The following is a 57,368-nucleotide window of genomic DNA, read 5'->3' on the forward strand; positions in this document are numbered from 1 at the left end:
TCAGTCAGGCGCTTTTGATAGCTTTCAGAATTCATACGACGTAAAAACATATCAAATTCGAGCATGTTGTCATAATGTTGCTCTTCTGCCGTTTTAGGTTTGCTTTGATTTTTCAAAAAGAATTTTAGCTCAGACCAACCATTGAAACCCAGCTTCGTACTCATTCTTACAATTGTTGTAGTAGAAACGTGCAACTGAGTAGCCAAGCTCCGAATCGTTGCTTTTTGAACCTTGTCAGGAGATTTAATAATAAAATCAAGGACCAAGGTTTCGAGCTCATTAAGTTTGCTTATTTGTTCAGGTTGAAACATAAAAACTCCTTTATATAGCTTAAAATAATGTATATTTGATCAAATAGTAACCCAGAGCTAAACACTCTCTAGCATAATTGCCCACAGTCTGTAAAACTGGGGTCTCACTCACCGCAGCATAACCTTGAACATCTTTATATCCTTCTTTCGAAGCTAAGTAAAGGCTCCGATAAAGGTGAAAGTCGCTTGTCACGATCAGTGTCTTCCCATTCACATACTTTTGAGAAAGCGCGAAATTCTCAACAGTATTTCGCGCTTTCTTTTCTTCAATGATTCGGTCAGAGTTTATACCGTGTGCCTTAAGATATGTTGCCATTCCCTCAGCCTCAGATACAGGGGAAGCTGAACTTCGATAACCTGTGACGATGACTTGGGCTCGAGGATTTTTCTTAGCAAGTGTCAAGGCAGTATCAAGACGGTTTTTCGTGGTAGGCGCAGGCTGACCATCCAGCTCAATCTTACTGCCTAAGACTAATATTGTCTTGAAATCTTGTGCTTGCTCTCCTCGTTGACCTGCATCACTCCGTATCAAAAAGAAGCAGAAAAGGCCATAGGCTATCCCCAAAGCAAAGATTAACCCTAAAACTCGAAAGAATTTTTTCATTAGAATTTTTGTTTGCGGGCTTCACGTTGCTTACGTGCATTTTTATTGTGCTCTGCACGACGTTTTTTCGTATTTTCTTCTTCAATCGCCCATTTCAAGGCACGTTTATAGCCTGGTTTGACTTTTTTCTTACTCTTAGCCAACTGACCACGCATTTTGTTAGACAACTCTCCAGTCTTGGCTGTACGTTTTTCACGGCGGTCACGATCATAAGAATCAACAATCTCACCATTTTTCACAGCTTTTGGTTGGAACGTTACGCCCATTTTTTCAATCTCACGAATAGCTGTATCATCTGAAGGGCTATAAAGTGTGATTGCCGTTCCAGATAAACCATTACGACCTGAACGGCCGACACGGTGAACAAAGAAAGAAAGGTCACGTGGCAGTTCATCATTAATGACATGACTTACACCCTCAATATCAATCCCCCGTGCTGCAATATCTGTTGCTACAACAAACTGATAATCTAAGTTCTTTATGCTTGCCATGATACGTTTACGTTCACGTGGTGGAATGTCACCATGAATTTTCGCTGCTTTGACGCCATTGTTGACCAAGAAATGATGGATATCATCAACACGTCCCTTTGTATTGGCAAAAATCATTGCCATATAAGGATTTGTCGCCTTTGAAAGCTGTAATAAAATTTGGTTATGTGATGCGCCTTTAGTCGAAATCAACCAGTTTTCAATCGTGTCTGAAATTACAGTTTTATTCGCAATTTTTTCCATCACAGGATTATTCAAATATTTTTTAAGGAAAGGCTGTAACTTTTGTGGAATAGTTGCAGAAAAGACCAGCATCTGTACTTTTTTACCGAAGCTGGCTGCAATTTTATCCACATCTGTCAAGAAGCCCATATCCAAAGTCATGTCCGCTTCATCTACAACAAAAATAGACGCCGTATGAATAATCAAAGCCCCAGATTTAAGCAAATCTTGAATACGACCTGGCGTACCAATAACGATATGCGGTTGAGAAGATTCAAGTTTCTTGATTTGACGCGCCTTATCTGTCCCACCAACATAGTTAACCACGCGAATCGCATCGTTAAATTTGACAAATTCCTGAGCAGCATGATAAATCTGTGTGGCAAGCTCACGTGATGGTGCAGTAATGACAGCTTGGACTTCATCAAGATCCGTGTTCAATTGTTGGAAAATAGGGAGCAAGAAAGTATGTGTCTTTCCTGAACCTGTTTTTGATTCCCCTACCAAATCACGGCCTGACATTACCACAGGGATAAGTTTTTCCTGTACAGGAGTCGGCGAAACAAACTTAATTGCCTCAAGCGTTTCATTGATATAATCTTTAAAGTTAAATTCTGTAAATTTCATAGCTCCTATTATAGCATGAATAGTGCATTTATAAAACAGGGTTCGCCTTTTTAATTCCAATTCTTATTGAAAAAAGCAGAAAAGCAAAAAAAGCACCTCCGAGGTGCTCTTTTCATATTATTTAGCTTTAGCGTAAAGTTCGTTTACTTTATCCCAGTTAATTAAGCTAAAGAAAGCTTCGATATAATCTGGACGAACATTGCGGTATTTCAAGTAATAAGCATGTTCCCAAACGTCAAGACCAAGTACTGGAATTTGACCATCAGAAATTGGGTTATCTTGGTTTGCTGTAGAAACAACCTTAAGTTTACCGTAATCAAGAACTAACCAAGCCCAACCTGAACCGAAACGTCCAGTAGCAGCTGCTTTAAATTCAGCTTTAAAGTCGTCAAATGAACCAAAAGCTTCATCAATTGCTGCAGCGATATCACCTGTTGGTGCACCACCTGCGTTTGGAGCAAGCCATTCCCAGAACATTGTGTGGTTCAAGTGACCTCCACCGTTGTTACGTACCGCAACGCGAATATCTTCTGGCAAACGGTCCAAATAAGCCACTAATTCCTCAACAGTTTTATCAAAGAATTCTGGGTGTTTTTCAATCGCTGCATTAAGATTATTAACGTAAGTTTGGTGATGTTTGTCATGATGCAAATGCATTGTTTCTTCATCAAAGAAAGGTTCCAAAGCGTCATATGCGTAAGGTAATTCTGGAAGTGTATAAGCCATAGTATTCTCCTTAAATTTTAATATACTATTATTATAAAGAAATAAGAACCGTTTACAAAATTATCTGCTTATCTTTTCGCTCGTCCCGAAAATACTTCAAGTCGCGGGTATAGATAAATTCAACATCCGTTAAATCATTATACTCCCGTGCTCCGACCAAAGTATAGAGCTTTATCAAATCATCTTTCCATTGTCTAAACATTTCATCGACGGCTTGAGAACCCTGTGCGTTTAGAATGGATAAAATATGCCCAGCAGAGCTGGCTAAAGGCGCACCCAAAAGTTGAGCATGTAAGATATCTCTGGCTGATGCAATTCCTCCAGTAGCAATCAGTGGTTTAATGTTTTGTGCAAATTGAGCTTCAATAAGACTCTCAGGACCTGTAAAGCCAAAATCGTCTAAATCTAAGGTGCTGTGCCCTCGTCCACTCTCAATCCAAGCAAAGTTAGTCCCACCTTTACCACCAACGTTAATCCCTGCGACCGCTGTTTGGCTAAGCTGCTTAAACATTTTTTGACTCATCCCAAAGCCAACTTCTTTGACCACAACAGGAACATCTAATTTTTCAGCAATACGATTAATGTTTTCAAGCCAGTAAAAAGAACGATCCCCTTCGCTGTCCTTCATAACTAACTCTTGTCCAGTGTTGATATGAATTTCTAAAGCATCGGCAGAAAGCATTTCGACAGCTTTTTGCGCATTTTCTAAAGAATGACCTGCACCGATATTTGCAAAAATGAACCCCTTTGGGTTATGCTGACGCACTTGACGGAAACCTTCCTCCAATTCGGGATACTTCAAAGCAATAGATTGAGAACCAACTGCCATTGCAATATGATGATGAGCCGCAAGTTCCGCAAGCTCTAAGTTAATCTTATCGCCTTTTTTGGAGCCACCTGTCATCGCTTCTATATAAAAGGGAAATTCAAACTTGTGTTCCAAAAGAGTAACAGACAAGTCAACTTCTTGCGTAGAAATTTCTGGTAAACCATTAGGAACAATCCGTAATGCAGCAGAAAACTCTGAGCGATTTCGACCTTCGCGCCAGTACTTTAAGCCAAGTGACAAATGTTCATCTTTCCGGTGTCCGTGAATTTCTTTACTCATTTTGTTTTCCTATTCTTATTTTCTCGAGCTTCATGCCTTCTGCTTCAAGAGCGTCCCTCAAATCTGCTATTTTCTCTTCATGTTCAGCAAAAAGAATAATATTTTCGCCAAAGCCTGCTCCTGAAATTTTTCCAGCAAATTCGGGTTGGCTATTCACAATATTTAGAGCCAAAGCCAGTTGATCAGTCATATAGCCTTTTGCTTGGTTCTCGATAAGTAAAAGTTGATTTTCAAGGAGTTTTTCTTTAAAAAGAGCGAAATCCTGCATATCAATGGCTGTACTTATTTCAATAACAAGCTCATCACTTTTAGCATAAAATGCATCAGAAAGTTTGTGCTTAAGTTTTTCAACAGTCTTAGCAGCCTGATTGGTTTGGACAACATAAGGTTGCCAAGGGATACTCATAGGAAGAACTCGCTCATGATTTTCATAGAAAATACTGCCTCCATACATAATCGCAGCCACATCACCACGTGATCCGCTTCCTTGCACATCATAATGTGCTTGAGCGGCAATCTCAAAGCGTTTTTTCAAAGGGAGATTAAGCTGAAAAAAAAGATTGAGCGCATTGACCACACCGACAACGACACAGGCCGATGAACCATAGCCCTTCTTGCTTTCACCAAAACCCAGACCACTTTTGATTTCCAAGTGAAATTCTCGAGACAATTCAACTTCTTTACTCACATATTCGATTGCCGTCATAACAAAATTCCACGGTCCGCTGCGTTCAGGTTTAAATTCCTTTACTGAGAAGATGTGAGCGGGCATTGCTACATTTGTCTCCAAAAGACTTTTGTCCTCTGCTTCTGAAATAACCACTTGAAAGTCACTTTCAAGACTTGTTACCAGAGCTAGCCCTCCTGGACGAGTAACCGCATATTCTCCTGCAATAAAGAGTTTTCCAGGCACTGCTATTTTATAAGTACTCAAGTCCGCCCCCCGCATGTGCAATGTCAAAAGTAATATCTGGGAAATTTTCCCGTAGTTTTGCTAAAAGGACTTTTTCTGTCGCTCTGTCTGTGATGATTTTAACGTTTGGTCCAGCATCAATAGTGACAAAAGCTAAGAGTCCTGCTTTATAGCATTCTTGCGTAAAGGAAATAATACGTTGAGTATCTTCTGTAAAGTAATCAAAAGGTTCAACACATAGACGGTTTTGTTCATGCATACCTAAGGCATTATCTTGTGCGATCAGACCAATCTTTTCAATATCTGCCTGACGAATAGCATTCTTCATTTCTTCAAGTTGACGTGCCGATTTTTCCACCCAAGCGCTGTAAGTCGGAGCAGTTTGAGCAAGCTGCATCCCACGTGTCGAAGACATTTTCTTTTGAGCGCTTGATATTTCGGCAACAATCATGGACAAGTGAACATCTTCATCATAAAAGCTTTCTGCATAAGAGGAAGCATCGTCTTCTCCTTTGTTCCAAACCGCAAAATTACCAAAAACCGAACGCGAAGCTGAACCCGAACCCCGACGTGCGATACGTGACATTTCGGTCAAATCAGCTGGTAATTCGAGGAGTCCAAACATTGCACCTGTCAACGCGGCAAAGCTTGAAGCTGAGGAAGCCAGCCCTGCAGCGGTTGGTACATGATTTTCAGAAGTGACTAAAACGCCTGGAAAAGTGCCATGTTTTGCACGAAGCATTTCTAAAAATTGATGTACACGAGTAGCATCTGTGTTCACACCATTTAAAATCAGTTGATCCTGTTCAGCAAAAGTCACAGATGTCGTCGTATAAAATTGATCCAAAGTCATTGATAAAGAACTTGTTGTAGGAATATTCAGCGCTACATCTGCTTTCCCCCAATATTTAATCAAGGCAATATTCGTATGTGCTCTAACAGTAAATTCATTCATTTATATTTTTCCTCTTGTAGGTTAATCTCTCCTATTATAACAAAGGTGGCGTAATTTAGCCATTTGTCGTTTTTAAAAGTTATTTCTCTACTACATAAAGTTCTCACAAAAAACCACCTGATAGGGTGGCTACTTTTATACATACCTCTCGAAAGAAGAAAAGAGAATCTTTGATGTAATACTTACTTCACAACTGTAACATTACAAGGTGCATGGTTAACAACATAAGCTGTTGTAGAACCCAAGGTCATACGCTCAAAGTAATTAGAACCTGTAGCCCCCATAACGATGAGATCACACTTCTGCTCCGTTGCAAATTCAACAATTTGCTTCTTAGGGATACCCACTACAACAAAGGTTTGAACTCTGACATTGTCTTTTACAATAGCCACTGCTTCTTGCAAAATCATCTCGGAAGCTTTTGTATAATTGTGCTTAAGAATAGGCAGGGCATGTCCATATAACTTCCCGTCATCTTGCACCGTTAGGACTGAGAGTTCCACGTCGTTTAACCGCGCAATTTCCATCGCCTCTCGGAGCGCTTTATATGAGTTGTCTGAACCGTCAATGGGAACCAAAATATTTTTGTAATTCATCAAGTTTCTCCTTCCTTACTTTGCCTATATTATAATGCTTTCTAAGCATAATTAAAAGTAGCATGCATTATAAACGAGTATTCATGCTAGCTTCATGAAAAAGAAAAACCTTAAGAATCATGTATACACTTAAGGTTTCGTTATTTTTTTATTTTAAACAGAGTAAATCCATGTGTTCTTGGCACCATTTTTCAAGAGCTTTTGGCTGATACGAATCGCATCTTTTTCATTAGCTGCTAGAGCAACCATTACGCCGCCTAGACCTGAGCCTGTAAGTTTTGCTCCCAGAGCACCGTTTCTCAGTGCTGTATTCACTAAGATGTCTAGGCGCGGGTGTGAAACACCGAGTGAAGAGAGATTTTCATGCGCTTGGTTCATCACTTGACCCAGCTCTTTTAATTTATTCGTCATGAGAAAATCTTTTGAGGCTTTCGATAGCTGGCCTAGCTTTTCAATATGTCCTTGGGCTTTGACTTTATTCTCTGATAATTTCTCTCTGACTATGCTGATTGCTTGGCTGGTAAATCCGTGCACGCCAGAATCTCCAATAACCAGATAACCTGATAGATTAAGGTCAAAAGATTCTGCTGTTTGGCCTTTAATAAACCAAAGAGGCAACTCCGAGTTAACTGTTGCGACATCAATTCCTGACGAGCGGCCATGTGTAATATTTTCCGAGAAATTAGCAAAAGATAAGAGCATCTCATCTGTGAGCTCCGCATCAAAAAAATCATAAAATGCACGTGTGATTGCTGTTGCTAGAGCTGCTGATGCTCCAAGTCCTCGTCCTAAAGGAATATTCGAATCAATTTCCAGCGAAAACGGAAGTTTTACAGAATGAAATTTTTCCAAAAGGCGTAAAATAAGTTGGCGTACCCCCTCAAATTCGTCTCCTAACACATCCAATCTGCGCCGCGATTCATTATTTTCAATATATTGTCCGTATTTGATAGAAGAAATTGTAACGGTTGTCTTCAGAATAGTAACAGGTAACGCAATTGCAGGCTGCCCATAAACAACCGAATGCTCTCCAATCAAAATTAATTTGGAATGAGCGGTTCCTGTGCCCATTTTATTTGTAGTCATAACTATAAATTCTCCATTAGAGTACGCAAAGGTACTTGACAATTTTATAAAATTTGAGAGTGAAAATCAAGTAGCAATTCTTTTTTTGCCCATAATATCTAGATAAATAGGATAAATCTGTCCTTTCGTTACTGGTATTTCACCAAAAAAGTTATAATAAAGTCATGGACAATTTACGCAAAGCAATTGAAAAAATGGATATTGTCACTGTCGATGCTGCAATTAAATACAGTGGTTTAAGCAGAAAAGCCATTCTAGATTTTATACATAAAAACCCTCATCTAAGGATATTTGATGAACAAACGCAGCATTGGATCAATGAAAATGTCGACGGACATTGTTAAATACAAATAAAAAGTGCTAAATGCACTTTTTATTTGTATTGTTCCATTCCAGGAACTTGATTTCCCCCAAAATATTTTTGAGAAAGTTCTTTCAAGTAACCCTCTTCAGCCATCTTTTTAATCTCTTGGTTAAGATCTTTTTGAAGTTGAGTTTGACTATTATCAAGGACATAGTAAGTATATGTCTTGAATTCAGGATATTTTTCAAGATCGGTAGGTACTGTGTCTGATACACCTGTTACAGCATGTTCTTTGACCAGATTTTCCGCTGCTGATTTTGAAGCAAAGATAAAATCCATTTGACCATCAGAAAGTGCTTGTAAGCGCTCCGCAAGTCCACGTTTGGAGTAATCTACAGTAATTTTTTTATCTGGATGTGTAGTGTTCCACTGATCCATAATATCCCCGTAGTTGGTTCCTGTTGGAATTTCTGTTTTCTTCCCTACAAGTCCTTCAATGGTTGTAATCTTATCTTTATCATTAGAGAAAATTGCATTAATTCCTTGCGTTGTTGGGAAACTAAAGAGATACTTTTCTTCACGCGCCTTCGTTTTACCGTAGATATTCACACCAATATCTGCGCGTCCTGCATCTAAGGCTGCAAGAATAGCACTGTCATCATATGTTTTAAAGTCAAATTTATATTGGGGCAAATTTTCATCTGCTTTTTTGAGAATATCATATTCATAACCTGTCAGCTGCCCATCCTTCGTATACTCGTAAGGATTTGATGAGCCAGAGATTGCCACATTAACAGTGGTTGTTTTTTCTTGACCTGCAGTTGTGCTTTTATTTGAGTTCGAGCACGCCGCTAGCAGAGTAACGCCCGCTGCACTCAAAGCCATTAAGGTTATAACTTTATTTATTTTCATTATATCTCCACTTCCTTTTTACTTACGCTTTGATTTTAACATAATCTACACAATTTCCTTTTTTCTATGCTTATAAAAAAGGAGGACCTTCATAAAATAAAAAAGCAACCTGCAGTTGCTTTTTTATTTTATAAGTCATGATACTGGGCATAAAGCTCCTGACGTACCAACTCCCGTTCTTTCGCTACTTGCTTAATGGCAGCATTAGGCTTTATGCCCGATGCAACAAGAAGCTGAACAGCTTCTAACGGTGTGGTTTTATCTTTCACATCGTCTTTAACTTCACCATCGAAGCCAGCGACAATAATCAAACACTCTCCCTTAATCGGTTGCTCTTTTAACGAAAGTAAAATTTCAGAAATTTTACCTCGACGATATTCTTCATAAATTTTTGTTAATTCACGTACTAAGGTAACCTCTCGGTCCCCATATACCTGTGCCATATTCTCTAAAGTATCTGCAACGCGATAAGGTGATTCATAAAAAATTTGCGTTTCAGGATAAGCCATTTTGGTTTCCAAAAACTTCTTCTGTTCTCCTTTTTTACGGGGTAAAAAGCCATAAAAAATATGAGGTTGTGGGACTAAACCGGAAGCGATAAGAGCTGTTATTCCAGCTGAAGCCCCTGGCAGAGCAATCACATCGATATTTCGCTTAATAGCTTCCACAACTAAATCATGACCTGGATCAGAGATTGAAGGCATACCCGCATCAGAGACCTGTGCTAGCGATTTACCTGACATCAAAAAATCTAAAAGCTTCGGAATTTTATCAAAGGAGTTGTGCTCATGAAAAGACTCCTGAGCCACCTTAATTTCAAAATGATTAAGTAATTTTTGAGTGTTGCGTGTATCTTCACTTGCTACCAAATCCACATTCTGTAACGTTTCCAAAGCCCGTAAAGTCATATCTTGCATATTACCAATGGGCGTTGGCACTAGGTAAAGCTTGCCTGCACTTTTTTCACCTTTAAAACTTCGTTGTATATTTATCATCTGTACAAAAGCTCCAAACAGTCTAAGCAGTTTTCACCATCTTGCAATCGTTCTGCATAGTGCAAATGGCACACATGAAACCCCTCATTAAAAATTTGAATCAGGTTTGGATTAGGCTCATCCTTTGATTTTGAACTGGCTTTTTCTTCCTTTTTCTCAATATGCGCCAAGCGTTCTCGTAATTTTTCATTTTCCATACGAATTGTCGCATTTTCCTTTAAAGATTCATCCAATGCATCGCGTACTGTGGAAATTTGGCCTAATGTATAAGCCAAACTTTCCTCCAACAGCCCAAGTTGCACATAAATCTCATTTTTATCAATCATCATTTCCCCCATAACTTACCTCTACGTCAATCCTTCTCAAAGATTTACCTCTGAAACATCGAACTCTTTTATAGTATGATCTAAGCGAAGTTTAACTTTGTTATTCAAAATATTAAGCCCAATGACTTTCCCCTCACCCTCTGAAGTCGTAATGTATTCACCAAAATCAGGAAAATTTTTACGCGCTTCTCGGTAAAATTCATCTTCATAGGACAAGCAACACATTAAACGCCCGCAGAGTCCATTCAATTTGCTCTGCTTCAGAGAGAGCGACTGATTTTTTGCCATCTTAATAGAAACGTTAGGAAATTCGTAAATAAATTCTGAACAACAAAGCGGACGTCCACAAGGACCAACACCACCATACATTTTTGCAGCATCACGCGCCCCGATCTGACGAAGCTCAATACGCGTACGGAAAGTCGCTGCTAATTCTTTAAGTAAAGCTCGAAAATCCACTCTATTTTCCGACGTAAAGGACACAAAAAGTTGACTCTGGTTTAAATTATATGCTGCATTTGTAACCTTCATATCGATTCCACAATCTGCAACAATCTGGCGAATCTTCGTGCAGGCTTGTTGCGAAAGTTGTTCTGTCGTATGAATCAACTCTTCATCTACTTCTGTTACTGCACGAACAATCTCTCCAGATGTATCGATATTTTTATCTTGTGGGAGCTGTTTCATTACCCGGCCATAAGTCTTGCCCTTTTCATTTTGAATAATGACTGGAGTTCTGGGTGCAAATGCTTCATGACCACTTACAAAGGTATTTTGTTCTCCATGTGTAAACTCTACTTCGTAAATCATATTATCTTCTTCCTATTTCAGCACTATATATTCCAAACAAGATCCAAAGCGAACATTGCTTTTCCACATTTTTTCTGCCCAAAAGGTTTTTTGAACCCAATCCGGCATCTTTTCTTGATTAAAAAGTTCCAAGAGCAGGGAAAAGACCAAACTTTGTTTCTCCTTATCCTCAATATTTTCACTCACACTTGTCAGATAAAGAAAAGCTTCTCGTCGATCCGTCTTAACTAATTTCAGTAATTGTTGCAGTTTCTTTAATGTGTCATTAAACCAAGTTGACCCACCTAACTCTTGGGCTTCTTCTGCCGAGCTGCAAACCCGACTCAGTAATTCTGCTTGTGTTTTTAAAATGCCATTTTTTTCCAATATTTCTTGCATATAGGCGCTATTTTTCGGAAAACTAAAAACTTGTGTCCGTGATTTGATTGTGGGCAACATTAAATTTTCATTTTCTGTGAGTAAAAAAACATGTGTTGCATTATCAGGTTCTTCAATGGATTTAAGTAGAGCATTTGCCGCATTGCTGTGCATTTTTTCAGCTTCCGTGATAATGACCACCTTCTGAGCGCCTTCAAATCCAGACTGACTAAAAACTTCCGACAAATCCCGAATTTGTCCTGTTTTTATAGTTTGACCTTCCGGACGAATAATGTGTAAATCGCTAAATTCATTCCTAGCAACTAAACGACAGTGACGACAGTTTTCACAAGGTAAATTGTCCTGTAAATTTTCACAAAAAATAGCCTGACTTAGCCAAATAGCCATATCCAAACTACCAAATCCCCCACTAAAAAGATAAGCATGGCTCAGTTTATTCACACGTAAAATATGCTTAAAGCGTTCAAAAAGTGCTGGTTGAATATCTGCAATTTTCATGAAAACTCCTTAAGTTTGAAATTTTATTACAAACAAAATTTCTTTTTGATGACTGTTAACGTGTCTGCAACAACTTTGTCAAGTTCTTGACTGGCATCAATCGTGACAAAGCGCTCAGGCTCATTCTTAACAATTTCTAAGTAACCTTGTCTGACTTTACGATGCATCTCAGCACGTTCGAGATCAAGTCTATTGACTTCATCTGCTCTATTTTTCATAATTCGTTCAAGTGCAACATCTGTATCAATATCGAAATATAATGTCAAATCCGGTTTAAGACCATCTGTTGCAAATTCATTAAGCCAGTTTACAGGTTCAACACCAAGTTCACGTCCGTAACCTTGATAAGCAACCGATGAATCAATAAAACGGTCAACAATTACCATTTTGCCTGCAGCCAGTGCTGGAAGCATTTTTGTTTGCATGTGTAGGCGACGTGCCGCAGCAAACAGCATCAGCTCTGTCTTACTGTCAATTTCTGTATTTTCTGTACTTAAAATTATATTTCGAATCTCTTCTGCCACACGTACACCTCCAGGTTCACGTGTCGGAAGGACTTTATAAGACGATTTTTCTAGTTCGGGAAGAATATTTTGTAAAACGGTTGTTTTACCGGCCCCATCTGGCCCTTCCAAACTAATTAATATTCCATTCATATCTTATATTATAGCAAAAATAAAAAGAAAAAATATGGGAAAAATGTTCTTTTATAAATATTGTTTACTATATAAGTTTCTTATTTTACAAATGATTTCACTTTTGTAAAAATTCTATATTATGGAAGGCTTTACCTTGCTATACTACTGTAATAATTGTATAATGAGAAAAGCAATTAATATTATATACATCTAAGCGAAAGGATTATCATGAAAAAAATTCTTGTTGTTGACGACGAAAAACCAATTTCAGATATTGTAAAATTTAATCTCGTCAAAGAAGGGTATGAAGTAGTCACTGCTTTTGATGGTGAAGAAGCTCTTGAACTCTTTGAATCAGAAAAACCCGATCTTATCTATCTTGATTTGATGTTACCAAAAATTGATGGCCTTGAAGTTACACGTCAAATCCGTAAAACTTCCGAAGTCCCTATTTTGATGGTTTCTGCCAAAGACACAGAGTTTGATAAAGTTATCGGCCTCGAACTTGGTGCAGATGATTACATCACAAAACCATTTTCAAACCGTGAACTACTTGCTCGTATTAAATCAAACCTACGCCGCATGACAAATGTTCCTGTTGAACAACCAAAAGATTCTAAAAAAGAATTGGTGATTGGTAATTTACGTATCAACCCAACACATTATGCTGCATACAAAAATGAAACACAACTTGACTTAACACATCGCGAATTTGAATTACTCTACTATCTTGCACAACATCTCGGTGAAGTTATCACACGCGAAACATTACTTGAAACAGTTTGGGGCTACGATTACTTTGGTGATGTTCGTACTGTTGACGTAACTGTTCGACGTCTTCGCGAAAAAGTTGAAGATACTCCAAGCCGCCCTCAATACGTATCTACACGTCGTGGCGTTGGATATTATATGAGCGAACCTCATGAATAATTTTTTTAATTCAATAGTACTTAAAGGAGTAGTGATTCATCTACTTCTTTTTGGCATTTTTGAGTTAGCAAATAGTACGTATTTTTTAACTCATACTACTGCACTCTTGCAGTTTTTCATTTTTTATCTGGTCACTTTAAGTCTTCTTATCTGGTATCTCAGTCGTTTGGCTCAATCCGCAGATAAGATATCTCATCAGGTAGATAATTTTTTGCATGATAATTATGAAAACCGCCAAGTTTCTAAGGAAACTAATGAACTCTCTGTGGCTTATAATAAATTGTTATTACTGGGGCAAGAAATTGAGGATCGACAAGAACATTTAGAAAATCAGCGTAACCAACTGGAGAGTATTTTAACCTATCTTGCAGATGGTGTGATCACTACAGACCGACACGGGAAAATTAATCTCGCTAATCACGCTGCCCTGGCCCTTCTTGATCAATCAAGTGAGGTAATTATTGGTGAAGACTTAGTTGATATTTTAAAAATCTCCGATAAATATTCTTTTCATGAGTTACTGCAAAAAGAGCCTGAATTAACAATTAATACTGTCAATTGTGAAGGTGCAGCTGTTACCCTCCGCGTAAACTTTATGCTCTTCCGTAGCGAGTCAGGTTATATTTCTGGGATTATTGCTGTTCTACATGATACAACAGAACAAGAAAAAACAGAAAGAGATCGCCGCCTTTTTGTTTCCAATGTCTCGCATGAGTTACGCACACCACTAACTTCTGTCAAGGCCTATTTAGAAGCTCTAAATGATGGGGCACTCGCTGATCCCGAAATTGCCAGTAATTTTGTAGATGTTTCACTTAACGAAACAGATCGAATGATTCGGATGATTGGGGAACTTTTGGAACTCTCTCGTATGGACCAAGATAAAGTTAAGCTTCATACTGAAATTATTAACTACGTTGACTTTATAAACTATGTCCTTGATCGTTTTGATCAAATTATCGAAAAAAATTACACTAACTTTAAAATTATTCGACAAATGCCTCCACAAGAAATTTGGCTTGAAATAGATACTGATAAGCTTTCACAAGTCATTGACAACATCATCAATAATGCTTTTAAGTATTCCCCAAAAGGAGGCATAATCACCGTAAGCGTTTGGTGTGAAAATAACAAAGTATTTACTTCTATTGCGGATCAAGGCATGGGTATTCCAAAACCTGCTTTAGCCAAAGTTTTCGATCGTTTTTATCGTGTTGATAATGCCTCTAGAAATAGTCAAATCGGTGGTACGGGCTTAGGTTTATCTATTGCTTATGATATTATGAAACTCCACAAAGGCGACATACAAGTCACTTCTGATGGTAAAACTGGTTCAACTTTCACCCTGTCTTTCCCTTACAGTGATGAAATTAATCAAGAAAATAACGACTGGGAGGATTTTGCTGAATGAGCACTGAATCAGCATTTAAATATTCAATTTTAGCATCAGGAAGTACCGGAAATTCTTTTTACTTAGAAACGCCAGAAAAGAAAATTCTTGTGGATGCTGGGCTCTCTGGAAAGAAAATCGAGAGTCTATTAGCAGAGATTGACCGGGATATTAAAGATATCGATGCACTTTTAATCACACATGAACACAGCGACCATATCAAAGGAATAGGTGTTCTTGCCCGTAAACATGGCATTCAACTTTACGCCAATGAATTAACATGGCAAGAACTAGATAGCAAAAACTCACTAGGAAAAATTGCGAATGACCAAAAGCATATCTTTGAGATGGGTAAAACCAAGACTTTTGGCGATATCGATGTCGAAAGTTTTGGTGTGAGCCATGATGCTATCGCGCCCCAATTTTATCGCTTTATGAAGGATAATAAATCCTTCGTATTACTTACCGATACAGGGTATGTAAGTGATCGCATGCGCGGCACAATCGAAAATGCTGACGGCTATCTTATGGAAAGCAATCATGATATTGAGATTCTCCGCATGGGGGGGTACCCTTGGAAAACAAAACAACGTATTCTTAGTGATCAAGGTCATTTATCTAACGAAGATGGTGCCGAAGCTGCTTTTAATGTTTTAGGAAATAAAACAAAGCGCATCTTCCTCGGTCACCTTAGTCTGAATAACAATATTCAAGAACTTGCACATATGACAATGGATGGATTCTTAGCTCAACATGACGTTGATACTAAACGCGACGTCCACATCATTGATACTAGCCATGAGCATGCAAGTAAACTCTATGATATTTAGACCGTATTTACAGCAAAAAAAAAAGACACAAACTCGTGTCTTTTTTTATTATTACATCATGCCACCCATCATTGATGGATCCATTGCTGGAGCTGCTGGTGCAGCTGGTTCTGGTTTATCAGCAACTACTGCTTCAGTCGTTAAGATGAGTCCCGCTACTGAGGCCGCATTTTGGAGAGCTGAACGTGTTACTTTAGCTGGATCTACAATACCTGTTTCAATCATTTCAACCCACTCACCAGTTGCAGCATTGAAGCCAATACCTTTTTCTGCTGATTTGAGTTTATCAATAATGATTGAACCTTCGTAACCTGCATTTGCAGCAATCTGGCGTACTGGTTCTTCAAGTGCACGTCGTACAATTGTGATACCTGTTTGCACATCGCCTTCTTCTTCAAGACTGTCAAGGGCAGAGATAACTGTAACAAGTGCTGTACCACCACCAGCAACAATACCTTCCTCAACGGCGGCACGTGTTGCATTAAGTGCGTCTTCAATCAAAAGTTTTTGAGCTTTAAGTTCAGTTTCTGTAGCGGCACCGACTTTAATTACAGCGACTCCACCAGAAAGTTTAGCTAAACGTTCTTGAAGTTTTTCACGATCAAATTCTGAAGTGGTTTGTTCAACTTGAGCTTTGATTGTTGCTACACGTGTAGCAATGGCATCTGCTGAACCAGCACCTTCAACGATTGTTGTATGTTCTTTATCAACAGTTACTTTGTTGGCTTGACCAAGCGCGTCTAGGCTTGCATCTTTAAGCTCCAAACCAAGTTCTTCAGTAATAACTGTTCCGCCTGTGAGGATTGCTAAGTCTTCAAGTTGTGCCTTACGGCGATCACCAAATCCTGGAGCCTTAACAGCTACGACATTGAAAGTACCACGGATTTTGTTCAACACAAGGGTAGGCAATGCTTCACCATCAACGTCATCCGCCACAATAAGCAATGGACGATTTGTTTTCAAGATTTGTTCAAGTAATGGTAAAATTTCTTGGATATTTGAAATCTTCTTATCTGTGATCAAGATGTATGGGTTATCAAGGTTGGCAACCATTTTTTCATTATCTGTTACCATATATTGTGACAAGTAGCCACGGTCAAACTGCATACCTTCTACGACTTCAAGTTCAGTTTGCATACCTTTTGATTCTTCAATAGTAATAACACCATCGTTACCAACTTTTTCCATGGCATTTGAGATATACTCTCCGACCTTTTCTGAGCGAGAAGATACAGAGGCAACTTGTGCAATCGCTTCTTTACCAGATACTGGAATAGACAATTCCTTGAGCGCTTTAACTGCAGTTTCAGTTGCCAACTCAATACCACGGCGAATGCCTACTGGATTAGCTCCGGCAGTTACATTCTTCAATCCTTCACGAACAATCGCTTGGGTTAAAACTGTAGCTGTTGTAGTTCCATCACCCGCGACATCATTAGTTTTTGAAGCAACTTCACTGACTAATTTTGCACCCATGTTTTCAAAGTGATCTTCTAATTCAATTTCTTTTGCGATAGTTACACCATCATTCGTGATAAGTGGGCTACCGTAAGATTTTTCCAGAACAACATTGCGACCTTTAGGGCCAAGTGTTGTCTTTACTGTATCTGCTAAAATATCAATACCACGAACCATTGCTGAACGAGCATCTGATGAAAATTTAATATCTTTTGCCATTTTTTATTATCTCCTATCTTTATTTTCCTTAAACAATCGCAAGAATATCAGATTCTTTGATAATCAAGAAATCTTCGCCTTCAAATTTCACATTTGTACCAGCAAACTTTTCAAAGAGAACTGCATCACCAACTTGTACTGTTGGCGCAATAACTGTACCGTGAGGAGTTGTTTTACCTGGGCCTACTGCCACAACTTCTGCAACTTGTGGTTTCTCTTGTGCTGCTGAGGCCAAGACGATCCCACCTAAAGATTTTTCTTCTTCCTCTTTTATACGCAATACAACGCGATCCGCTAAGGGTTTCAACATGTTATTCCTCCATTTTATGTTATTTTAGCACTCTTTAAGTAGGAGTGCTAATTTATATATCTTATTTTACCGCGAAGGTCAAAATTAGTCAAGAAAAAAACTTATTTTTTTATTTTTAAATCGTTCTCTTATGTAACCTAAGCTTCTTCAAGGCCCAGTCGTAATGTGAAGCTAAAGAGGACTGAAAATACTGAGACAAGGATGTTGTCCCAGTCCAAGAGTAAAATTCTTTCGTATAAAGCTCTTTATCTGAAAATTGCTGCAACAACTGAATAGTTCTTACGTGGCTTGCCTCAAGCTTTTCTCTAATTTCTTCATAAGAAGTTGATTGATGTTTCTTCCAGATTTCTTGATTCATTGTCGCATAATTTTTCCAAGTATAAGGCGCAGGTAGAAAGCTTTGTGTGTTTCCTGCAACATTACTTTTTACAAAATTTTGTAAAAGTACTTGCCACTCATAAAGATGGGCAAACACATCACGGATATTCTTATCTCGCACCCAATGTGCCTCTTTCCCCTTCTCTTGTCCAAACGCAAAAGATGCCATTTGTGCTTCTAAAGGCAATGTGTCGATTAAATGAAACATCTTACGCCAGTTTTCTTCTGAAAATGAGACTAGCTCTTCTTTTGTTTTTGCCTTTGCCATTTTACTCCTCCACGATGTTCTGTTTTCATCCTATCAAAAGAAAACGCTTTTTTCAATTTAAAATGGTAATTCGTCCTCTTTTAAGTCAATGTCATTGTTTTCTATAGAATCTTGTCGCATGGCAATGGTTGCACGACTCTCTAAAAGATCAAAATTTTTCACCAGTACCTCTGTCACATAACGTTTTTGTTCATGTTTATCTACATAACTTCTGGTACGTATCTCCCCTTCCACGGCAAGTAAGGCTCCTTTTTTAGCATACGATGTACAGTGTTCCGCTAGCTTCTCCCAAAAGACCAAAGAGATAAAGTCTGTATCTTTTTCCTCGGAAGCATTTTTATAACGTCTTTTGACAGCAAGATTTATCCTCAAGAGACTTTTTCCACTGGATGTTTTATTGAGCTCTGGGTCCGCAACGAGTCGACCAACAAGTAACATTTTATTCATTTTAGCACCTCCTTATTTTTTGTACGAAAAAAGACCTCAATTTTCACTAAGATCTTTGTTATTTTATATTTAATCTTGCCACATACTTGCTGCATCAAAAGCTAATCCAGCTTCTAAATTTGCATTCAACTCAATAATTCCACGGACTTGCGGTGCATTTGGCAAATCAAGTTCACGTGCTGAACAGAGCATACCGTAAGAAGGGACTCCACGCAATGCACCTGGCCATATTAAAGTTCCTGAAGGCATCATTGCACCTGGCAATGCTGCTACTGTTTTCATGCCAACAACAGCATTAGGCGCACCACAAACGATTTGAACAGGCGCATCTAACCCTACTTCTACTTGGCACACATGCAAATGATCGCTGTCTGCGTGATCTTCCATTGTCAGAATCTCAGCAACTACAAATTTAGGTTGACCATCATATGTAAGCTGTTCGTCAAAACCAGCAGCTTTAAGTTTTACATTAAGTTCCGCTACTTGACGCTCAGATAAATTATTTTGTCCTTGTGTCAAATCTGACCAGTCTTTTTTGATATCAAAAATGTTCCAGCCCACTGTTTGCCCTGTATCTTCACGGAAAATACGCGCAACATCTGCCTTACGTTCGTAAGTTACTTCTGCACCCTCATTATTTGCTACAATTATCATGAGAACATCACCAACATTTTTATTATACGTTGCAATCATTTTATTTATCTACACCCTTCAAAAATTCACTAACTTCTTCTTTAGTTTTACGCAGTTTATTGACTAAGCGTCCTGTTTCTTTACCATTCTCAAGTGTTACAAAGCTAGGAATTCCCATGATTCCCCATTCAATAGCTAAGTCCATGAATTCATCACGATCAACTTCTACAAAATCAAAATCTGAAAATTCAACTTCTAATTCTGGCATTTTTGGCTTGATAAAAGTACAGTCTGGGCACCAACCTGCAGTGAAAAACAGGACATGTTTACCTTCTGATTTTACAATTTCAGCCAGTTCCTCATAATTTTTTGGAATAATCATAAATACTCCTCTCCTAATTCTGTAATTTCTAAGGTTTCTCCATCAATTTCAAAATTGATGTTGTGGTTTTCTCCAAAAATCACGCCACCTTTATAAATAGCTCCGCGATCAGCATCCTCAAAGATCCATACTGTTTGAATATCTCGGTCAGCAAAAGCTTCACGTACTGCTTGAATAACCTCTGCCCGCAAATTTTCTTCAACGTGTTTGTAGCTCTGATAGAGCACACGCGCACTAGCTACACCAGCCAGCAGCCCTAAACCAACTTTCAAATATTTTTTCATATAAAAAATTTTAACATAAATTCTACTATATTAGTACTTATAATTACTGTTCTCTTCAAGATAAGTTCTCATTTTCTAAAAAAACCTAAAACTTATCTATCTTTAAAAATTATATTTATTAAATGTTACTATATCAATACTACTATATGCTGCTTTTAAATGCTACAATAAGAGAGTACAAAAAATCAAAGGAGACGATATGACTCTATTTAACAAAATTAAAGAAATAACTGAAATTCAAGCAACAAGTGGCTATGAAGCGCCAATGCGTGACTATCTTCGTGCACGTATGGTGGAACTTGGATACACGCCTGAAACTGATGGTCTGGGCGGTATCTTTGTCACTAAAGAAAGTAAAACAGAAAATGCACCTCGTGTCATGGTTGCGGCCCACATGGATGAAGTCGGCTTCATGGTATCTTCAATTAAAGCAGATGGTACATTACGTGTGGTTACACTTGGTGGTTGGAATCCCTTGGTCGTTAGTGCACAACGCTTTACTTTATTCACACGTGAAGGTAAAAAAATACCTGTTGTGACTGGTGGCCTGCCACCACACCTTTTACGAGGAGCAGCTGGCGCACCAGCTATGCCACAAGTGGAAGATATTATCTTTGACGGTGGTTTCATGAGTAAAGAAGAAGCCCTAGAATTTGGGATTCGCCAAGGTGATGTTATCGTTCCTGAATCTGAAGCAATTTTAACTGCCAATGGTAAAAATGTCATCAGTAAGGCTTGGGATAATCGCTACGGTTGTCTTATGGTCTTAGAACTTTTAGACTATCTTAAAGATAAAGAACTGCCAGTAACCTTGATTATCGGTGCAAACGTCCAAGAAGAAGTTGGCCTTCGTGGTGCCCATGTTTCAACAACTCAATTTAAACCTGAAGTTTTCTTTGCTGTTGACTGCTCTCCTGCAACCGATACTTTTGGAAATGATAATGGCCGTCTGGGCGAAGGTTCACTTCTTCGTTATTACGATCCAGGTCATATCATGCTTCCTGGCATGAAGGACTTCCTTCTTAATACAGCAGAAGTTAATGGTATCAAGACACAAGCTTATATCTCAAAAGGTGGCACCGATGCTGGTGCAGCTCACTTGCAAAACGAAGGCGTGCCTTCAACAACTATTGGTGTTTGTGCTCGTTATATCCATAGCCATCAAACCATCTTCAACATGGATGATTTCACAGAAGCGCAAAACTTTATCCGGGCTATCGTTACAACTCTTAATCAAGAAAAAATTGCGGACATCAAAAACTATTAATAAAAAGAGGACATGTCCTCTTTTTTATTTTCTTTAAATTAATTATTCAGTTTTATTTCAGAAAGAAAAAGTAAAATCAAAAAGCACCAAATACGAATTTAGGGAAATTTATGAATAAAAAACTTTACTATACTACTGGTTTACTTACTCTGGTGAGTTTTATAACTCTGACTGCCATTGTAAAACTTTCTTATACACACGCGCCCATTCCAAGTATTGATTCACATTTGCAAACCGTTGCTTGGCACCTTCAAAATAATGAATTTCTTGTTCAAATATCAAGTATCATTGCTAAATTTCTTGGCGACACTATGGGCGCTGTAATAGGTCTTGTTATTGCCGGTATCATCTTTATCAAAGACAAGGTTTCAGCAATATGGTTAGCTCTTGTAGCCGCAATTGCTGTGGGAGGAAATACTCTAATTAAGTTAGTTATTGGCCGTGACCGTCCTGATATTCACCGTATTGCTGCTTTTACAGATGAACCAGGAAAAAGCTTTGCCAGTGGACATACAACCTTTGCAGTAGTGCTCTTTGGCTGTCTCTTCTTTATCCTTTTACATTCTCTTACTTCTGTATGGAGTAAGACCCTGATCGGTCTTTTCGCTATGGGATTAACTTTTTTAACGATGTTTTCACGTGTACTTCTTGGAGTTCATTATCCTTCAGATACTTTGGGCGGCTTACTTTGGGGACTTTCAGTCATCTGCCTCACCTATCCGACTTATCTTCATTATAAAAAATCAGAAAAACCGCAGCGTTACCTGCCAAAAAGCATGAGAAAAGCTGTTTAAACCTAAAAAGCTTTGACTATAGGTCAAGGCTTTTTTCATAGTTGAGTATCTTTTGCTTAATATCTACTGCTGCTTCCTGGCCCATAAAACCGCCCAAACTGCCATCTTTACGTGTGACGCGATGACATGGTAAAATGACAGGCAAAGGATTACGTGCTAAAGCCTGACCTACAGCTTGTTGTGCTTTAGGGCTCCCCACACGCGCAGCCATTTCCTGATAGCTTATCGTCGTTCCCGCAGGAATTTTGGGAAGTTCCAACCAAACAGCTTGTTGAAATGCTGTCCCTGTGGTCAAGACAAAGTTTTGGCTCTTATTAAGGGCTTCATAAGTCATCTTTTCGTGTTGGTCATCAAAAAAAACCTGGATAATCTGCCCCTTAGCATTGCGTGATACAGAAAGTGGGATACTCTCATTCATCATATGTATTTTCCTCCTCAAAGTTCAACAACCATTCTTTACGCCATAATCCCCAAGCATACCCAGCTAATTGCCCCGAACTTTTTTTCAAACGATGGCAAGGAATCACGATCGCAAAACGGTTGGCTGCATTTGCTGCGCCTACCGCAATACTGGCTTGCGGCTGTACAAGGTCTTGTGCAATTTCTTTATAAGTTCTTGTTTGCCCAAACGGAATCTTTTCAACCTCTCTCCATACTTTTTGCTGAAATTCTGTACCTTGTGTAGCTAAAGGGAGTTTAAAACTTTTTCTTTTCTTATCAAAATACTCTTGCAGTTCTTCCTCAACCTGACATGAAACCGCGGTGGGATGTTCTAATAAAGAAACATCTAGCTTTTCAAGCTTCCTCTTGAAGGCCTCAGTCTCTATAAAGTCTAAGCGATAAAGAAACTGTGCATCACTAATACTCAACATTTGACCAATAGGTGTGTCAATATAGCTTTTATAAAGAATCTTCTTCATAACATTATTATAGCATAGTACCTCAAACACATAAGCTATCCCCAGTACCCAAAAAAGAGAGCAAATATCGCTCTCTTTTTACTATTTTTTAGTTCCTAAAATTCTATTCCAGGCGTCATTATAATTCGCCTCTGTACCACCAATTCCGAACTTAAATTGTGTCACAGGGGCTCCATTTTTAGCCCAATAACTTGTGGTTGTTTCGCCCGAAACTTTAACATTTTTAAGATTGCCGCCAGTTACAGTACCTGGTTTTTGACCAGTAGACTTAAGAACAGTGCTCTTAATCACATCTGGATCTTTACTTGGTTCTGGGAATTTTTCACCAGGACCAAAGACATTTGGATCAGCTGCTGCAATAGCATTGACTAAGTTTGCCATATATGTACCATTATTGACCGCAGCGGTCTTGCTGCCCATCGACGTGTTATCATCATGACCGATCCACCCCCCAAGGGATACTCTAGGCGTTGAAAGCATGAGCCACCCGTCTACATAATCATTGGAAGTACCTGTCTTACCTGTCCAGTCTACGCTACTTGCAAGCGTTGGATTAATGGCCTGTAAGTCCTGTAAAAAGTTTGTTGTTCGGCGACTCACATCATAGGTTAAAACATTACGTAAAAGATCCTCAGTAATGGTTGAAGTTGCTTGTGAGAAGACTCTTTCTGCTTGACTCTTATGCTCGTAGATATCTTTACCCGAGTCATCTTTGATACTTTGGACAACATAATGTGGCTCATAAACACCACCATTAGCCAAGGCTTGATATCCATTGGTATGTTGCACCACGGTTGGCTCAATACCACCACCGAGTGGAAGAGATTCGACACTGTAATCTGGCACAGAATAGCCCATTTTCTTCATGTAAGGTTCCACGCTATTGCCAGAGTCAAGAATGGCTTGATAGGTCCAATGCGCAGGGATATTCCATGATACGCCTAAAGCTTCATTAAGGCTTACCATTCCAGTTCCTGTTTCACCAACGTGCAAAATTGGAGTGCCATCAGAGAAACTTGCCGGATAGTTACTCAACATGCTGGCTGATCCAATCAATCCGAAATCAATTGCTGGCGCATAAGCTAAGATAGGTTTAATCGAAGATCCTGGACTACGCTTGGTATCAAAAGCATGATTATTTTGATTGGTTGCATAGTCTAGGCCACCAATAAAGCCAAGTACCGCCCCTGTTTTATTGTCCATGAGGACATTCCCGGTCTGCACTTCACCTGTACCATCTTGTAAAATACCGCCATACTGCGCTACTGCATTTTGCATAGCATCGTACACACTATGATTAATCGTGGTTGTGATGGTGTATCCACCTGTTTGTAAAGCTTGAGCAGCCAACTCACGATATTTTTGTTTTGTGCTATCGTTTCCTTGGTCTGTTGCCGAAACCTTATCCCTCTTGATCAGATAATCATAGACGTGATCAAGGGCTTCACTATACACAACATTATAAAGATAACCATGTGCTACAGAATCTTGTGGCTGTGAAGGGAGGAATGATTGGGAAATATCCACAGCACTATATTTTTCATAATCTTTTTTAGTCAAATACCCTGCACGATACATATTAAACAAAACATTTTGTTGACGTGCTAAGCCATAAGAGAGTAGTTCTTTTGATTTGAGCGAACCGTCCACATTATAAGGAGAATAAACAATAGGACTTTGTGGCAACCCAGCGATGAATGCTGCTTCTGGCACCGATAAATCTTTAGCAGACTTGCCAAAAATACCTTTCGCTGCGGCTTGAACACCTGCAATATTTTTCCCTTGGTTATTACGTCCAAAAGGTGAAACATTAAGGTAATCCGTTAAAATCTCATCTTTACTCAAATATTGGTTGAGTTGGAGCGCATACACAATCTCACTTGCCTTACGTTGAAAAGTGACACTGTCTCCAAGAGACTGCTGTTTTACCAGCTGTTGCGTAATTGTTGATCCTCCAGAACTTGTCCCTCCACCTACGGCACCCAGAACACCACGAATTACTGCTTTTGGTACAACTCCTCTGTTATCCATAAATGTTTCATCTTCTGTTGCAATCAAGGCTTTTTTCACATTTTCGGAAATTTGGTTGCTCGGCACATTTACCCTTACTAAATCACTGGAAATGTCAGAGATATTTTCACCATTGCTATACTTCATGACGGAGACACCATGGATATTATTGATCTGTTCGAGAAGTTGCTCCTTATCTGGGACCTTCGTATTTTCAACAAGACGAGCAAAATACCCCACGCCTGCTGCAGCTCCAAATACACCAACTAAAAGTAAAAGCACACCAAAAATGACAACTACCCCACGCACAACTGTAAAAATAGTCTGGAGTGTTGTTTTTCCTTCTTCTGTATCTGCTTGAACTTTTTTAGGTTTTTGAGGCTTTTTCGGAGAATTTTTACGTTTTTCCTGCGTTTTGCTGGCACGCTTCTTCTCCATTTTAGCCTGCAAACGTGCCTGTGCACGTTCCTTCGACTGTTCTTGATCTTTTTTCATAATACATATTATACCAAACTTAGTCTCTTTTTTCGCCCCTATTTTTCCTTTTTTTTTGATATAATGAGAACGTTAATCTAATTACTGAGAGAAACTATAATAAAACTGTCAGTATTAACTAAATTTAGGAGGTAACATGAATATTTTTGACGAACTAAAAGAACGTGGTCTTATTTTCCAAACCACTGATGAAAAAGCTCTTCGCGAAGCTTTAACTGAGGGCATGGTAAGTTATTATGTTGGTTACGATCCTACTGCTGACAGTTTACACCTTGGTAATCTGGTCTTAATTCTTACAATGAAGCGTCTACAAATGGCTGGGCACAAACCTTATCCACTGGTTGGCGGCGCTACTGGACTTGTTGGCGATCCATCTTTCAAAGATGCCGAGCGTGGTTTACAAACTAAAGATACTGTTGTGGCTTGGGCAGATAAAATTCGTGCTCAGTTGGAACGTTTCCTTGACTTTGAAAATGGCGAAAATAAAGCTCAAATGGAAAACAACTATAATTGGTTCGAAAATTTATCCTTTATTGATTTCCTTCGGGATGTCGGTAAGTATTACACAATTAACTACATGATGAGTAAGGATTCAGTGAAGAGCCGTATCGAATCAGGTATCTCTTACACCGAGTTTGCTTACCAAATCATGCAGGGTTACGATTTCTACGAGCTTAACCAACGTCATGGTATTACATTACAACTCGGTGGTTCTGACCAATGGGGCAATATGACTGCAGGAACTGAACTGCTCCGTCGTAAGGCTGGAAAAACTGGACATGTCATCACTATTCCATTGATTACAGACTCAACAGGTAAAAAATTTGGTAAATCAGAAGGAAACGCCATCTGGCTTGATGCAGATAAAACATCACCTTTCGAAATGTACCAGTTTTGGTTGAATGTCAACGATGATGATGCTGTAAAAATGCTCAAAATTTTCACTTTCTTATCTCTTGAAGAAATCGCTGAAATTGGTGAGAAATTTGAGGCTGCACGTCACGAGCGTTTAGCTCAAAAAGTCTTGGCACGCGAAGTTGTGACTCTTGTCCATGGGAAAGCCGCTTACGAGCAAGCTGTAAAAATCACGGAAACTTTATTTGGCGGTGGTGATTTGAAAGCTCTTGATGCTAAATCAATTCTTTCTGGCCTCAAAGATGTACCAACATATCAAGTCAAGGCAGATGATAACCTCAATATCGTTGAACTCTTGATTTCTGCAGGAATCGAAAACTCAAAACGGCAAGCACGTGAAGATGTAACAAACGGTGCGATTTATATCAATGGAGAACGCGTTCAAGATTTGGACTACAGCTTCTCCGATGCAGATAAAATTGACAATCAACTTACTGTTGTTCGCCGTGGTAAAAAGAAAAATTTCATCTTAACTTATTAAGTTAATGTCTAATATTTAAGTAGCAACAGGGAATTCTCTGTTGCTTTTTTAATCCAAACGCATTATTTTTCTAATTGAATCATGATATAATAGAGTTTAAGAACAAGATTATAAGGATAATAGCATGCCTGATAAAGATTTTGAACAAATGCTGAGAGATTTACGTGAACAGTATTTAGAAAAAGAAGAAATGACAGAAGAACCCTCTGATTCTGAAAAAAGTGAGATTTATACTCCAGTTTCACAAGAGGAAAAAAGACACAAAATACTTGAATCACTCCATCTTCTCGAAGAGAAGAAACTTTTCTTGTCTCAAAAACTTAAGGATTTCCATCAGCAAGATGCTAGTTATGAACAAATTTCAAAGCTGAAACATCAAATTGAGGCTCTCAAGTATAAACAATCTCTTCTGCAGCAAAGGCTTGAATATATCGACAGCGGTGAATCAGACTTCACTAAAAAAGAGAAGCTTAAACGTCAATTAACAGAACTTGAGCTCAAACGCTGTCGCGCGCTCTTAAGTAAAAAGAGCTGTGCCAAAATCGATCAGAAGATTAATCAAAAAAAGGACCTTTTCAAAAAGATAAAGTAACCTTTTAACCTTATAACCAATATGCTGTACTTTTAATGCAGCTTCTTGCTCTAAAATAGACGAAAGAAAGGAAAATTTGTGCTCCATACTATTTTTTATGTCATCATTTTTCTTCTTGCTCTAGTTATTTCAAATATCATCAATAAAGTTTTCCCAAAGTTGGCTCTTCCGCTGATTCAAGTTGTGATTGGGCTATGTTTGGGCTTTTTAGGTGCATCAAAACTTTTGCAGGTTGACCCAGAATTCTTCTTGGGCTTCATCATTGCTCCTTTGCTTTTCCGTGAAAGTGAAGAGGCAGATGTCAAACATATCTTTAAACATACTCGAACGATATTAATGCTTATCTTCCCCTTAGTTTTCATCACAACTATTGGTTTAGGCTACTTAACGCATTTCTTTTACTTATCTGTACCTTTGGCTGCTTGTTTTGCCTTAGGGGCTTCTTTAGCACCGACAGATGCAATCGCTGTTGCTGCTCTATCCGAAAGATTCAGTTTCCCCAAGCGGGTCATGAGTATTCTTACAGGTGAAGGTCTTCTTAATGATGCTTCTGGTATCATCTCCTTCCAGATTACCGTTCTTGCACTGGTCACTGGAGAATTTTCCCTGACACACGCTTCTGCTGACCTTGTAGTCTCTGCAATCGGTGGTGCACTTGTCGGTTTCATTCTGGTTTGGATGAAGTCCTTTATTCTCAGAATTCTTGAAGATGTCGATGCTCGAGATGTTACAGGTTACCTTATTTTGGAGCTTATGCTTCCTTTATCTGCATTTTTAATTGCTGATATGCTTGAGGTTTCTGGGATTATTGCTGTCGTCGTCGCCGGAGTCATGCAAGCCAACGGTCTTAAAAGGACAACGCTTTTCGATGCCCAAGTCACAAAAGTGAAAAATACAATCTGGAATTTGCTGACCTTCGTTTTAAATTCAACGGTCTTCCTTTTCCTTGGGATAGAGTTACATCAACTTGTCTTTCCGCTCATTGCGGATCCGCTTTACTCTACAACATCCCTTTTGTTCATGGTACTACTTTTAACAATCGGTCTCTTTACCCTGCGCTTTTTGATCTTGGCTATCTACTATCGTTATGTTTCTCTACGCCGTAATCAAAGCTTTACTGCTTACTGGAATGATATCTTGTTACTTACTTTTGCTGGTTCCAAAGGTACCGTCAGCATCGCTACTGTCCTTCTATTGCCACGGACAGTGGATATTCCTCATAGCTTGATTATCTTCCTCTGTGCGGCAGTTACGGCACTCAGTTTCTTAACCGGACTATTTGTTTTACCTTTAATTGCTGCCAAGAAGGTTGTCAAAGTTGACAATCTAGTAAAAATTTCTATCTTAGCCGATGTTATTCGTGAGTTAGAAAATGACTTAAAGCAAGTCACGAAAGAAAAAGCCCGTCTTGGTTATAATATCGCCATCGACAGTTATCAAGATCGCATCCAAAAACTCATCATCGAGCAAGAAAGCTCGAATACTTCAATTGACTTTAATGAATTACAACTGCTTATCGTCCGACTTGAAGCTGAGGGATTGGAAAATGCTTTGAGACAAAATGAAATCTCCATGTACACCTACCGTACCTATCAGCGCTACCTTCATTCGATGGAACAGTCTGTAGCGCATAATCTGGTTTCAAGTATCCAGTTTGCTTCGGCTATTTCCATCCGTGTGCTTCATTTTCTCTTCTCAAGAATCATTCGTTTAGACTTCAGTTTCCGTAAAACACGGCCAGATAATGCTACAGCACATCGTGAAATTACCGAACTTTACTTTTCTAATACAGAGTTGGTCCTTCAAGCTTTAGATAATCTTGAATCTGTTTACGATGACCGTTTGATTCATTACTTGCAAGCAGAACGTTTACGTTCCGCAGAATTTGTTGCCCGTGGTGGCTATATTACTGGTATTTTGCATCGTGCGCAGCCCAATAATCTAAAAGAAATGATGCGCGCTTACTACCTAGAACGTAAAGCAATCTTTGAGTATGAATCCCGTGGAGAGTTAACAATTGGTGAAGCAAAGGTCTTACGTCAAAATGTGAATACCCTAGAGGATTATTCCCTTGCAAGCAACCATCATACATTACTCTACGACTTTATTGAAAAGAGGCGTAAAAAGGTTCAAAGAAAAACAAATAATGAACTTTCAGCAAATAAATGAAAATAAAAAAACACCGAGCTTTAAACTTTGCTCAGGTGTTCTTTTATTTTTTTACGGCCTAAAAGACGAATTCCCGCTAAAGCCCAAGAAATACTTGTTAGAACAAGCGAACATACGAAAGCCATATGCATTCCCTGCAGAAAAGTATCTGGATGTTCAGGAAGATAAGTCCTTACATTATAGCCAAGTTGACTAGACATAGAGAGGAACAGGATAATGGTTGCTACAGAGGTTCCTAGAACAAAAGCCATATTTCGAATCAAGGAATTTACAGATCCTGCTATCCCTAGATACTTACGCTCTACTGTCTCCATAATCAGAGCATTATTAGGACTTTGGAAAGCACCCATCGAGGCACCTTGGAGTAAGAGAACTGCAACTACCCACCATTGTGGCGAGTCTGCTCGAATCAGAAGATAACCAACCTGAGAAAGAACAATCCCTGATATCCCCACAAAAGTAATTACTTCCTTATCTATTTTATCTGCAAGTGCACCCGCTATTGGACTCACAATAAGCATGGCAGCTGGATAAGCCATCATGATAAAGCCAGCTGCACCAGGTGCATAATCCCGATAATCTTGTAAATAGAACGGAAGCAAGATGCTAGCAAACATCGCAACAGTGAAGTTTAAAAGTGACATCAGCAGACTCAAAGAAAAGAGTCTATTTTTAAAAATCCCCAAGTCAAGTAATGGTTTTTCCTTTCGGCGCTCCGTAAAAATAAAGCTAACAAAAAGTATAAAGCCAAGAGCCACGCCGAGAAGTAAGAGCGGATTATTCCATCCTAAAGTTTGGCCAAAATTCAAAGCCATGAATAAAAGAACGATTACAGCAGTCATTTGTAAACCACCTGATAAGTCAACTTCTTTTATAGAGCCTTGACCTTCATCTTCTGGTAAAGCCCGACTTCCAAAAATCCAAGCCAATATCCCTATCGGAACATTAATCCAAAAAATATAATTCCAAGAGGCAATCTGTAAAATTAGCCCCCCCAAAGCTGGTCCTGCAATCGAGCCGACAGATACAAACATGGAAGTGATAGACATCGCACGCGCTCGACTCTCCACTGGAAAAACCTGCGCCACAATACCGAAGCTTGTTGCCATAAACATGGAAGCTCCGATAGCTTGGACTACACGTGCAAAAAGTAGGAATGGCAAGCCTAAGCCGATGTTTAGGCCAGCCAATAACGAGCCGACAATAAAAATCGTCCAGCCCCATCTTGTTACGGTTGTTTTCCCAATCAAGTCTGCAAGTCGTCCAAAAATAAGGATGATTGCACTGATAACGATCAAATAAATTGTGACCACCCACGTAATCTGTGAAGTTGACACATTTAGCTCACGCGCCATTGTTGGTAAGGCAATATTTACAATCGAGCCGTCTAAAGTTGACATGAGTGTAAATAAACCAATGGTGAGCAGCACTTTCGTTCTATTTTTCATTTATTTTCTTTCTATTTACCTACAAAGAGACTAAAAACTGCATCTAATGATACAGTTTTCAAAAATCAAAGTAAATCGTCAAATTCATTGGTTTCTGCTTTGTCCCAGTTTTCGCCTGTAATACGGCTAATCATGATACCTTCAACTGCACGATCTACCATACCTTCAACGTCCAAACGTTTTTCATAGGCTAAAACATTATCCAATTTGGGATTTGTTTTTGGTGAGGGTGGGGCAAATACAGTACAACAATCTTCAAATGGCAAAATTGAAAGATTAAAAGTATCAATTTTTTCAGCAATATCAATAATTTCGATCTTATCCATTGTGACCACAGGTCGAATAACAGGAGTGTTTGTAACTTCATTAATCACAGACATTGAACCTAAAGTTTGCGAAGCTACTTGTCCTAAACTTTCGCCATTAATAATAACCTTTCCTCCACGGTCTTCACGAATGCGGTCTACTACACGCATCATAAAGCGGCGAGTCAAAGTCATCAAATAAGCTTGTGGTGCTTTAGCTTTAATTTCTTCTTGAATCTCAGTAAAAGGAACTTCAATAAAAGTAATCGTTCCACCAAAAGCTGTTAATTTTGCTGTTAAATCTTTAGCTTTTTTCAAAGCACCTGGACTTGTATAGGGTGGAGAAGCAAAGTGAACAGCCTCAATTTCTACACCTCGTTTAAGAGCCAAGTAACCTGCAACTGGAGAATCAATCCCACCTGAAAGCATCAAGTGACCGCGGCCGGCTGTTCCTACAGGCATTCCTCCTGCACCTTTAAGTGTTTCGAAACTAAGATAAGCACCTTCAAGACGAATTTCGACACGGAGAGTGATATCTGGATTTTTCATTTGTACTTTGGCATAGTCAAAATTATCAAAGACAACATCACCTAAAGTCATATTTAGCTCTGTTGAATCTTGTTCAAAACTATGATCCGCACGACGTGTTGCAATTTTGAAAGTCATACCCTCATGGTAAATTTCTTTCATCAAATCAACAACTGCTGCTTTGAGACCTTCAATTGATTTTTCAACTTTGATGGATGCTGAAAAATTTTGAATTCCAAAAACTTTAGTTAGACGTCGCGAAACTTCTTCGTAATCCGTGCCATTTAACTCGATATGGGCGCGATCTCGTTGCGCTGTAATCTTCAAGTCTGTCAAATCAGCAAGAACTTCTTTGATATTGTTGGCTAGACGATTGATAAAAAAGCCACGATTTTTTCCTTTTGTTGAAAGTTCACCATAGCGAACCATAATTTCATCGTATACGATAGTCATTTTATTTTCCTTTGTTACTTAATATAAGGTTATCTTTTTATTCTTGATAGAATTTCAGTACAGGTTATTATACCACATTAGCTATTTTTCTAGGTTAATAATAGACGAATCAAAGCCAATGCAATCCCCACTTGGAAAACGAGCACAGCTAAGCCATAGATTGCTAACTTTCTTCCCGCGCGGACAAATTCTACTAGATTAAGACGTAAACCAATAGCTGCTAAAGCAATAATTTCGCACCAACTACTGATAAAACGTGCCATTTCCGTAATCACTTTTGGAAATTGGAAGACTGTATCCAGACTACACAGAATAATAAATCCTAATACATACCAAGGAAGAAAGGATTGACGCTTGATTTTGAGCTGACCTTCCTGCCCTGCCGGTGCTTTCTCTATGCGACGCGTTTGAAAAGAAAAATAGAGCACAACAAAGACGAGCATAATGATACGCATGATTTTAAACAAGGTAGCCATTGTTGTTGTTTCGGCATTCACCATAGTTGCTGAAGCGACAACCTGTCCCACAGATTGAATGGTCCCCCCGATCAAAGCTCCACGTAGGAAATCATTTGCTCCAAAGAACCACGTACCTAAAACAGGTAATAGAAGCATTAACACAGTCCCCATCAGGTTAACCATTGTTATCGCTGTCCGCTTGTCTTTGTCTTCTGCTCCAATGACTGGTTCAACTGCTGCGATGGCGGAAGAACCACAAACGGCATTACCAGAGGCCATCAATGCATTTACTTTCGATGAAAATCCAAGTTTCTTTCCAATAAACATGACAAAAACAATTGTAAGCACCATTTGTAGAAGAATAAAACTTATACCATTCCAGCCTAGCTTTTGTATCGTTTGAAAAGTGACAGTCGCTCCTAAAAACATCACTGAAAATTCAAGAAGTTTCTTTTCTGACCAAGCTGTACCAGCAAAGAGGACTGGTTGTTTAAAGTAAACATTCCCCAAAATAATTCCCAACAAAATAGCAATCGTGGCTGCACCCATCCCTTTAAAAACATAGAGATTTAAAAAGTAACTGACTAAGGCAACCACAAAACTGAGCCCTAAACCTGGCATAATCTTCTTATTTAACATGACAACTATTATAACAAAAAACAAAAATTAATTTGTGTATTCATTTGCATCTAAAAGAGAGCTGGGCAAATTTGGCACACTTATAATCTAATTTTAAAATAGCCATCTATGTAGTCTATACAAGGAAAAATTAGCTTTCTACATTTTTCTAATTATGGTTTCAACCTTAAGAAAAGTACACATAGTGTAGCACAAATTTTGACTTAAACGTCTTATGGCTTTTATAATTAAGAGAGTTATAAATATACAAGAAAGGAGTTATATAGTTTCCCTTCACACTTTTAAATATTGGCTTGCATAGAAAGTAGCCAATATTATCAGTAAACAAATAGAGAAAAGAGGCTTTGCTAATGAAAAACATTAAATTTATGATTATAATTTTATTCTTTGCAGTCTTGCTTGGCTGTGGCGTGAGGACTAAAGCAGAGAATACTGTCGCCCCAGATATAAAGTTAGATAAAGATGGTGATGTTCATCTTTTTGTTCCAAAGGATGCAGATAAAGTATTCACCAATGAAAGTGATAAAGTTAAATATGAAGTTGAAAAAGGGGCTACTCTAAGCGCAGAGACAAATCAAGCAGAGACTTTTACTGTACCTGTTGTTGTTGAATCTGAAATTACTAATGATGGTGAGGAGGTCACAGAAGGAACCACTACTTATACCTCAGAGTTAAATCAAGCTGAACAAGATACAAGCCAGTCAATAGACAACTTCTCCCTTACCTCTACTTTACCAAATATTTTTGGCAAAAAAAGTCTCTGCCGCTAGTCAAAATAGAGTGATGTGGGATCGAACTGCGGCTGTAAGATTTCATGTGACAATAACTTGGGTAGTTTCAGGGGGGAATGTTCGCCTTACACGAGTTACAGGTGGTTATACAAATTATGATAATAGAACCTTAGTCACTCGTTCTAGCGTCATGACTGCAAATAATGGGCCGAGAGGAGCAGCTACAGGTGGATTCATACAACAGATAAATACGACTAATCTTGGTTCAAGCCGTTCTGGGCTGTCAATCGAAACTATTCTTATGTGAAAATTTTATCTAGCTCCACTCAAATCCGAGCAACTTACAGTGCAACTTTACGGCGTGGAAACTCAACATGGAGCTTTTCTACAATCAACAGCGCCTATTAATCCAAAAAGTGAGAATAAACCATGAATAATATTAAAATAAAGTCTGGACACCTCATCTTCTTGTTCCTCGCTTGGTTTGCTTCCATGTTTTTACCAAGCACACTCAACAGAGTAAAGTTTTCTGAAACTTTAAGCTTGGAACAAGTATATGAAAATTTCTTTTACCTGCTCTTTCATCAAGAAATGGCTGTAGGTCTTGCCCTCCTTCTACTTCTATTCCTCGCTTTCTTTCTCTCCTTTAAAAAAGAAAGAGGGACACATTTCATAGTTCTAGCTTGTCTCATCTTATATGCTTGTTATTTCATTATATACCTCCCTCTAGTTATGGCCATTGACAATCATGTTCAGCCCCATCAACTTCGAGGATTTGCTGAATTTTTCTGGCTTTTCTATGATTACGGTTATATAGCATCAGTCTGCCTTGGTCTTCTCTTCTTGCTCTGTTTCTTTAAGTATTCTCTTGACTCCAAAGAAAAAAGTGTTCCGACTAGCCAAAAGTTACTAGGGTGAACACTTTATCTTATTTATTTTTTCAAATGATAGTTGTAGCTTGATAGTATGATATCTTCATGAGCATTCAGGTAGTAACGGAGGCGTAAACCGGTCTGATTGTGGAAGATATTTTGCCATGGCTTCGACGGAATGAAAGTCGGAATCAAAACAGTTGTTGTATAGTTGTGCGCTTTTGCTTGTTTTGCAGCGAGATTAATAAAGCGAACAGCTGGCGTGATGATGCTACGATAGCTGGTATGAACAACGGTCAACTTAATATCTGGGAAGGTTTCATTGAAATCACGTTCGATTTCTGCTTCTTTTTCCGTATCTTCTTTTGTAGACACGTGAAGTGCAATCAGATAGTCTCCCACAGACCGGGCATAGTTAATCGCCCCAACATCGACATTTGTTACATTTCCGACCAAGACGATAACTGTGTTACCATCAAACTTGTGCTCCGCAGTTTCTTTGCGCAAGCGCAATTGTTCCGCCACATTCATATAATGACTGTGGATACGGATAAAGCAGAAAATCAAAATCGGTAAAACAATAAAGAATGGCCAAATTTCAGCCGTACGGAAAATAAGCAAAATCATTACCACGACAAAAGAAATGATTGCCCCAATAATGTTAGGGATAGAACGGAGCAGAAACTTACTGCCCAGCTTCTTGCGCCAATGGACAACCATACCGATTTGAGCTAACGTAAATGGTGTAAAGACCCCAATAGCATAGAGTGGAATAAGGCGATCTGTTTGTCCATCAAAGATAAACAAGAGAATGACCGCACCGATAGCTAGGCTGATAATTCCGTTCGAATAACTCAAACGTGTTCCACGCGCAGTAAATAAGTGAGGCATGTATTTTTTCTTTGCCATATTAAAGGCAAGCATTGGAAAGGCGGAATAACCTGTATTTGCTGCTACTGCCAAAATGAGAGCTGTAGCAATTTGGAAGATAAAGAAGAATGCGTGTCCGAAAACACTGTCTCCAAAAATCTGTTGCGCCATTTGGGCGATAATGGTCACGTCACCACGTGGTGTTAATCCAAGCCAATAAGCAAAGAAGATAACACCACTAAAGAACACTGCCAGAATAATTCCCATCATCACCAAAGTCTTAGCGGCATTTTTTTCTTTTGGTTGCTTAAAGAACGGCACAGCATTTGAAATTGCTTCTACCCCTGTCAGCGATGAAGAACCTGTTGAGAAGGCTTTAAGCAAGAGGATAAGTGACACGCCTCCTACTGTTGTACCAATATGAGCTGGTGCTTGGTAGGGTAAACTTCCAGATAAAATACGGAAAACTCCAACACCTAGGAGAGCAACGGTCGTTACAATAAAAGTATAAACAGGAATCATGAGAAAGGCCGCCGATTCTCGCAACCCTCGAAGGTTCATCAGCATGAGCAGTAAAGCAAGCGCCACTGCAATTTCCAAATTGTACTGATGAAGTTCAGGTAAGGCCGAAGTTATGGCGTCTGCTCCCGAAGCCGTAGATACAGCAACTGTCAACATGTAGTCAACTAAAAGCGAGCCCCCGGATATTAATCCTGGAATTGTACCAAGATTTTCTGTTGAGACCAGATAAGCTCCACCTCCTGATGGATAGGCATGAATAACCTGTGTATAACTTCCAATCAGCGCAAACAGTAAAACTAAAATAATTAAGGCAATAGGTATCGAATACCATGAAGCGCCTGCACCTACTGCAACCAATACCAAAAGAATTTGTTCAGGTCCATAAGCAATTGATGACAAGGCATCTGACGATAACATGGCTAAGGCCTGTAATTTAGTCAGCAGGTGTGAATCTCCTACTGTTGACTTTAAAGATTTACCAATTAAAAGCTCTTTGACTTTTTTCAAAACGTAACTCCTGTATCATAAAATCTTTAAGTTGGATTTATCCGGCTTAATTCAGTCTAGGCTTGACTTTCCTAGCATAAAGAGGCCTCTCCAAGATAACTCAACTATTGTAGCATTTTTTTATTAATTTTAGTAGTATTTTTATGTTTGGTTTCAGTAACAAATGCAATAGAAAAACAAAGTGCTTGAAAGTCTTTTAAAATAAGCTTTCATGAGCTCCATATTTCGCCAATATTTCTCTGTTTTTGTGTTAAATGTAATATTTCAAGAGAGTAAATGACGTCATTTCACTTTTCTAAAAATAAAGTTCAACTTTTCTTTCATAAGATTTTTCAAAAACATGATTATAAGCTGTCAAAAGCCGTAAAATTATGCTAAAATATGGTTGATATAAACTTTTTTATAGGAGAAAACATTTTGGCTGAAATTATCGAAGAACTTAATGACCAAATGAAAGTCCGTCGTGAAAAAATGGAAACACTGCGTGAATCAGGCATTGATCCATTCGGACATAAATTTACTCGTACACACAACTCTGCAGAATTACATGCGGAATACGATGAAAATACTAAAGAAGAATTACACGAAAAAGACTTACATGCAACAATCGCGGGACGTCTGATGACAAAACGTGGTAAAGGTAAAGTCGGTTTTGCTCACATCCAAGACCGTGAAGGACAAATTCAGATTTACGTGCGTAAAGACGAAGTTGGCGAAGAAAACTATCAAATTTTCAAACAGGCTGACCTCGGTGATTTCCTTGGTGTTGAAGGACAAATCATGAAGACAGATATGGGCGAGCTTTCTATTAAAGCAAGCAAGTTGACTTTCTTGTCTAAAGCACTTCGTCCATTGCCAGAAAAATTCCACGGCTTGACAGATACTGAAACACGTTACCGTAAACGTTATTTGGACTTGATTTCAAACAAAGAAAGCTTCAATCGTTTCGTGACACGTTCTAAAATTATTAGCGAGATCCGTCGCTATATGGATGGTCGCGGATATCTTGAAGTTGAAACTCCTGTTTTGAACAACGAAGCCGGTGGTGCAGCAGCACGTCCCTTCTATACACACCACAACTCATTAGACATCGACATGGCGCTCCGTATTGCAACAGAATTGCACTTGAAACGCTTAATCGTCGGTGGTATGGAAAAAGTTTACGAACTTGGGCGCGTCTTCCGTAACGAGGGCATGGATATGACACACAATCCTGAGTTTACAACCATGGAATCTTATGAAGCTTATGCTGACTTTGAAGATATCATGGATTTGACTGAAGGAATTTTCCAACACGTGGCACACTCTGTCCTTGGCAAAGATGTTGTTGAATACGATGGTAAAGAAATCAATGTGGGCGGTAAGTTCGCTCGCATCCACATGGTTGATGCGATTAAAGAGCAAACAGGCGTGGATTTCTGGAAAGAAATGGATTTTGAAGAAGCTGCTGCTTTGGCGAAAGAACATGATATTTATGTGGAAAACCACTTCACAAGCGTTGGCCACATCATCAATGAATTCTTCGAGAAATACGTAGAAGATACATTGATCCAACCAACATTTGTTTTTGGACATCCAAAAGAAATCTCTCCTCTTGCGAAGATGAATGCTGAAGATCCACGTTTTACTGATCGTTTCGAACTCTTCATCAATGGTAAAGAATATGCCAATGCCTTCTCAGAATTAAATGACCCAATCGATCAGCTTGAACGTTTCGAAGCCCAAGCTAAAGCGAAAGAACTCGGTGATGATGAAGCTACTGGTGTAGATTACGATTACGTTGAAGCATTGGAACACGGTATGCCACCAACTGGTGGTCTGGGTATCGGTATCGACCGCTTAGTCATGCTCTTCACTGGTACAACTTCTATCCGTGACGTCTTGCTCTTCCCAACAATGAAATAAAAACAAAAATCCAGTTCTCAGGGCTGGGTTTTTACAATCAAGAAGTGTGCGATATCTTTTATCTGCAACACTTTATCTAGATAAGAGAACAAACTATGTTAAGAATATCTCAAATAAAAACTTCAATTGATGAGCCTGTGGAAAAAGTTAAAAGCTTACTTTTGAAAAAATTAAAAATTCAAGAGTCCGACTTGATTGACTATCGTATTTATAAGGAATCAATCGACGCGCGACACCGGGGAGAAATCAACTTTATCTACACGGTTGATGTCCAAATCAAAAATGAAGCTAAACTCCTCAAGAAAAAAATAAAAAATGTTTCCCTCTCACCAGACTTGAAATATAAAGAACCACAAAGCGGAACAGAAGCCATGAAACATCGTCCTTTAGTCATCGGTTTTGGTCCTGCTGGTATGTTTTCTGCTTTACTCTTAGCGCAAATGGGTTACCGACCTATCGTTTTAGAACGTGGTCAAAAAGTTGAAGAACGTGTGAAATCCATCGATGATTTCTGGAAAAAAGGAAAACTTAATCCTGCTTCAAACGTCCAGTTTGGTGAAGGCGGTGCAGGTACCTTCTCCGATGGAAAACTTACTTCCCGTGTACGTGACTTGCGCGGGCGCAAAGTTTTAGAAGAATTTGTAAAAGCGGGCGCACCGGAAGACATCCTCTACAAAGCACATCCGCACGTAGGAACAGATTTACTTCGTGATATTGTCAAGAATATTCGTGAGCAGATCATTGCTTTAGGCGGAGAAGTTCTATTTGACAGTCAAGTCGCTTCCTTTATAATTGACAAAAATGAACTTCAAGGTATTGTTCTCAAAAACGGGGAAGAAATCCTCTCCAATCATGCCGTTTTAGCCATTGGACACAGCGCACGCGATACCTTTGCTGAGCTGTATGATAAGGGAATTAATATGACAGCTAAGCCTTTTGCTGTCGGTGTTCGCATTGAACATCCTCAGAGCTTGATTAATCAAGCACAGTACAAAGAATTTGCAGAACATCCTCGTCTTGGCGCAGCAGAATATCGTTTGACACACAAGGCCAGTTCTGGGCGTGGCGTTTATACATTCTGTATGTGCCCTGGAGGTCTTGTCGTGCCTGCCGCGTCGGAAGAAGGCCGTTTGGTAACCAATGGTATGAGCGAACACGCCAGGTCTGAAGAAAATGCCAATAGTGGTTTATTGGTCCAAGTCTTTCCGGAAGATTTCGGTCAAGATCATCCTCTTGCTGGGGTTGAATTCCAACGGAAACTTGAAGAAAAAGCATTTGTTCTTGGTGGTGAAACTTATCAAGCCCCTGCGCAATTAGTTGGAGATTTTCTTGCAGGTCGTCCGTCTACTGATATCGGTGAAGTTACACCTTCTTATGCTTTAGGTGTCACTCCAACAGACTTAAGGCAACTCTTCCCTGAATATATTACATCTTCTATGAAGGAAGCTCTCCTTGGCTTTGACAAAAAGATTCAAGGTTTTGCCATGAACGACGCAGTTATGACTGGTGTTGAGTCACGCTCTTCTTCTCCTGTTCGAATCAATCGTGATGAAGAAAGTTTCCAATCTATCTCCACAAAAGGTATTTATCCATCTGGTGAAGGAGCAGGATTTGCTGGTGGGATTGTTTCTGCAGCCATTGATGGCCTTAAATGCGCTGAGCAAATGATTGCCTCTTTTGCACGACCTGAATAAAGAAAAAAACTGAGCAATGCTCAGTTTATAATCTTAAAATGTTTATCAATCAAACGTACATCCTTGGGCTTAAGTCCAAGGATTTTTATTTCCTTATCTTTGGTAATAAGCACTGCCGCTTGAATCACGTGTTGTCTTTTCGTAAAGACTTTTTCAGGTTCTTTTGAAAAGAACAACCTCTTCGCCTCAATCTCCCCATCTAATGACTTTTCAGAAAATATTGTCACGCTGGCTAAGTTGTTCACATGAGGATAACCTGTTTCAGGATTGAGAATGTGATGATAGCTCTTTCCGTCTCGCTCTAAATAGCGCTGATCAATTCCAGAAGTCACAACAGATGTGGACGCGGTAAGCACTTGAAGTACCAAAGATGACCCATGAGTAAGTGGATTACGAATTCCGACACGCCAATATCCTTTTAGGGGCCGGCCCAAAAACCGAATATTCCCCCCAAGATTAACAATGCCTGTGGAAAGACCAATTTCTTTCCAAAATTCTACAACTTTATCAGCAATGTATCCTTTGGCTATACCCCCTAAGTCTAAAGACATTCCTTTTTGAGGGAGAAAAACAGTCTTTTGCTGATCATCCAGAACAATATCATCAGGACTTACCATACCAATCATTTTTTGAATTTCTTGCTCAGAAGGAACACGGGCATCAGCAAAACCGATATGCCAAAGGCTTACCAAAGGACCGATGCTTGCATTGAAACCAAAGTGTTCCTGACTGACCTGTACAGCTTTTTTCGTTAAATCATAGACTTCTTCCGACAAGGCAACTGCTTTTACTCCTGCAGCTTGGTTGACTGTCATTAACTCCGATAACGCTCTATTGACTGTGAATAAATCTTCATAATGAACAATTTTTCTATATGCCTGATCAAGTCTTACTGTAGTTTCTGAATTCTCCACATCAAGTAAGCTCAGCTCAATAACTGTACCCAAGCCTCGATATTTTTGAGATAAAAAATCATTCATACTCCGATGCCCCAGTATCTGCATCTGTTTCTATCAGCGCGCGTAAAGGCTGCAAATGTGCACTGTAGCGGCAAAAGTTTCTGAAGCAATGTTCCAGCCAAGAAATCGTTTGTCTATCTATTAGATTGCCTGAAACGTCGAACGCATCCGCAGCATGACTCAGTAAAAATTGGTTAGCCGGTAAGACAAAAGCTTCCAACCCTGGTGACTGAAGGATTTGTCTGAGATTTTCCTGTGCAAAAACGGAGCCTTGCTTCCCTAGAGAAGCGCCAACAATCATAACTGGCGTATTAATAATGGGTTGCAAAGCCCCCCAAGAGAGCCATTCGAGCAAAGACTTCAAGGCTGCAGTGATGGCATGATCGTACTCAGGAGTGGAGATAATCAAACCATCTGCGGCTTCAATGGCTTCAGCGATTTCGCGGACTCTCTCAGGCAAGTCCATACTGTCTTCCGAAAACAAAGGTAAGCCTGTAATCTCGATGACTTCAATCTCAGCCTCGTCAATAAAATGTTTTTTCATATACCAAAGCAACTTTCTATTATAAGAAAAGCTGGCATTGGTTCCTACTATTGCAATAAATTTCATCTTTATTCCTCTTCACTATAAATAAAAAGAGCTTTCGCTCTTTTTATTTTAACACCTTAGTGTAGAAACCACTGCTTAGAGAGCTTGCTAAATTTGCCAGACTGCTGAAGGGCCTGCAAACCTTGGTTGACTTTATTCATTAATTCAGTATCACTCTTTCGTGCTGCTACAGCATATTCAACTTGTGGATAGGGCGTATCTAGCATACTATATAAGCCTTCAAGCTGATGACTACGGAGATACGCTTTAGTATAATCCTTATCTAAAAGAACAGCTTGAATTTCCCCTGCTTGCAAGGCTGCGATTGCATCGCTCGGTTGGTTATAGAGAAACATCAAATTTTCTTTGGCAATATTTTTTAAAATCTGCGGATAATCGCTAAACAAATCATAAGCTGCTGAAGCTTTTTGCCCGCCAACTGCTTGATTATGCATATCGCCAATATTGTAAAGCTCTGCCTCTTTAGGAACAAGCAATACTAAACTTCCAGTATGATAAGGTTGACTAAATAAAATGGTCTTTTCCCTTGTCTTATTTGCTGTATAGGGTCCCCAAATCAGGTCGACTTCTCCTTCTTTCAAGGCTTTTTCTTTGGATGACCAATCCAATGCTTTCCAGTCAATCTTTATATTATAAGAAGCAAAGATTGACTCTGCTAAAGCTACATTAAAACCATCAGGTTTTCCACTCTCTTGCATTGAAGTTAGTGGCGCAAAGTCTGCCTCATAACCGATAGTGATCGTCTTGTCTTCTTCAATCTTTTGCCATGTATTTTTCTTCGTGTTCACTTCACAAGCGGTCAAGCTCATAAAAATAAATAACAGGAGGAAGGGAAACAGGTAGAATTTGATTTTCTTCATGTTTTCATTCTATCATTTCTCTCGGCTCAAATCTACCGCTTTGAGTGGCACTAATTTTGTATTGTACTTCCATTTATATCCAAAATATAGGGCTAAGAAAAGTGGTATCGCGGCATACATAGCCAAGCCTTCGCCCCAGTGACTGCTGAAAAGCAGCGCTGGATCTAAATTAACAACAATCATTGCCGTCATGATTAGAGACAAAATTGGTCCAAAGGGGAACCATTTTGCTTGATAAGGCAAACTGCTCAAATCACCGCCTTGAGCCAAGAAGGCGCGACGGAAACGAATGTGACTGATCGATATCCCAAGCCATGCAATAAACCCCGTCAAACTTGACAGATCCACAAGCAAAAGGTAAATTTGTGTGCCGAAAATTCCTGTTAAAAATGCGACCACACATACCGCTGTCGTTGCCAATAAAGCATTGATAGGGATGCCATTTTTGGCTATCTTTGAAAACTGACGGGGCGCGCCTTCTTTTTTACCTAAAGAATAAAGAATACGAGTTGAAGCATACATGACAGAGTTTGCTGAGGAGATAACTGAGGTTAAAATCACGGCATTCATTAGACTCGCTGCTACGGCTAAACCAATATTCTTAAAAACAATAGTAAAAGGGCTCATAACCGCTGTCGAATCAGGATTAAGTAAGCGTGGGTCTTGGTAATTGATAATAGCTGCAATAACAATAATCGTAAAGATGTAGAAAAGTAGAATACGCCAAAAAATAGAGTTCATTGCTTTAGGAATACTTTTCTCCGGATTTTCCGACTCTCCCGCTGTAACTCCCAGAAGTTCTGTACCTTGAAAAGAAAAGCCAGCGATGAGTAAAACACCGACAAATCCTGTAACGCCACCAGTAAAGCCGTGATTGCCTGCTGTGAGATTACCAACAACATCAATATTATTTCCAAAAATTCCGATAATCGTTAACACACCAACAGCCAAAAAGACAATAATCGTAATCAATTTGATAATGGAGAGCCAATATTCTGTTTCCCCAAAAGCGCGTACTGCCATGATGTTAATTGCAAAAATAAGGACTGTGGCCACACCCGAGAATATCCAAGAGGGAACCTGAGGAAACCAAAATTGAGTGATTAATCCTGCCGTTGTCAAATCGACCGCAATAGTAATTGCACCGTTTATCCAATAGTTCCAGCCCAAAGCAAAACCAAAAGCTGGATCCACAAAGCGTGCCCCATAATCTGTAAAAGAACCCGACGTGGGTAAATAAGTGGCCATCTCTCCTAAAGAGGTCATTACAAAATAAACCATGATTCCGACAAAGACATAAGCCAGTACCGCCCCAAAAGGTCCAGCCTGACTAATGGTCGCTCCTGAGGTCAGGAACAATCCTGTTCCTATCGTTCCACCGAGCGCAATCATCGTGATGTGTCTTTGTTTTAAATTGCGTTTTACCTGATTTTCATTTTTCATATTTTTTCTTTCTCTAATACTTCTTCGTTCATTTACAGCATAATTTTGCCCAAAAGAAAAGACCGTATAGCCTAGCCATCCGGTCTTTCTGAGAATCACCGGCATAGATGTCTTTCGAGCGTACTCTAAAGTTGCATCTATACCAAAGTATGACACAACTCTTATCTATGCGCATGATGATGTTGAGATTGTAGGTCAAACTTAAACATATGTGATTCTCCTTCCTGATATTTTTTATTTAGTATAGTCCTTTATTTTTAAATTTGCAAGTATAAACTTCTTATCGTCGTTTAGTCTTCGAAACTTTTATGTTAAAATATAGGAATGGAAAAGAAAAAAAATACGAATATTATCTTTGGAGGATTATTAGTCCTCATCGTTGTTATCGTTGGTGGTCTTCTTTACTTTGCGAACAGTTCTGACAGCAAGACAGACGCAAAAAATGACTTACAAAATGTTGAACTCCCTCAGTTATCGAAAGAAGTTGGCAAGGATGAAGCTGAAGTTCAAATTCAAACAACAGCTGGGAACATTAACATCAAGCTCTTCCCTAAACTTGCACCAATGGCTGTTGAAAACTTCTTGACTTTGGCTAAACAAGGTTACTATAAAAACAATGAATTCTTCCGTGTGATTAATGATTTCATGATTCAAACGGGTGACCCAAGCAATAAAGGAACTGGAAGCAAATCCGTCGTAAACGACAACAAGCCATTTGCGACTGAGATTTCTAATCAGCTTTATCATATTCGTGGAGCAGTATCACTAGCAAACAGTGGCCCCGGAGAAACAAGCAGTTCGCAATTCTTTATTGTTCAAAACCCACAAGCATCTGAGCAAGGTTTGAGCACAAGTAAATATCCCCAAAAGATTATTGATGCCTACAAAGAAGGGGGATCGCCTTTCCTTGATGGCCAATATACTGTTTTTGGACAAGTGATTTCTGGCATGGATGTTGTTGATAAAATTGCTGCAGGAAAAGTGGAAGCTAACCCAAATAACCCACAAGAAGAATCTTCACCTGTAAATCCAGAAAAAATTACCGGCGTTAAAATTATCAAAGGTTGGGACTTTAAAAAATAAAAAAATCTTCTGTGTAGGCAGAAAGTTTTTTAGCGCTAGTCCCAATTTCATCTGCCTTGCTATCCTCTGATGTTGATGATATAATGAAAATAAGTAAAAAGGCTTGCACAAACAAGCCCTTTGTAGCCGTATGAAGAACGGTAGCCAAATATTTGATAGATAACTGTCGTTACTCAGCTAAAGTTGGACAGTTATTTTTTATTGTTGCTATTATTCAATGTCAACACCAGCATTGCAAAAGCAAGCATGAGTGACAAAGCTTCATAAACCGACAAAAAATGTCGCCTTTCTGTATTTTGAGGTTATAGCCTACAAAATGTCATAAGCATCACCTCCCAGTTAGGCTACCGTCCTTTAACTTCTACTCCGTTATTATAACATGTCCAAACTCAAAATGAATCTAAAAGAAAAAGCTGTGTCCCTACAAGATTCAGCTTTATTTTATTGTTTTTTTAGGAAAAATGGCTCTATAGCGTACTTTTGAGCTTGAAATTGTTGTGCGGCCAATAATGGCACATAGCTTTTACTCACGCATCAATTTTTGCATGTCTTCAGGCATTTCTAATTCAATATCAATCAATTCGTCTGTAAAGGGATGGACAAATTGTAAATGATGACAGTGGAGCGCTTGGCGATCAATAAGGTCATGATTACCTCCATAAAGTTCGTCGCCGACAAGAATATGCCCTAGATGTGAAAAATGAACACGAATTTGGTGTGTACGGCCGGTATGTAAAACGACATCTAGCTGCATCAAGCCATTTTTCTCTGCCACAACTTCATAGCTTGTTCTGGCTTCTTTTCCTTCAGGATGCACACGTCGCTCAATGATTGACGTTTCCACTCGACCAATAGGTAAATTAATTTCCCCTGTTTTGGGCATTTTTTCATCTGCATGAATAATAGCATAATAACGTTTGGTAACGCTATCCTTATATTTAGGATGCACGATAAGAGAGTGAGCCAAACTGTGTTTAGCAAAAATCATCAAGCCACTCGTATCACGGTCCAATCGTGTGATAATGTGTACGGTTTGGTCTTCATATTTCTTTCGCACAATATAGCCCTTTACGATATTAGACATTGCTCCTGTTGGATGTAGACGTCCAGTAATCGAAGTTCGTCCTGCGGGTTTGTTCACAATCAAATAATGATCGTCTTCAAAGACGACTTCTGGATCAATGTCTTCAGGAATCAACAAATCTGTACCTTGCTCGATAGGCGTGATGATCGTGACAACATCATCGACTTGCAAAGGAAAAAGAACATTACGCTCCATACCGTTCACTAAAATCTCACCACCATCAAATTTGATATGTGAAAGGAAGCGTTTGGAAACGCCATGACGTTTAAGTAAGGCTTTTACCGTACTTCCATCAATTGTATTTGTAAATGAAAATTCCACTGTTTAACTTCTCCTTTTAAGTCTGCTCTTGACATCGATTACCTTACTTCTGAAGGGTTCTTCCACTTCATAAACTGAATTTTTTCCATCTAAAAACTCCAACATATGTCGGAGTTTGCCTAGAACAAAACTTTATTATACCATATTTGCTCGCTCTGTAAATATAATTATGCCAAGAGACACTCTACACCCAAACGAAAAGTGTTTGCAGCATTATTCAACTTCGCCGATAAATGCGTTTTTGACACGTTCCCAAAAGCTTGTATGGGCGCAATTTGCAAAAGCGATTGTTTTACCATCCATGCTGTACTCGATGGCTTCGATTTTTTCGTAGTTGAATGTCAGCTGGTCAACAGTAACACTGTAATCCTCAACATCTTCTGGACAAATAATAATACTGTCTTTCTTAGCCACAACCATCGGTGCCCCTAAGGTACGATACACAATATTATTTAGACTGGCTATCTCGGCCATCTGCATAGCTTCGACACGAGGGTGTAAAACAGCGCCCCCAATAGATTTATTATAAGCTGTTGACCCCGTTGGTGTAGACACAGATAAACCATCTCCTCGAAATTTTTCAAAAAGAAAATCGGAAATTTTGATATCCGCAACTAAGGTCTTAGAAGTTCGGCGAATCGTTGACTCGTTAAGTGCATAATGTAGCATTTCTGAACCATCCTGAAATTTCACACGTATCCGCAAAAGTGGATAATGTACTGCATGCTCGGCTGTTTCAGACTCTAAAGCAAGCGCCACCTTATCGAGATCTGTATTCATAAAGTCGGTATAAAAGCCCAGATGTCCCGTATGAACACCTACAAAGCGAATTTTATCCAGCTTATTTTCATAGAGGTGCATGGCTTTGAGAAGTGTCCCATCTCCCCCAACCGAAATAACAATTTCTGGATTTTCTTTTTCAAACTTGAATTTTTTAGACCGCAAAAGCGCTGTTAGTTCTAACAGCGTTTTTTGCGATTTTTCACTTGAATTCCCTACCAACCAGATCTTTTTACCAGAGCTCATTGTCTTCTCCGTTTTCTTTCTTATAGTCCAGTCTTGCCTGCGGATCATCGAAAAGTAATTGGGCTTCTTGGATATCTTCTCGAATCGCACCCATTTCCATATCCAATTGCGCAGCCATATGCGCCGCAGTCGTTAGACGTTCTCGAACTTCATCTGGTATAACACCACCGTACTTATAACTTAAGGAGTGTTCTATTGTTGCCCAAAAATTCATCGCCAAGGTTCGGATTTGAATTTCGGCAAGCACGACTTGGGCCCCCTCAATCATATCAATTGGATACTCAATGACTACGTGATAAGAGCGGTAACCGCTCGCTTTTTGGTTATGGATATAATCCCGCTCTTCAATAATTTTTAAATCTTTACGTTTTCGTAAAAGCTCTAAAACATCCCAGACGTCATCAACAAACTGCACCATGACACGAACACCAGCAATGTCTTCCATTTCTCGAATCGTTTCTTGCGTATATCCTCGCATGACTGCCTTCTTCCGAATCGAATCACGTCGCTTCACGCGCCCCGTGACAAACTCAATCGGTGAGTAAAGTTTTTTCTTTAAAAATTGCTTGCGCACACCACGAAGTTTGATTTTTAGTTCCCCAACCGTTTGGACATAAGGATCAAGAAATTCTTCCCAGTTAAATTCAGTTGCTGTACTTTCAGTCATATGCTTATCCAAATTGACGCTCGTCAATTCTCCTTTGTATTTTATTACAGGTCTTTCACAATTATACCATATATCCCCCCTATTCACTAGACAGCTTGACTAAATTACGACTATGAAAAAGAAGCGAAATGCTGTTTTAATAGCACTGTAGACCGTAAGAAAGGAGCCTCTTCTTCTTTTCTGGCTTTACTTAGATACAGGCTTTTGATATACTTTTAGATAATAGATCAATCATCATTTCAATAAGAAGGGAGGATGCCTCTCTTGGAGATCTTGTAAAGAGTAATCTAAACAGAGCATCTTTTTATACATAAAAATGTCAACAAATTTAGAAATTGAGCATAAGACGATGCTCTCTATGCCGGAGTATGACCGATTGAAAACTCTATTTTCACACGTCACTCCTGTCCGACAGACTAACCACTATCTTGATTCTCAAGAATATACACTGCGTAAGAAAAAGCTAGCTCTGCGTATCCGTACCTTTGATCGTTCAGCAGAAATGACCCTCAAAGTTCCTCAACAGGTCGGAAACATCGAACATAATATTGACCTTACACTTGAAGAAGCACAATATTTGCTCGCGCAAAAAAGTATCACTTGTGGTAAAACTGACCTCAGTGAAATCTGCGATATTTTAGTTGAGCGTGGGGTAGATCTGGAGAGCATTACTCTGATTGGAAGTTTAACCACAATCCGTTACGAACAACATCTCCCTATCGGCCTTGCTGCCCTAGATAAAAACGACTACCTTGGCCATACTGATTATGAGTTAGAATTAGAGGTTACTGATAGCGAACAAGGCAAAAAAGATTTCCTTGCTTTCTTGAAAAAAAATCATATCGAATTTCGTTTTTCAAAATCAAAAGTTGTACGCTTCTTAGATTGTTTGCGTCACCTGAAAAAACAATAAAAGTGCTGTTTCAGCACTTTTTGCATATAATTTGGTCTCCTATATAAAATTTGATACACTATACAACGTGGATACACAACTGATAAACAATAATATTAAAGATTTTAACAAGGAAAACAATAACTCTCATGTATGATATTCATCATTTTTTCACGCCAATTCTCAATCAATTTTCCGAATTTGATGCGCACAGCTGGTACCTCTACCCAATAGCTACACTTGCTGCAGCTAAAGAGTTACGTGATAACAGTGAACTTCCCAAAAATATCGAAAGTCTCAACGCAAGCTTTGATCGTCTCCAAAAAATTTCCTCCGATTTCTTGACGATAAATCTACACGGGCGAAAGTATGGGCGAAAATTCATCTTAGCTTTACAGGAGAGACTGGACGACCTCAGCATACTGGATTATAACAATCAAATGCGCCACGAAATTCTCTGCGAAATAAAGCTCACAACTGCTGACTTTATTACCCATCGTCAGTTCGCTAAAAAACAAATGATTAAGAATGCTCAGGAATTTTATAAAAATGAGTTTACCCAAGTACCTTCTACTTTAATTTATACTGACACTGAATGTTTACACATCGAAAATTGCTCGCAAGTCCTTATTCAAAATTATCTTCGTCATATTGAAAAAACTGCCTGAAGGCAGTTTTTTTGTAGAGCAGAATTTCTAAGGCTGTGTCTATAATGTCGCATCTCCATTACAATTTGCCTAAAGCAGCTTCCAGTTGTCCTTTAATTACTTCATTTGTCTCCGCAAAAGCTTCAGAGAAGTTCTGGTTGAGATCTTTCAGATGACTTGGGCGTACTCGTTTCACAAATTTAAGTGCTTTAAGTTTCTTGATTGTCTCCGAAACATCCTCTTCATTCACATAAAGCAAGCTATAATGTGCCTTACGACTTGTATATCCAAGGTCTCCATAGTGACTAAGCTGTCTATTCCCTTTGTAGGAGTTGCAATAGACAAAAAGTGCAATCCTTCCTTGCTTTTCGAGCGGGCGAACTGTCTTATCTTCTATCTTTGGCCCCACTATTTCTTTATCAATGATGGCGTCCATGACGGCTTCCTCCTTTCAAGGGTAAATTTTCATCTACAAAAATGTGTTCTGAAATTGCTGATGTGATATCTTTCGTTAACTCAGATAGAAGTTCCTGTAAGTCATTTTCAGCCACACGAAGCTGGTAGACCTTTTCATTGAGTAAGAGCTCTTTTCTGAGCTGGACCAGTTCTGGTCTAAAGGCGATATAATCTTGATTGTCCGTAAGAAGCTGAAGCTTAGACTGCAAGTCTTCATCTTCTTCAAAAGCCTTTTTCAAGGCGCGATAAGCATTAACTTCTGGTAAGTTCAAAAAATCCTTAATTACCTCATCAATTAAATCATCAATTTCAAATAATTGTTCATTTATGATTAGCATAATCTTATTATACCAGAAAAGCAACTTGACCGCTTTTCCTCAACCTTCTTCAGTAAACTTTCTCTGTTTTTTCATGTACCATAAATGACATTTTTTATATGTCTGTTCTAAACATGTAGCACATCATCTTGCTAAATTAATTCAAAAAAGATATAATTAACTGATAATGTCTATAATTGTACATAAAATTACAGAAAGGTTTTTATGAATAATGAAAACAATCAGACCCAAAGAGGTCTGAAAAATCGTCACATCCAGCTTATTGCAATAGCAGGAACTATCGGAACAGGTCTTTTCTTAGGGGCAGGTCAATCTATCAGCATGACTGGCCCATCCATTCTTTTGATTTATATCATTATTGGTGCCTTGATGTTCATCTTGCTCCGTGCAATCGGTGAAATGCTCTATATGGACCCTGAGCAACACTCTTTCCTTAACTTCGTCAGCCACTACCTTGGTAATAAGGCGGGATATTTTATTCAATGGTCCTATTGGCTTGTTGTTATCTTTATGGCTATGGCTGAGTTAACCGCTGTCGGGGTCTACATCCAGTTTTGGTTACCAAGTGTTCCTGTCTGGCTTACCGAAACCGTTATCCTCTTGGCCTTAACTGCTTTAAACACACTCAATGCCAAATTCTTTGGTGAAACAGAATTTTGGTTTGGGATGATAAAAATCGTTGCTATCGTTGGTTTGATTGTTACTGCAATCATCATGGCCTTCAGTGGCTTCCAAGCAGATGGTACAACTGTTAGCTTAAGCAATGTGACGAAAGACTTCTCCTTCTTCCCTAATGGCATCACAAACTTTATCGGAAGCTTCCAAATGGTGATGTTTGCCTTTGTTGCGATGGAATTTATCGGAATGACCGCTGCTGAAACATTGGATCCACGTCCAACACTAAAAAAAGCGATTAACCAAATTCCGATTCGTATTTTAATCTTCTATATCGGAGCACTCACGGCGATTATGTCCATCTACCATTGGACGGATATCCCTGCAGACCAATCCCCATTTGTTATGGTCTTTGATCTTATCGGCTTCAAATGGGCAGCAGCAGTGATTAACTTTGTCGTTTTGACTTCCGCAGCTTCAGCACTTAATTCAGCACTCTTCTCAACAACACGCAATCTTTTCTCTCTCTCAAAACTACACGGAGATAAAGCATTGCAGCCCTTCACGAAACTTTCAAAGAACGGGATTCCTACAAATGCTCTTTTCTTCACAGCAGCACTAATCTTCTTAGCTCCATTTATCTCACTTATTCCAGGTGTGTCTAACGGTTTTGTCTTTATCACAAGTGTTGCGACTAATCTTTTCTTGATTGTCTATATCATGACTTTGATTGCTTATACAAAATATAGAAAATCAAGCGAGTATCTTGAAGATGGCTTCAAGGTTCCAATGCCAAACGTCTTAGTTCCAATAACAATCGTCGCATTTGGTTTAATCTTCATCTCACTCTTCTTCTTTAAAGATACACGTATACCAGCCATTGGTTCAGCAGTCTGGATTGTTGTTTTCGGGATTATTTCTTATCTTCGTAAAGAAAAAACAGTTGACTTATAAATAAAAAAACTTCTGAATACAGAAGTTTTTTTATTTATTCTAATTCAAGCTCGATTTCTTCTACTCCAGCAGCTTCAACCTTTACTTTTTCATCTGCTTTTGCTGGTTTAGCATCTTCTTTTTCATTTTCTTCATCACTTTCAATCAAACCGTGATTTTGACGTACTTTACGGTCGATTTCATTGAAAATTTCAGGATTATCTTTAAGGAAAGCTTTTGCTTTCTCCGCACCTTGACCGATCTTTTCGTCATTATAAGAGAACCAAGCACCTGCTTTCTTCACAATGCCTTCTTCAACGGCAATTGTTAAGAGTTCACCTGTTTTAGAAATACCTTCACCAAACATGATATCTACTAAAGCAACTTTAAATGGTGGCGCAACTTTGTTTTTAACAACTTTAATCTTCGTCAACTTACCGATGGCTGTTTTGTTGTCACCAGAGCCTTCTTCGATTTTTGTGCTACCACGAACGTCTAAACGTACAGAAGCATAGAATTTCAAAGCACGACCACCAGGCGTTGTTTCTGGGCTACCAAACATAACACCGACTTTTTCGCGCAATTGGTTGATAAAGATCGCTGTTGTTTTTGTTTTGTTGATGCCTGCAGCAAGCTTACGCATGGCTTGACTCATCATACGTGCTTGCAAACCAACTGTCGAATCTCCGATTTCACCGTCAATTTCGGCACGTGGTGTCAAAGCAGCAACAGAGTCGACAACAACAAGGTCCACTGCACCAGATTCAATCAATTTCTCAGCAATTTGCAAGCCTTGCTCACCATAGTCTGGTTGTGACAAAAGAAGCTGGTCAATATCTACGCCGATCGCTGCTGCATAGACGGGGTCCAAAGCATGCTCTGCATCGATAAAGGCAGCAATACCACCTTCGGCTTGCACTTGAGCAACCGCATGCAGCGCAACTGTTGTCTTACCAGAACTTTCCGGACCATAAATCTCGATGATACGACCTTTAGGGTAACCTCCTGCACCAAGCGCAATATCCAAGGCCAAACTACCTGAACTTGTCACTTGAACTTTTTGACTCGCAGCTTCCCCTAAACGCATCAAAGAACCTTTACCAAAATCTTTTTCGATGAGGTCAAGTGCATCTTTTAATGCTTTTTCACGTTCTGCACCATATTTTTTTGTGATATCTTCTAATTTTTTCTTTTTCTTTGTAGCCATTATTTTCTCCGTTAATCTCTTGCTCTTTATATTATAGCATTTTTAATTTTGTTTGAAACTGATTGCACCGCATATTTTAGTACGTAAAAAAATTAAGTTTTCACTCTATTTTTTGACAATATGGACAAAAATGTGAACCACGTCCTGCAACTTTTATTTTTTCAATCGCCACTTGCTGGCAATGCGGACAAAGCTGTCCTTGTTTGCCATAAACCATGAGCAACTCTTGCATACTTCCTTCTTTACCCATTGCATTTTTATAAGTCCGAATACTTGAACCTCCGCGTTCAACTGCCGTTTGAAGGACCTCAATCGTATAATCATGAATACGATGAATTTGTGCTTTGCTCAAGTCTGAAGCCAACATTTCAGGGTGCACTTGTGAACGCCAAAGTACTTCATCAACATAAATATTTCCTAAGCCTGCAACCAAGGTTTGGTCCAAAAGATAAGGCTTTATCTTTTTTTTCGATTTTCTCAGTTTTTCAGCAAAAATCGCCTCATCAAAAGTTTCAACGCTCGGTTCTGGACCAATCTTTTTCGAAAGAAAATAACGTTCGACATCTTGACTTTGCAATAATTCCCAAGTCCCAAACTTACGGACATCGGCATAAACAAGGGTCGCATCTGAAAATCTCACAAAAATATGATCGTGCTTTTGCTTGTCGAAGACCAGCGGTTCCACACGATACTTTCCTTCCATGCGGAGATGCGAAATCAATGTCCACTCACCAAAATCAAAAAGCAAGTACTTGCCACGGCGCTGGATATCTTTGATGACTTGACCTTCAAGTTCTTTTTTTAACTCCTCGAATCCTGTTAAAACCATTCGTGGATATGAACTTTCAATCTCCAATATTTTTTTATTTCTCACCAGCTTTTCCAAGCTTTGGCGAACATTTTCAACTTCTGGTAATTCAGGCATCTGCTTTAGTATCCTATCCTATTATTGGGGCTGATTAGTGGGGAGCACCTAACAAGTTGTCTTGTGCTTTTTTCACACACCAAATATTGAACCTATCAATATTATAGCCTATTTCATTGTTAAAATCAACAGATTATATTGGTTTTTTCGATATACAACTAGTTTGTTTGGCTATGAAAGCAGCTTGCTATAACGCTTTTTCAACAAGATAATTAATGAATAAACTACTCAAACCTAACCTATAACGAGAAAGCGAGGGAAGGTGCGAAGGAAAGTTCATTGCCAGAAGGAGTTTGACCTCTTTTTCTAAAGCATCGTTCGAATGTTGGGTAATTAATATTGTGGAAATTTCTCTTTTATTTAAATTCAATATGGCACTACGAACTACTGTAGATTTAGCATTTGCTGAGAAAAAAATCACGAGTGATTGTCTAGAAAGACGTTCAAAAACCATTGTAGTAAGTTCAGAGGCTAAGGTAATCCGAATCCTAGAGGTAGGAAATCCCTTTTTTAGGAGCAAGTATGAGAAAAGTTCCATTAAAATATACTGACTCTCCGAAGTAGCACAAAGATAAATAGATGACGAGCTGTGCACCAAAGCTTTAAATTTTGTCAATAAACTTCTCGTTAGCGCCGCATCTAAACTTTGTGTAGCCTGTCTCAAGTCAAGTTCAATTTGTGATATTTCCTTATATGGTAAAGCCCAATCTAGAGAATACTTAAAATCGGCTACACCTTTAAATCCCAGTTTCTGAATAAAGCGTAAAAGGGTCGACTTAGAAGTGTAAATACGTTCTGCCATTTGAGTTAAACTAAGGTTAGGAATATCCCGTCGATGTTCAAGTAAAGCTTGGTAAGTTTGTTTCTCGTTATCAGATAGCTGATTCAAATATGGTCCTATAACTTCTTCTAGGGTTGTCAATATCTTCATCCTCCTCATCCAGATATTACTGGGTTTTCTACTTTTATTGCTTCACATTTTCTTCTAGCTTAACAAAATTTTCGACGTTCTCGTTCTACGCTCTCTCTATTAGGAAAATTTTATGTACAATATTTTATTTTTTAAGGCTAATAAATTGTCCTACAAAGACCGTAACCTCCTAGCTTAGTGTTACTTTACTGTCATCTCATATTCTAAGCCAAAATCGCCCATAAAATATTTAAGAAAAATCCCCTAAATTTGGGAAAAACTCTCAACCTTAGCATATCCTATATACTATGTGCCCAATTTTTTTTATACTGGATGTTAAAAGAAAGGGGGAAAAATGAAAGATTTTCACTTTGAGCAGCTTTATAATTTTCGAGACTTTGGAGGTTACCAAACCATAGATGGGAGAAAATTAAAAAGAGGACTTTTATATCGTTCTGATGAACTCAGCCACTTAACACAAAAAGATAAACAAGTGCTAAAAAACTTAAACATAAAGACAGTCATCGACTATCGTAATGAAGCAGAGCGTCTAGAGAATGAAAATAAAAACTTTGGTCAGAAAAAAACTTTTTACCTCACTCCCGTTGCTGATATAGCAGCCTTAGCTTCTGCAGAATATGGTGACATCGACATGGCAAATCAAAGTAAATTAACACCTGAGTTGGCTGAGTTTTTAATGATTGAACAAAACCATACTTTTGTAACGGATTCTCACTGCAAAAAAGTTTATAAAAAGATGCTAGAAATTTATTTAACACCTGATAGTGGTATCATCGTTCAGCACTGTCGTGGTGGGAAAGACCGTACAGGTTATGGTGTAGCCCTTTTGCAGGGGTTGCTTGGTGTAGAGAAAAAAGATATTATTCGAGACTACCTCTTGACAAATCTCTATAAAAAAGAAAGAAACCAACAAAGCCTTGAAAAGATTAAGGAAGAGACAGAAAACCCTTCACTTGTTAAAGCGATACGTTACTTCAAAATGGCAGACACACGTTTTCTTGGCACAGCATTAAGTTATATTGAGGAGCATTATCAGACTATTGAAAACTATGTAAAAGAAAATCTCTCAATTACAGAAGAACAAATTCAGTATCTTAAGGAAAGATATTTAGAAAACAAGGAGAAATTTTAAGTATGAGTAATATTGTAAAAAAAATGAAGCAGCAAAAATTTGATAAGATCAAACAGATTCTTGCTCTAAGCGCAGGGAAAATATCTCATAATTTATATATGCGGACTATTTCCGAGGCGATGATGGGTATGATGCCTATCATGATGATTAGCTCTGTCACTTCTTTACTTAATGCAATTGACTTTTGGGGCATCAAACTCTTCTTCCAAAATATCGGTTTAACCAAATTATTTGAACAAATCAATGCGATGACAATTAGTATTGTGGCAATTTACGTTGCTGTCTTGACTTCTTATAAACTCGCAATAAATCTCAAACATGAACCTCTCAATGCTACTATCGTAGGCTTGATGTCTTTCTTTCTCTTGACAAATTTATCCATTGAGGGCAAGACGCAGTTTTTAAGTATTATTGATTTGGGCTCTGCTGGGATATTTGTTGCAATGATTGGTGGACTCCTTGGCACACGCCTCTACATCTTCTTCATCGAGAAAAAATTAACCATAAAAATGCCTGAATCCGTCCCTCTAGTAGTTCAAAAAACTTTTGAATCCATTATCCCTGGCGTTTTAGTAGCTTTATTTATAGGTATTATATTTTCCCTTGTCTCACTTACTTCTCAAGGAAATATGATT

62 protein-coding genes (2 of these 62 running past the window's edge) are annotated in these 57,368 nt (G+C 38.9%); 20 read left to right on the top strand and 42 right to left on the bottom strand.

From position 1 onward, the window contains the following. From KJS37_RS02000 to mvk, 9 genes are all read right to left on the bottom strand, one after another. Positions 1–311, bottom strand: the beginning of a protein-coding gene (locus KJS37_RS02000; RefSeq protein WP_017369431.1) for a MurR/RpiR family transcriptional regulator. The gene continues 430 nt to the left of window position 1, outside the view; 311 of the gene's 741 nt are visible here — the first part of the coding sequence; the start codon lies at positions 309–311; its stop codon lies beyond the left edge, outside the window. A gap of 19 nt (positions 312–330) precedes the next feature. After that, complete coding sequence (locus tag KJS37_RS02005) at positions 331–915, bottom strand: YdcF family protein (RefSeq protein WP_213495688.1); 585 nt, start codon at positions 913–915, stop codon at positions 331–333. Beyond that, complete coding sequence (locus tag KJS37_RS02010) at positions 915–2,255, bottom strand: DEAD/DEAH box helicase (protein WP_165713066.1); 1,341 nt, start codon at positions 2,253–2,255, stop codon at positions 915–917. Before KJS37_RS02010 ends, KJS37_RS02005 begins: the two co-directional genes overlap by 1 nt. A 117-nt stretch (positions 2,256–2,372) precedes the next feature. After that, on the bottom strand, positions 2,373–2,981 hold the full coding sequence (locus KJS37_RS02015; RefSeq protein WP_017369434.1) for a superoxide dismutase: 609 nt from the start codon (positions 2,979–2,981) through the stop codon (positions 2,373–2,375). 52 nt (positions 2,982–3,033) lie between these two features. Beyond that, positions 3,034–4,089: a type 2 isopentenyl-diphosphate Delta-isomerase gene (gene fni, locus KJS37_RS02020; protein ID WP_165711849.1), complete on the bottom strand. Its 1,056-nt coding sequence runs from the start codon at positions 4,087–4,089 to the stop codon at positions 3,034–3,036. Continuing rightward, positions 4,082–5,023 (bottom strand): mevalonate kinase family protein, encoded by a 942-nt coding sequence (locus tag KJS37_RS02025; protein WP_213495690.1) that lies wholly within the window; start codon positions 5,021–5,023, stop codon positions 4,082–4,084. The genes fni and KJS37_RS02025 overlap by 8 nt, the downstream gene beginning before the upstream one ends. Further along, positions 5,010–5,957, bottom strand: a complete 948-nt coding sequence (mvaD, locus tag KJS37_RS02030; RefSeq protein WP_213495692.1) for a diphosphomevalonate decarboxylase — start codon at positions 5,955–5,957, stop codon at positions 5,010–5,012. The genes KJS37_RS02025 and mvaD overlap by 14 nt, the downstream gene beginning before the upstream one ends. Before the next feature lie 182 nt (positions 5,958–6,139). Further along, positions 6,140–6,553 (bottom strand): universal stress protein, encoded by a 414-nt coding sequence (locus KJS37_RS02035; protein ID WP_165713064.1) that lies wholly within the window; start codon positions 6,551–6,553, stop codon positions 6,140–6,142. A 153-nt stretch (positions 6,554–6,706) separates the two neighbouring features. Beyond that, positions 6,707–7,639 carry a mevalonate kinase gene (gene mvk, locus KJS37_RS02040; RefSeq protein ID WP_213495694.1) on the bottom strand — a complete coding sequence of 311 codons (933 nt, stop codon included), beginning with the start codon at positions 7,637–7,639 and terminating at the stop codon, positions 6,707–6,709. Positions 7,640–7,803: 164 nt separating this feature from the next. Between mvk and KJS37_RS02045 the strand changes: the two genes are divergently transcribed. Next, positions 7,804–7,983, top strand: coding sequence for a hypothetical protein (locus tag KJS37_RS02045; protein ID WP_213495696.1), 180 nt, complete (start codon positions 7,804–7,806; stop codon positions 7,981–7,983). Between the two features lie 29 nt (positions 7,984–8,012). On the opposite strand, the gene KJS37_RS02050 is transcribed toward KJS37_RS02045, so the two are convergent. The 6 genes from KJS37_RS02050 to tmk all read right to left on the bottom strand — a co-directional run bounded on the left by KJS37_RS02050 (position 8,013) and on the right by tmk (position 12,518). Continuing rightward, positions 8,013–8,855, bottom strand: coding sequence for a transporter substrate-binding domain-containing protein (locus KJS37_RS02050; protein ID WP_096368708.1), 843 nt, complete (start codon positions 8,853–8,855; stop codon positions 8,013–8,015). Between the two features lie 128 nt (positions 8,856–8,983). Beyond that, a complete protein-coding gene (rsmI, locus tag KJS37_RS02055; RefSeq protein WP_096368709.1) occupies positions 8,984–9,850 on the bottom strand; it encodes a 16S rRNA (cytidine(1402)-2'-O)-methyltransferase in 867 nt (288 codons plus the stop codon). Further along, positions 9,847–10,188 (bottom strand): DNA replication initiation control protein YabA, encoded by a 342-nt coding sequence (locus KJS37_RS02060; RefSeq protein WP_016171014.1) that lies wholly within the window; start codon positions 10,186–10,188, stop codon positions 9,847–9,849. The genes rsmI and KJS37_RS02060 overlap by 4 nt, the downstream gene beginning before the upstream one ends. 24 nt (positions 10,189–10,212) lie before the next feature. Next, positions 10,213–10,986, bottom strand: coding sequence for a PSP1 domain-containing protein (gene ricT / locus KJS37_RS02065; protein ID WP_096368710.1), 774 nt, complete (start codon positions 10,984–10,986; stop codon positions 10,213–10,215). 12 nt (positions 10,987–10,998) lie between these two features. Further along, on the bottom strand, positions 10,999–11,862 hold the full coding sequence (locus KJS37_RS02070; RefSeq protein WP_213495698.1) for a DNA polymerase III subunit delta': 864 nt from the start codon (positions 11,860–11,862) through the stop codon (positions 10,999–11,001). A 26-nt stretch (positions 11,863–11,888) separates the two neighbouring features. Beyond that, the gene (tmk, locus tag KJS37_RS02075; protein WP_117516745.1) at positions 11,889–12,518 is read right to left on the bottom strand and encodes a dTMP kinase; all 630 of its coding nucleotides are present in this window, start codon (positions 12,516–12,518) and stop codon (positions 11,889–11,891) included. A 210-nt stretch (positions 12,519–12,728) separates the two neighbouring features. Between tmk and yycF the strand changes: the two genes are divergently transcribed. Genes yycF through walJ form a run of 3 tightly spaced genes read left to right on the top strand, consistent with a single transcriptional unit; the run spans position 12,729 to position 15,650 of the window. Further along, positions 12,729–13,430, top strand: a complete 702-nt coding sequence (yycF, locus tag KJS37_RS02080; RefSeq protein ID WP_003133894.1) for a response regulator YycF — start codon at positions 12,729–12,731, stop codon at positions 13,428–13,430. After that, complete coding sequence (locus tag KJS37_RS02085) at positions 13,423–14,841, top strand: ATP-binding protein (protein ID WP_213495700.1); 1,419 nt, start codon at positions 13,423–13,425, stop codon at positions 14,839–14,841. Before yycF ends, KJS37_RS02085 begins: the two co-directional genes overlap by 8 nt. Then, entirely contained in the window at positions 14,838–15,650 is an 813-nt protein-coding gene (gene walJ / locus KJS37_RS02090) for an exodeoxyribonuclease WalJ (RefSeq protein WP_017369447.1), read from the top strand. The genes KJS37_RS02085 and walJ overlap by 4 nt, the downstream gene beginning before the upstream one ends. Before the next feature lie 51 nt (positions 15,651–15,701). On the opposite strand, the gene groL is transcribed toward walJ, so the two are convergent. From groL to KJS37_RS02125, 7 genes are all read right to left on the bottom strand, one after another. Next, positions 15,702–17,327, bottom strand: a complete 1,626-nt coding sequence (gene groL, locus KJS37_RS02095; RefSeq protein ID WP_003133890.1) for a chaperonin GroEL — start codon at positions 17,325–17,327, stop codon at positions 15,702–15,704. A gap of 28 nt (positions 17,328–17,355) precedes the next feature. Next, entirely contained in the window at positions 17,356–17,637 is a 282-nt protein-coding gene (groES, locus tag KJS37_RS02100) for a co-chaperone GroES (RefSeq protein ID WP_003133888.1), read from the bottom strand. Positions 17,638–17,752: 115 nt separating this feature from the next. Beyond that, a complete protein-coding gene (locus KJS37_RS02105) occupies positions 17,753–18,283 on the bottom strand; it encodes a ClbS/DfsB family four-helix bundle protein (RefSeq protein ID WP_213495702.1) in 531 nt (176 codons plus the stop codon). Positions 18,284–18,340: 57 nt separating this feature from the next. Continuing rightward, positions 18,341–18,730 (bottom strand): single-stranded DNA-binding protein, encoded by a 390-nt coding sequence (locus KJS37_RS02110; protein ID WP_213495704.1) that lies wholly within the window; start codon positions 18,728–18,730, stop codon positions 18,341–18,343. 69 nt (positions 18,731–18,799) lie between these two features. Further along, positions 18,800–19,423 carry a YtpR family tRNA-binding protein gene (ytpR, locus tag KJS37_RS02115; protein ID WP_165714288.1) on the bottom strand — a complete coding sequence of 208 codons (624 nt, stop codon included), beginning with the start codon at positions 19,421–19,423 and terminating at the stop codon, positions 18,800–18,802. Between the two features lies 1 nt (position 19,424). Continuing rightward, entirely contained in the window at positions 19,425–19,745 is a 321-nt protein-coding gene (locus KJS37_RS02120) for a thioredoxin family protein (protein ID WP_017369452.1), read from the bottom strand. Beyond that, positions 19,742–20,029 (bottom strand): hypothetical protein, encoded by a 288-nt coding sequence (locus tag KJS37_RS02125; protein WP_165711838.1) that lies wholly within the window; start codon positions 20,027–20,029, stop codon positions 19,742–19,744. The genes KJS37_RS02120 and KJS37_RS02125 overlap by 4 nt, the downstream gene beginning before the upstream one ends. A gap of 199 nt (positions 20,030–20,228) precedes the next feature. On the opposite strand from KJS37_RS02125, the gene pepA reads away from it, so the two are divergent. Further along, positions 20,229–21,296 carry a glutamyl aminopeptidase gene (pepA, locus tag KJS37_RS02130; RefSeq protein ID WP_165711837.1) on the top strand — a complete coding sequence of 356 codons (1,068 nt, stop codon included), beginning with the start codon at positions 20,229–20,231 and terminating at the stop codon, positions 21,294–21,296. A gap of 110 nt (positions 21,297–21,406) precedes the next feature. Beyond that, a complete protein-coding gene (locus KJS37_RS02135) occupies positions 21,407–22,090 on the top strand; it encodes a phosphatase PAP2 family protein (protein WP_165711836.1) in 684 nt (227 codons plus the stop codon). Positions 22,091–22,106: 16 nt separating this feature from the next. Here the strand turns inward: KJS37_RS02135 and KJS37_RS02140 are convergent, their stop codons facing one another. The 3 genes from KJS37_RS02140 to KJS37_RS02150 all read right to left on the bottom strand — a co-directional run bounded on the left by KJS37_RS02140 (position 22,107) and on the right by KJS37_RS02150 (position 25,515). After that, positions 22,107–22,511, bottom strand: coding sequence for a methylated-DNA--[protein]-cysteine S-methyltransferase (locus tag KJS37_RS02140; RefSeq protein WP_096368722.1), 405 nt, complete (start codon positions 22,509–22,511; stop codon positions 22,107–22,109). Further along, complete coding sequence (locus KJS37_RS02145) at positions 22,501–23,010, bottom strand: methylated-DNA--[protein]-cysteine S-methyltransferase (RefSeq protein WP_165714286.1); 510 nt, start codon at positions 23,008–23,010, stop codon at positions 22,501–22,503. Before KJS37_RS02145 ends, KJS37_RS02140 begins: the two co-directional genes overlap by 11 nt. Before the next feature lie 81 nt (positions 23,011–23,091). Beyond that, positions 23,092–25,515 (bottom strand): transglycosylase domain-containing protein, encoded by a 2,424-nt coding sequence (locus tag KJS37_RS02150; protein WP_213495706.1) that lies wholly within the window; start codon positions 25,513–25,515, stop codon positions 23,092–23,094. 136 nt (positions 25,516–25,651) lie between these two features. Here KJS37_RS02150 and tyrS point away from each other — a divergent pair, with 136 nt between their 5' ends. The 3 genes from tyrS (at position 25,652) to KJS37_RS02165 (ending at position 29,672) form a co-directional block, all read left to right on the top strand. Next, complete coding sequence (gene tyrS, locus KJS37_RS02155; protein ID WP_017369459.1) at positions 25,652–26,911, top strand: tyrosine--tRNA ligase; 1,260 nt, start codon at positions 25,652–25,654, stop codon at positions 26,909–26,911. A 124-nt stretch (positions 26,912–27,035) separates the two neighbouring features. After that, entirely contained in the window at positions 27,036–27,503 is a 468-nt protein-coding gene (locus KJS37_RS02160; protein WP_165711831.1) for a hypothetical protein, read from the top strand. A gap of 78 nt (positions 27,504–27,581) precedes the next feature. Beyond that, positions 27,582–29,672, top strand: coding sequence for a cation:proton antiporter (locus tag KJS37_RS02165; RefSeq protein WP_165713054.1), 2,091 nt, complete (start codon positions 27,582–27,584; stop codon positions 29,670–29,672). Between the two features lie 20 nt (positions 29,673–29,692). On the opposite strand, the gene KJS37_RS02170 is transcribed toward KJS37_RS02165, so the two are convergent. The 3 genes from KJS37_RS02170 to KJS37_RS02180 form a co-directional block, all read right to left on the bottom strand. Next, the gene (locus KJS37_RS02170; RefSeq protein WP_017369462.1) at positions 29,693–31,120 is read right to left on the bottom strand and encodes an MFS transporter; all 1,428 of its coding nucleotides are present in this window, start codon (positions 31,118–31,120) and stop codon (positions 29,693–29,695) included. Between the two features lie 65 nt (positions 31,121–31,185). Beyond that, complete coding sequence (gene thiI / locus KJS37_RS02175; protein WP_096368727.1) at positions 31,186–32,406, bottom strand: tRNA uracil 4-sulfurtransferase ThiI; 1,221 nt, start codon at positions 32,404–32,406, stop codon at positions 31,186–31,188. A gap of 89 nt (positions 32,407–32,495) precedes the next feature. After that, the gene (locus KJS37_RS02180) at positions 32,496–33,503 is read right to left on the bottom strand and encodes a YeiH family protein (protein WP_506279727.1); all 1,008 of its coding nucleotides are present in this window, start codon (positions 33,501–33,503) and stop codon (positions 32,496–32,498) included. A gap of 368 nt (positions 33,504–33,871) precedes the next feature. On the opposite strand from KJS37_RS02180, the gene KJS37_RS10390 reads away from it, so the two are divergent. The 3 genes from KJS37_RS10390 to KJS37_RS02190 all read left to right on the top strand — a co-directional run bounded on the left by KJS37_RS10390 (position 33,872) and on the right by KJS37_RS02190 (position 35,152). After that, a complete protein-coding gene (locus KJS37_RS10390) occupies positions 33,872–34,273 on the top strand; it encodes a hypothetical protein (protein WP_244851296.1) in 402 nt (133 codons plus the stop codon). 13 nt (positions 34,274–34,286) lie between these two features. Next, positions 34,287–34,541, top strand: coding sequence for a hypothetical protein (locus KJS37_RS10395; RefSeq protein WP_244851298.1), 255 nt, complete (start codon positions 34,287–34,289; stop codon positions 34,539–34,541). Between the two features lie 122 nt (positions 34,542–34,663). Further along, positions 34,664–35,152 carry a hypothetical protein gene (locus tag KJS37_RS02190; protein WP_165711828.1) on the top strand — a complete coding sequence of 163 codons (489 nt, stop codon included), beginning with the start codon at positions 34,664–34,666 and terminating at the stop codon, positions 35,150–35,152. Positions 35,153–35,166: 14 nt separating this feature from the next. Here the strand turns inward: KJS37_RS02190 and kimA are convergent, their stop codons facing one another. Then, positions 35,167–37,005, bottom strand: a complete 1,839-nt coding sequence (kimA, locus tag KJS37_RS02195) for a potassium transporter KimA (RefSeq protein ID WP_019294216.1) — start codon at positions 37,003–37,005, stop codon at positions 35,167–35,169. 381 nt (positions 37,006–37,386) lie between these two features. Here kimA and lysS point away from each other — a divergent pair, with 381 nt between their 5' ends. Continuing rightward, entirely contained in the window at positions 37,387–38,910 is a 1,524-nt protein-coding gene (gene lysS, locus KJS37_RS02200) for a lysine--tRNA ligase (protein ID WP_207781118.1), read from the top strand. A 95-nt stretch (positions 38,911–39,005) separates the two neighbouring features. After that, complete coding sequence (locus tag KJS37_RS02205; protein WP_213495707.1) at positions 39,006–40,604, top strand: NAD(P)/FAD-dependent oxidoreductase; 1,599 nt, start codon at positions 39,006–39,008, stop codon at positions 40,602–40,604. Positions 40,605–40,624: 20 nt separating this feature from the next. Here KJS37_RS02205 and KJS37_RS02210 read toward each other — a convergent pair whose 3' ends face one another. Genes KJS37_RS02210 through KJS37_RS02225 form a run of 4 tightly spaced genes read right to left on the bottom strand, consistent with a single transcriptional unit; the run spans position 40,625 to position 44,476 of the window. Beyond that, positions 40,625–41,608 (bottom strand): FAD:protein FMN transferase, encoded by a 984-nt coding sequence (locus KJS37_RS02210; RefSeq protein WP_213495709.1) that lies wholly within the window; start codon positions 41,606–41,608, stop codon positions 40,625–40,627. Then, on the bottom strand, positions 41,577–42,173 hold the full coding sequence (locus KJS37_RS02215; RefSeq protein WP_165711825.1) for an NADPH-dependent FMN reductase: 597 nt from the start codon (positions 42,171–42,173) through the stop codon (positions 41,577–41,579). Before KJS37_RS02215 ends, KJS37_RS02210 begins: the two co-directional genes overlap by 32 nt. 56 nt (positions 42,174–42,229) lie before the next feature. Next, entirely contained in the window at positions 42,230–43,033 is an 804-nt protein-coding gene (locus KJS37_RS02220) for a transporter substrate-binding domain-containing protein (RefSeq protein WP_165711824.1), read from the bottom strand. 12 nt (positions 43,034–43,045) lie between these two features. Further along, the gene (locus KJS37_RS02225) at positions 43,046–44,476 is read right to left on the bottom strand and encodes an amino acid permease (protein ID WP_017369473.1); all 1,431 of its coding nucleotides are present in this window, start codon (positions 44,474–44,476) and stop codon (positions 43,046–43,048) included. Between the two features lie 324 nt (positions 44,477–44,800). Between KJS37_RS02225 and KJS37_RS02230 the strand changes: the two genes are divergently transcribed. Next, the gene (locus KJS37_RS02230; protein ID WP_213495711.1) at positions 44,801–45,559 is read left to right on the top strand and encodes a peptidylprolyl isomerase; all 759 of its coding nucleotides are present in this window, start codon (positions 44,801–44,803) and stop codon (positions 45,557–45,559) included. A 191-nt stretch (positions 45,560–45,750) separates the two neighbouring features. On the opposite strand, the gene KJS37_RS10400 is transcribed toward KJS37_RS02230, so the two are convergent. The 4 genes from KJS37_RS10400 to KJS37_RS02245 all read right to left on the bottom strand — a co-directional run bounded on the left by KJS37_RS10400 (position 45,751) and on the right by KJS37_RS02245 (position 48,657). Then, positions 45,751–45,834 carry a putative holin-like toxin gene (locus tag KJS37_RS10400; RefSeq protein ID WP_255566451.1) on the bottom strand — a complete coding sequence of 28 codons (84 nt, stop codon included), beginning with the start codon at positions 45,832–45,834 and terminating at the stop codon, positions 45,751–45,753. 248 nt (positions 45,835–46,082) lie between these two features. After that, positions 46,083–46,964, bottom strand: a complete 882-nt coding sequence (locus KJS37_RS02235) for an RluA family pseudouridine synthase (protein ID WP_096368737.1) — start codon at positions 46,962–46,964, stop codon at positions 46,083–46,085. A gap of 213 nt (positions 46,965–47,177) precedes the next feature. Beyond that, on the bottom strand, positions 47,178–47,990 hold the full coding sequence (locus KJS37_RS02240) for an NAD kinase (protein ID WP_026063808.1): 813 nt from the start codon (positions 47,988–47,990) through the stop codon (positions 47,178–47,180). Next, on the bottom strand, positions 47,977–48,657 hold the full coding sequence (locus KJS37_RS02245; RefSeq protein WP_017369477.1) for a GTP pyrophosphokinase: 681 nt from the start codon (positions 48,655–48,657) through the stop codon (positions 47,977–47,979). The genes KJS37_RS02240 and KJS37_RS02245 overlap by 14 nt, the downstream gene beginning before the upstream one ends. Before the next feature lie 316 nt (positions 48,658–48,973). On the opposite strand from KJS37_RS02245, the gene KJS37_RS02250 reads away from it, so the two are divergent. Together KJS37_RS02250 and KJS37_RS02255 are read left to right on the top strand one after the other, a co-directional pair. Continuing rightward, on the top strand, positions 48,974–49,570 hold the full coding sequence (locus tag KJS37_RS02250) for a CYTH domain-containing protein (RefSeq protein WP_213495713.1): 597 nt from the start codon (positions 48,974–48,976) through the stop codon (positions 49,568–49,570). A 128-nt stretch (positions 49,571–49,698) separates the two neighbouring features. Then, positions 49,699–50,217: a dithiol-disulfide isomerase gene (locus tag KJS37_RS02255; RefSeq protein ID WP_165711821.1), complete on the top strand. Its 519-nt coding sequence runs from the start codon at positions 49,699–49,701 to the stop codon at positions 50,215–50,217. 58 nt (positions 50,218–50,275) lie between these two features. Here the strand turns inward: KJS37_RS02255 and KJS37_RS02260 are convergent, their stop codons facing one another. Both KJS37_RS02260 and KJS37_RS02265 read right to left on the bottom strand, forming a co-directional pair. Continuing rightward, positions 50,276–50,632, bottom strand: coding sequence for a YlbG family protein (locus KJS37_RS02260; protein WP_096368739.1), 357 nt, complete (start codon positions 50,630–50,632; stop codon positions 50,276–50,278). Next, positions 50,616–50,990 carry a YlbF family regulator gene (locus tag KJS37_RS02265; protein WP_017369481.1) on the bottom strand — a complete coding sequence of 125 codons (375 nt, stop codon included), beginning with the start codon at positions 50,988–50,990 and terminating at the stop codon, positions 50,616–50,618. The genes KJS37_RS02260 and KJS37_RS02265 overlap by 17 nt, the downstream gene beginning before the upstream one ends. A gap of 204 nt (positions 50,991–51,194) precedes the next feature. On the opposite strand from KJS37_RS02265, the gene KJS37_RS02270 reads away from it, so the two are divergent. After that, positions 51,195–52,559 (top strand): amino acid permease, encoded by a 1,365-nt coding sequence (locus KJS37_RS02270; protein WP_213495715.1) that lies wholly within the window; start codon positions 51,195–51,197, stop codon positions 52,557–52,559. Between the two features lie 34 nt (positions 52,560–52,593). Here the strand turns inward: KJS37_RS02270 and recA are convergent, their stop codons facing one another. The 3 genes from recA to KJS37_RS02285 form a co-directional block, all read right to left on the bottom strand. Continuing rightward, positions 52,594–53,745, bottom strand: coding sequence for a recombinase RecA (recA, locus tag KJS37_RS02275; protein WP_019291389.1), 1,152 nt, complete (start codon positions 53,743–53,745; stop codon positions 52,594–52,596). A gap of 100 nt (positions 53,746–53,845) precedes the next feature. Then, a complete protein-coding gene (mutM, locus tag KJS37_RS02280; RefSeq protein ID WP_213495717.1) occupies positions 53,846–54,670 on the bottom strand; it encodes a DNA-formamidopyrimidine glycosylase in 825 nt (274 codons plus the stop codon). A gap of 187 nt (positions 54,671–54,857) precedes the next feature. Continuing rightward, a complete protein-coding gene (locus KJS37_RS02285) occupies positions 54,858–55,601 on the bottom strand; it encodes a MurR/RpiR family transcriptional regulator (protein WP_213495719.1) in 744 nt (247 codons plus the stop codon). A gap of 334 nt (positions 55,602–55,935) precedes the next feature. Here KJS37_RS02285 and KJS37_RS02290 point away from each other — a divergent pair, with 334 nt between their 5' ends. Then, positions 55,936–56,733, top strand: coding sequence for a tyrosine-protein phosphatase (locus KJS37_RS02290; protein ID WP_213495721.1), 798 nt, complete (start codon positions 55,936–55,938; stop codon positions 56,731–56,733). A gap of 2 nt (positions 56,734–56,735) precedes the next feature. Beyond that, positions 56,736–57,368, top strand: partial view of a PTS sugar transporter subunit IIC gene (locus tag KJS37_RS02295; RefSeq protein WP_213495724.1) — the start only. 675 nt of this gene lie beyond the right edge of the window; 633 of the gene's 1,308 nt are visible here — the first part of the coding sequence; its start codon is at positions 56,736–56,738; its stop codon lies beyond the right edge, outside the window.

The sequence above is a fragment of the Lactococcus formosensis genome, from assembly GCF_018403745.1.
Lineage (GTDB): Bacteria > Bacillota > Bacilli > Lactobacillales > Streptococcaceae > Lactococcus > Lactococcus formosensis.

Coding starts and splice junctions, on each gene's coding strand:
- KJS37_RS02240 (WP_026063808.1), bottom strand. CDS start 47,990: ATGAGCTCTGGTAAAAAGATCTGGTTGGTAGGGAATTCAAGTGAAAAA.
- KJS37_RS02085 (WP_213495700.1), top strand. CDS start 13,423: ATGAATAATTTTTTTAATTCAATAGTACTTAAAGGAGTAGTGATTCAT.
- KJS37_RS10390 (WP_244851296.1), top strand. CDS start 33,872: ATGATTATAATTTTATTCTTTGCAGTCTTGCTTGGCTGTGGCGTGAGG.
- KJS37_RS02210 (WP_213495709.1), bottom strand. CDS start 41,608: ATGCAGATACTGGGGCATCGGAGTATGAATGATTTTTTATCTCAAAAA.
- tyrS (WP_017369459.1), top strand. CDS start 25,652: ATGAATATTTTTGACGAACTAAAAGAACGTGGTCTTATTTTCCAAACC.
- KJS37_RS02010 (WP_165713066.1), bottom strand. CDS start 2,255: ATGAAATTTACAGAATTTAACTTTAAAGATTATATCAATGAAACGCTT.
- KJS37_RS02205 (WP_213495707.1), top strand. CDS start 39,006: ATGTTAAGAATATCTCAAATAAAAACTTCAATTGATGAGCCTGTGGAA.
- pepA (WP_165711837.1), top strand. CDS start 20,229: ATGACTCTATTTAACAAAATTAAAGAAATAACTGAAATTCAAGCAACA.
- KJS37_RS02220 (WP_165711824.1), bottom strand. CDS start 43,033: ATGAAGAAAATCAAATTCTACCTGTTTCCCTTCCTCCTGTTATTTATT.
- KJS37_RS02120 (WP_017369452.1), bottom strand. CDS start 19,745: ATGATTATTCCAAAAAATTATGAGGAACTGGCTGAAATTGTAAAATCA.
- mutM (WP_213495717.1), bottom strand. CDS start 54,670: ATGCCTGAATTACCAGAAGTTGAAAATGTTCGCCAAAGCTTGGAAAAG.
- KJS37_RS02035 (WP_165713064.1), bottom strand. CDS start 6,553: ATGAATTACAAAAATATTTTGGTTCCCATTGACGGTTCAGACAACTCA.
- groL (WP_003133890.1), bottom strand. CDS start 17,327: ATGGCAAAAGATATTAAATTTTCATCAGATGCTCGTTCAGCAATGGTT.
- KJS37_RS02110 (WP_213495704.1), bottom strand. CDS start 18,730: ATGAATAAAATGTTACTTGTTGGTCGACTCGTTGCGGACCCAGAGCTC.
- KJS37_RS02265 (WP_017369481.1), bottom strand. CDS start 50,990: ATGCTAATCATAAATGAACAATTATTTGAAATTGATGATTTAATTGAT.
- KJS37_RS02105 (WP_213495702.1), bottom strand. CDS start 18,283: ATGGCAAAGGCAAAAACAAAAGAAGAGCTAGTCTCATTTTCAGAAGAA.
- KJS37_RS02245 (WP_017369477.1), bottom strand. CDS start 48,657: ATGACTGAAAGTACAGCAACTGAATTTAACTGGGAAGAATTTCTTGAT.
- KJS37_RS02070 (WP_213495698.1), bottom strand. CDS start 11,862: ATGAAAATTGCAGATATTCAACCAGCACTTTTTGAACGCTTTAAGCAT.
- KJS37_RS02060 (WP_016171014.1), bottom strand. CDS start 10,188: ATGGGGGAAATGATGATTGATAAAAATGAGATTTATGTGCAACTTGGG.
- KJS37_RS02190 (WP_165711828.1), top strand. CDS start 34,664: ATGAATAATATTAAAATAAAGTCTGGACACCTCATCTTCTTGTTCCTC.
- KJS37_RS02050 (WP_096368708.1), bottom strand. CDS start 8,855: ATGAAAATAAATAAAGTTATAACCTTAATGGCTTTGAGTGCAGCGGGC.
- KJS37_RS02140 (WP_096368722.1), bottom strand. CDS start 22,511: ATGATGAATGAGAGTATCCCACTTTCTGTATCACGCAATGCTAAGGGG.
- KJS37_RS02290 (WP_213495721.1), top strand. CDS start 55,936: ATGAAAGATTTTCACTTTGAGCAGCTTTATAATTTTCGAGACTTTGGA.
- tmk (WP_117516745.1), bottom strand. CDS start 12,518: ATGAATGGAATATTAATTAGTTTGGAAGGGCCAGATGGGGCCGGTAAA.
- KJS37_RS02260 (WP_096368739.1), bottom strand. CDS start 50,632: ATGGACGCCATCATTGATAAAGAAATAGTGGGGCCAAAGATAGAAGAT.
- KJS37_RS02145 (WP_165714286.1), bottom strand. CDS start 23,010: ATGAAGAAGATTCTTTATAAAAGCTATATTGACACACCTATTGGTCAA.
- KJS37_RS02285 (WP_213495719.1), bottom strand. CDS start 55,601: ATGAAGATATTGACAACCCTAGAAGAAGTTATAGGACCATATTTGAAT.
- KJS37_RS02250 (WP_213495713.1), top strand. CDS start 48,974: ATGTCAACAAATTTAGAAATTGAGCATAAGACGATGCTCTCTATGCCG.
- recA (WP_019291389.1), bottom strand. CDS start 53,745: ATGGCTACAAAGAAAAAGAAAAAATTAGAAGATATCACAAAAAAATAT.
- KJS37_RS02150 (WP_213495706.1), bottom strand. CDS start 25,515: ATGAAAAAAGATCAAGAACAGTCGAAGGAACGTGCACAGGCACGTTTG.
- groES (WP_003133888.1), bottom strand. CDS start 17,637: ATGTTGAAACCCTTAGCGGATCGCGTTGTATTGCGTATAAAAGAGGAA.
- yycF (WP_003133894.1), top strand. CDS start 12,729: ATGAAAAAAATTCTTGTTGTTGACGACGAAAAACCAATTTCAGATATT.
- KJS37_RS02160 (WP_165711831.1), top strand. CDS start 27,036: ATGCCTGATAAAGATTTTGAACAAATGCTGAGAGATTTACGTGAACAG.
- KJS37_RS02045 (WP_213495696.1), top strand. CDS start 7,804: ATGGACAATTTACGCAAAGCAATTGAAAAAATGGATATTGTCACTGTC.
- KJS37_RS02015 (WP_017369434.1), bottom strand. CDS start 2,981: ATGGCTTATACACTTCCAGAATTACCTTACGCATATGACGCTTTGGAA.
- KJS37_RS02005 (WP_213495688.1), bottom strand. CDS start 915: ATGAAAAAATTCTTTCGAGTTTTAGGGTTAATCTTTGCTTTGGGGATA.
- rsmI (WP_096368709.1), bottom strand. CDS start 9,850: ATGATAAATATACAACGAAGTTTTAAAGGTGAAAAAAGTGCAGGCAAG.
- mvk (WP_213495694.1), bottom strand. CDS start 7,639: ATGACTACAAATAAAATGGGCACAGGAACCGCTCATTCCAAATTAATT.
- KJS37_RS02170 (WP_017369462.1), bottom strand. CDS start 31,120: ATGAAAAATAGAACGAAAGTGCTGCTCACCATTGGTTTATTTACACTC.
- ricT (WP_096368710.1), bottom strand. CDS start 10,986: ATGATTTACGAAGTAGAGTTTACACATGGAGAACAAAATACCTTTGTA.
- KJS37_RS02230 (WP_213495711.1), top strand. CDS start 44,801: ATGGAAAAGAAAAAAAATACGAATATTATCTTTGGAGGATTATTAGTC.
- KJS37_RS10395 (WP_244851298.1), top strand. CDS start 34,287: ATGTGGGATCGAACTGCGGCTGTAAGATTTCATGTGACAATAACTTGG.
- KJS37_RS02135 (WP_165711836.1), top strand. CDS start 21,407: ATGAATAAAAAACTTTACTATACTACTGGTTTACTTACTCTGGTGAGT.
- fni (WP_165711849.1), bottom strand. CDS start 4,089: ATGAGTAAAGAAATTCACGGACACCGGAAAGATGAACATTTGTCACTT.
- KJS37_RS02270 (WP_213495715.1), top strand. CDS start 51,195: ATGAATAATGAAAACAATCAGACCCAAAGAGGTCTGAAAAATCGTCAC.
- thiI (WP_096368727.1), bottom strand. CDS start 32,406: ATGACTATCGTATACGATGAAATTATGGTTCGCTATGGTGAACTTTCA.
- walJ (WP_017369447.1), top strand. CDS start 14,838: ATGAGCACTGAATCAGCATTTAAATATTCAATTTTAGCATCAGGAAGT.
- KJS37_RS02225 (WP_017369473.1), bottom strand. CDS start 44,476: ATGAAAAATGAAAATCAGGTAAAACGCAATTTAAAACAAAGACACATC.
- ytpR (WP_165714288.1), bottom strand. CDS start 19,423: ATGATTGCAACGTATAATAAAAATGTTGGTGATGTTCTCATGATAATT.
- mvaD (WP_213495692.1), bottom strand. CDS start 5,957: ATGAATGAATTTACTGTTAGAGCACATACGAATATTGCCTTGATTAAA.
- KJS37_RS02125 (WP_165711838.1), bottom strand. CDS start 20,029: ATGAAAAAATATTTGAAAGTTGGTTTAGGGCTGCTGGCTGGTGTAGCT.
- KJS37_RS02215 (WP_165711825.1), bottom strand. CDS start 42,173: ATGAAATTTATTGCAATAGTAGGAACCAATGCCAGCTTTTCTTATAAT.
- KJS37_RS02255 (WP_165711821.1), top strand. CDS start 49,699: ATGTATGATATTCATCATTTTTTCACGCCAATTCTCAATCAATTTTCC.
- lysS (WP_207781118.1), top strand. CDS start 37,387: ATGGTTGATATAAACTTTTTTATAGGAGAAAACATTTTGGCTGAAATT.
- KJS37_RS02180 (WP_506279727.1), bottom strand. CDS start 33,503: ATGTTAAATAAGAAGATTATGCCAGGTTTAGGGCTCAGTTTTGTGGTT.